Origin of the sequence: Streptomyces sp. Ru71 (genome assembly GCF_002920535.1) — a bacterium.
Lineage (GTDB): Bacteria > Actinomycetota > Actinomycetes > Streptomycetales > Streptomycetaceae > Streptomyces.
The window spans coordinates 1-41,087 of sequence record NZ_PQSS01000066.1 but is presented as its reverse complement, the minus strand read 5'-3'; the positions used below and the strand labels follow the sequence as shown (position 1 = coordinate 41,087).

Genomic DNA, 41,087 nt, shown 5'->3' with positions numbered 1-41,087 from the left:
GGTGGCGGCGGCCAAGGGCCTCGCGTACGGCGGCCAGGCGTCGTTCGGCGTCGTCGCGCACCTGCTGGGCGTGCTGGTAGGCGGCGAGCGCGGCCTCCTCGGCGTCCCGGCCGACGTGCCCGGCGTCCTTGCGGGCGGGCGCGGGGTGCTCGGTGGCGCCGCACACCGCGCAGGGCTCACCGTCCGTCAGACGGGCGGCGAGTTCGGCGGCGATGCCGTCGAGCCGCTGCTCCTTGACGTCCAGCCAGTGCTCCTTGGCCGCCAGCGCGTCCTGCTCGGCCCGGCGGACCTGTGCGGCGGCTGCCTCCGTGTCCCCGGCCAGCCGGTCGCGCTCGCGGGCGGCGCGCAGCCGCCGCTGGGCGGGTTCGCGGCGCTCGGCGAGCTGCTCGGCGCGGGCCGCGGCCTCCTGGGCGGCGTCGATCCGGGCCTGGAGGCCGGCGCGGGTCTCCTCCCACCCGGCGAGCCACTGCTCGGCGTCGGCGAGGACGTCGTCGTCGGCGCGCTCCTGCCGGTCGAGGCCGGCGCGTTCGGCGAGGAGGTCGGTCAGGCGCTGTTCGGCGCGGCGGGCGGACTCCAGAGAGCCCAGCTCCTCGGCGGCCCGGCGTGCCGCGGCGGCGAGCCCGGCCGCGCCGGCCTCGGCGTACGTGTCGGGCAGCAGGGCACGCGCGTGTGCCTCCTGCCGCGCGGCGCGCTCGTGCTCGGCCTCGGCGTCGTCCCGCAGGTGCAGCGCGGGGGCCACGGACTCCGCCTTGCGGGAGCGCTCCATGCGGGCCTGCGCCGCGCGGTACGCCTCGGCGCGCTCCTCCAGCAGCCGGGCGCGCTCGCGGGCCTGTGCGAACCGCTGCTGGAGCCGGGCCACCTCCCGCGTCTCCTCCAGTGCGCGACCGGCGGCGGCCTGGGCGGACTCGGCGGCGGCCAGCCGCAGTCGCGCGATCGTGAGCTGCTCGCGGGCGGTGGAGCGGGCCACGGCGGCGGCGCCCAGCACGGCGTCGGCCAGGCCCGGCTCGCCCGGGGTCAGCTCGGGCAGCTCCATGGCGTCCCCGGCGGCCTGCTGCATCCGGTGGGCGTCGGCGAGCAGCGCGGCGTCGCCGTCGCGCACCCGCGCCTCGGTGGTGCGGCGGCGGTCGGCGAGCCGTTTCTCGACGTCGGCGAAGCGCTGGGTGTCGAAGAGCCGGCCGAGCAGCCGGCCGCGTGCCTCGGCGTCGGCGCGCAGGAAGCGGGCGAAGTCGCCCTGGGGCAGCAGGACGACCTGGCAGAACTGCTCGCGGCTCATGCCGAGCAGCTGGGTGACCTCCTCGCCGATCTCCTGGTGGGAGCGGCTGCGGTCCTTCCAGGCGCCGGCCACGGGGTCGTACTCGCGCAGCCAGGTCTGCGCCTTGTCGACGGTGGTGCCGGTGCCGCGCAGCTTGGGGCGCTCCCACGGCGGCTGCCGGGTGATCTCCAGCCGCCGTCCGGCCACGGTCAGGTCGAGGGTGACCTGGGTGCGGGTGCGCGGGTCGGCGTGGTCGCTGCGCAGGGTCATGCCCTGGCGGGCGCCCGGCACGGAGCCGTACAGGGCGTAGCAGACGGCGTCGAGCACGGACGTCTTGCCGGCGCCCGTGGGGCCGTGCAGCAGGAACAGCCCGGCCGCCGAGAGGGCGTCGAAGTCGACGCTCTGGGCGCCGCCGAACGGCCCGAAGGCCGTGATGTCCAGCCGGTGCAGTCTCACCGGGCCACCTCCCCCGGGTTCACCGCGCGCCCCGCCCCGATCACGGCCGGCGGGTTCACCGCGCCACCTCCCGCACCGTCGCGTCGGCGCGCACGGCGTCGAACGCCTCGCGCAGCACCGCCTGTTCGTCCGCGTCCGGTCCCGCGCCGCGCACATGGGCGACGAAGTCCTCCGCGATCTGCTGGTCGCTGCGCCCGGCGAGCCGGCGGGCGTAGGTGACCTGCGGGTCGTCGGGCTCGCGCTCCGGTGCGAAGACGAGGCTGAGGGTGTGCTGGAAGCGCTCGCAGAGCCGGGCCATCGGGTCGGCGGGGCGGACGGCGTCGGTCAGGGTGGCCTCGACCCAGGCGTCCTCGTGGCGGGCGAGGCCGGGGTCGGCGAGCAGCTCTTCCAGGGTGCCGCGCAGCCGGGCCAGCGGGCGCGGCACCGGGCAGTCGATCCGCTCGGCGGTGAGCGAGCCGCCCTCGCCGAGGTCGATCAGCCACATGCTCTTGCGGTGGTGGGCCTCGGAGAAGGAGTACGCCAGCGGGGAGCCCGAGTAGCGCACGCGCTCGGTGATGGTCTGGCAGCCGTGCAGATGGCCGAGGGCCGCGTAGTCCACCCCGTCGAAGACGCCGGCCGGCACCGCGGCCACCCCGCCGACGGTGATGTCCCGCTCGCTGTCGCTGGCCTGGCCGCCGGTGACGAAGGCGTGCGCGAGGACCACCGAGCGGGTGCCCGGGGCGCGGGTGGCCAGGTCGGCGCGGACCCGGTCCATGGCCGCGCCGAGCACCGCCTCGTGGCCCGCCGTCTCCACCCCGAACTCGTCCTTGACCAGGGCCGGTTCGAGGTAGGGCAGCCCGTAGAAGGCGACGTCGCCGAACGCGTCGCGCAGCACGACGGGCGTACCGCATCCGGCGGGGTCGGTGCGCAGGTGTATGCCGGCGCGGTCGATGAGCCCGGCGCCCACGCCGAGGCGGCGGGCGGAGTCGTGGTTGCCGGAGATCATCACCGTGGGCACGCCGAGCCGGGCGAGCCGGTGCAGGGCGTCGTCGAACAGCTCGACCGCGGCGAGCGGCGGGACCGCGCGGTCGTACACGTCTCCCGACACGACCACCGCGTCGACGCCGCGCTCACGCACGGTGGCGACGAGGTGACCGACGAACTCGGCCTGGGCGCCGAGCATGTTCACCCGGTGGAACGCCCGGCCGAGGTGCCAGTCGGAAGTGTGCAGCAGTCTCATGATCCCCGAGGTTAACGGCCGGGTCTGACATCACGGGCGGTTACTCCCGTAACGGCCCGCCATGACCGTTCCAGAGCGGGCCAGTTAGAGGCGGATTGTCCGGAATGTCATGCGTCCCCGTAGGCCTCCCCGCCCAGTTCGAAGCCGGCCGTGCCCGCGGTGGCGTCGGCCAGCCAGGCGCGGAAGGCGTCCACCTCCGCGTCCGGCAGCCCGATCTCGATGGTGACGGCCTCGCCGTAGCGCACGTCCCGCACCTCGCGGCCGGTGGAGCGCAGGTCGTTCTGCACCTTGCCGGCCCGCTGGTGGTCGACGGTCACGGTGGCCAGGCGGAAGCGCCGGCGGGTGAGCGTCCCGACGGCGTCCAGGGCCTCGCCGACGGCGCCGCCGTAGGCGCGGATCAGGCCGCCGGCGCCCAGCTTGACGCCCCCGTAGTAGCGGGTGACGACGGCGACGACGTACCGCATGTCGCGGCGCAGCAACATCTGGAGCATCGGCACGCCCGCGGTGCCGCCGGGTTCGCCGTCGTCGCTGGCCTTCTGCGTCGAGGCGTCGGCGCCGATGACGTACGCCCAGCAGTTGTGCGTGGCGTCGGCGTGCTCCTTGCGGACCGCGGCGATGAACTCCTGGGCCTCCTGCTCGGTGGCCGCCGGGGCCAGGGCGCACAGGAAACGCGAGCGGTTGACCTCGGTCTCGTGCACGCCGGGGCGGGCGATCGTGCGGTACTCGTCCTGCATCCGGCCAGCCTATGCGCACGGAAGGGATGCGCCCCGCCGTGGGCCGGGCTACCGCTTGGCGCCTCTGGGCACGGTCAGGGACGTCAGGAGGGCCGCCCCCGGGGCGAGCGCGGCCCAGTCGCGCCCGTACCAGGTGAGGACCGCGATCGCGGAGGTGGGGAACTTCACCCGGAGCCGCTCCAGGGTGTCGTCGACCCCGTCCCCGGCCAGCGTCAGGACGAGGTCCTCAAGGCCGGGGTTGTGCCCGATCAGCAGCAGGGTCCGCACCTGGGGCGGTGTCGCCCGGGCCGCCCGGAGCAGGTCCTGGGCGGCGGCCGCGTACAGCCCCGGCTCGAAGCGGACCGGGGGCGGGGTGCCCCACTGCGCGGCCGCCAGGTCCCAGGTCTGCCGGGCGCGCAGCGCCGTGGAGCACAGGGCGAGGTCCGGGAGCAGGTCCGCTTCGGCGAGGGCCCGCCCGGCGGCCGGGGCGTCGCGCCGCCCGCGCGGCCCGAGCGGACGCTCGTGGTCGGGGACGCCCTCGGGCCACGCCGACTTGGCGTGCCGCAGGACCACCAGCCGGCGCAGCGGTCCGGCGCCGGCCGCGCTCATGGCGCGGAGCCCAGGTCGCGGGCGAGGTCCAGAGCGAGCAGGCGGTCGGCGTAGACGTACGTCTCGAAGCGTGCGCCCTCCGGCAGCTCGGGTCCGGCGTCCTCCACGCGGCGCAGGACGTCCAGCACGGCGGGCATGTCGAGGTCGTCCTCCCAGGCGGTGCGCAGTGCGGTGCGCACCTCGTCCGGGACAGGCCGCGAGGGCCGGCACGCCCAGCCTGCGACGGCGCGGCGCCAGCGGGTGAGCGTGCCGTGGGCCACGGCCAGCGTCTGCGGGTCCAGCCGGACGGGCGCGGTGCGGGGCGCGGACAGCAGTGCGAGACGTACGGCGGCGGGGTCGGCGCCCGCCGGGAGGCCGGGCACCCGGAGGCCGCCGGCCCGGTCCTGGTCCAGCAGATCGACATCCTCTGCAACGACGCCCTCTGGAGCGCCGACCTCCGGATCACGGTCCCCCGGATCACCGTCCGCCAGGATCACGGGCCCGACCGCGAGCCGGACACCGTCCGGGGCCGTGCCGCCGTCCCCCGCGACGGTCCCGCGCTCCTCCACCGCGATCCCGCCCTCCCCCACCACGTGGACGACCTGGGCCTCGCCCAGACCGCCGGTCACCGCGTCATGGGCTTCCTCCAGCGGGCGGATGCCGAGGGCCGCGGCGCTCGCGCGCAGCTCCGCCCGCTCCCGGTGTCCGGCCAGCAGCGCCCACACGGGCGTGCCGCCGAGTTCCAGGGCGCGCACGAGCAGGTCGGTGACGAGCAGGACCCGCAGGGAGGCGGCGTCGTGGCCGGGCGCGTGCGCCTCGATGCGGGTGAGGCCGCGGCGCACGGGGGCGGCCTCGACGAGGTTTCCGGTTCGGGCGTCGGTGATGCGCAGCACGCAGCGAGCGTAGGCCCGACAGCGCCCGCGCGCAGGCGGAATCCCGGCCGCCCCTCGACGGTTGTCGACCAGGAGAGCGTTTCCCCTTCACTTCGACGTCCAGGGAGGCCGCCGGTGTACGGCGACGAGGCAACCATCCGCAAGATCCTCACCGAGCTCGGTGACACCTGGGCAATCGTCGGGCTGTCCGGGAACCGCGGCCGTGCCGCCTACGGGGTCGCACAGGTGCTCCAGCGGTTCGGCAAGCGGATCGTGCCGGTGCACCCGAAGGCGGAGACGGTGCACGGCGAGCGGGGGTACGCCACGCTCGCGGACATCCCCTTCGACGTGGACGTCGTGGACGTCTTCGTCAACAGCGACCTGGCCGGCGGTGTCGCGGACGAGGCCGTCGCCAAGGGCGCCAGGGCGGTCTGGTTCCAGCTCGGCGTGATCGACGAGGACGCCTACGCGCGCGTACGCGCCGCCGGTCTGGAGATGGTCATGGACCGCTGCCCCGCCATCGAGATCCCCAGGCTGCGCTGACCTGCGGGGTCCCGGCCATAATGACCGGCGTGACCCCCAACTCCCCTGTCATAGAGCACTTTCCCGTCGTCGTCGTGGGTGCCGGACCCGCCGGCCTCACGGTCGCCAACATCCTCTCGGCCGCCGGTGTGCGGTGCGTGGTGCTGGAGACCGAGACCCGGCAGTTCATCGAACGGCGGCCCAGAGCCGGGGTGCTGGAGGAATGGGCGGTCCGGGAGCTGGACAAGCGCGGGCTCGGCGGGAGCCTGCTGGCCGGCGCCCAGCGGCACACGGCGTGCGAGTTCCGCTTCGGCGGCGGCCGGTACCGCTTCGGCTACGGCGATCTGACGGGCCTTCACCACTGGGTGTATCCGCAGCCGTTGCTGGTGACCGACCTGGTGCGCGCGTACGCCGACGAGCGCGGCGGGGACGTCCGGTTCGAGGTGCGGGACGTGGCCGTCCACGACATCGACTCCGACCGGCCGTCGGTGTCGTACACCTGCCCAAAGACGGGTGAACGGCGGCTGCTGCGCTGTGACTTCGTCGCCGGGTGCGACGGGGCGCGCGGGGTGACGCGGGCGGTGGTGACGGACGGCCGGGCGCGGGTGGCCCGGCACGACTACGGCATCGGCTGGCTGGCGCTGCTCGCCGAGGCGCCGCCGTCCACGGACTGTGTGCTCTTCGGCGTCCATCCGCACGGGTTCGCCGGGCAGATGCCGCGCAGCCCCGAGATGACCCGCTACTACCTGCAGTGCCCGCCCGGCGACGATGCGGAGAGCTGGTCGCACGCGCGCGTGTGGGAGGAGCTGCGGGTGCGGCTCGCGGCTCGGGGGGCACCGGAGCCGGTCGAGGGGCCGCTGATCGAGCAGCGCGTGCTGGACATGCACGACTACGTCGTCGAGCCGATGGCGTCCGGCCGGCTGTTCCTGGCCGGTGACGCCGCCCATCTCGTCGCGCCGATCGCCGCCAAGGGCATGAACCTCGCGCTGCATGACGCGTTCCTGCTCGGCGACGCCCTGGTGGCCCGGCTGACCCGGGACGACGACAGCTCGCTCGCGGGCTACTCCGCGGCGTGTCTGCGCCGGGTGTGGGACTACCAGGAGTTCTCGCAGTGGCTGTCGGAGGTGTACCACGGGCCGGCGGCGGGCGAGCCGTTCCGGGCGGGGACCGCGCTGGCCCGGCTGCGGCGGCTGTTCAGCTCGCCGGTGGCCGCCGCCGCGTTCGCCGAGCAGTACCTGGGCAGCGCGGAGCGCTACTGAGTCAGTCGTGCGGGGGCCGGTCCGTGAGCCGGTGGTCGGCGACGCTGAGCGCCTCGTCGACCAGGCGCCGCAGATGGCCGTCGCGCAGCGCGTAGATCACCCGGCGTCCCTCCTTGCGGGTGGTCACCAGCCCGGCGAGGCGCAGCCGGGCCAGGTGCTGGCTCACCGCCGGGCGGGCCGCCCCGCACGCCTCGGTGAGCGTTCCGACGTCGGCCTCCCGGGTGGCCAGGGCGTGCAGCAGGGCCAGGCGGGTGCGGTCCCCGAGCAGGGAGAGCAGTTCGGCCGCGAGCGCGAACTGCTCCTCGCCGGGGGTGCGCGGATGCGCATCATGTGCAGATGACAGGTGCATGCGTGCGCTCATACGCACATAATGGCGCCGTGGACGGGGTACGTCCACCCCGAACACCGAAAGGGGAGACCCGTGAGCGACCGGCACCACCACGCGCACCGGCACGAGGGGCACGGCGAGCACCCGCACGAGCACGCGCACCGGCACGAAGGGCACGGCGAGCACCCGCACCACCCCGCGCACCGGCACGAAGGGCACGGCGAGCACCCGCACGAGCACGCGCACCGGCACGAAGGGCACGGCGAGCACCCGCACGAGCACGCGCAGGGCCGGTACGCCCGCCTCGCTCACCGCCTCGCGCATCTGCTCACCCCGCACTCCCACGAGAGTGCCGACAAGGTGGACGCCGCCCTGGAGTCGTCCGCCCGGGGCATGCGCGCGCTGTGGGTCTCCCTCGCGGTGCTCGGCGTGACCGCGCTGGCGCAGGCGCTGGTGGTGGCGGTGTCGGGCTCGGTGGCGCTGCTCGGCGACACGGTGCACAACGCGGCGGACGCGCTGACGGCCGTACCGCTGGGCATCGCGTTCGTCCTGGGCCGCCGGGCGGCGACCCGGCGCTTCACCTACGGCTTCGGGCGTGCCGAGGATCTGGCCGGGCTGGTCATCGTGCTGACGATCGCCGCGTCGGCGGTGTTCGCCGGGTGGACGGCGGTCGGCAGGCTGCTCGATCCGCGGCCGGTGACGCATGTGGGCGCGGTGGCGGTGGCCGCCCTGGCCGGGTTCGCCGGCAACGAGTGGGTGGCCCGGTACCGCATCCGCGTCGGCCGGGAGATCGGCTCGGCCGCGCTGGTCGCCGACGGACTGCACGCCCGCACCGACGCGTTCACGTCGCTGGCGGTGCTGCTCGGCGCGGCCGGCTCGGCCCTGGGCTGGGACCTGGCCGACCCGCTGGTGGGACTCGTGATCACCGCGGCGATCGCCCTGGTGCTGCGGGACGCGGCCCGGGAGGTGTTCCGGCGCGTGCTGGACGCCGTCGACCCGGCACTGGTGGACCGGGCGGAGGCGGCGCTGCGCACGGTGCCCGGGGTGCGCGGGGTGGGTGAGCTGCGGCTGCGCTGGATCGGGCACCGGCTGCGCGCGGAGGTCTCGGTCGTGGTGGACGGCGAGGTGTCGGTGCGGCGGGCGCACGCGATCGCCGTGGACGCCGAGCACGCCCTGCTGCACGCGGTGCCGCGGCTGACGGCGGCCCTGGTGCACGCGGACCCGGCGCCGGTGCCGGGCGAGGCGGACCCGCACCTGGCGCTGGCGCACCACGCACGGGCCGCGTGACGTCCGCCGCACGGGTCAGCCTCCGGAGGTGTCAGGCGACGCCCAGCCCCTCCAGCACGACCGCGCCAGGCAGTTCGGCGAACGCCTTGCCCGGCACCAGCAGCTTGCCGCGCCGCCGCCCGCTGCCGACCAGGACGTAGGGCAGGTCGACGACCGCGGCGTCCACCAGGACCGGCCAGCCCTCGGGCAGACCGATCGGCGTGACACCGCCGTACTCCATGCCGGTCCGCCCCGTCGCCGTGTCCATCGGCGCGAAGGACGCCTTGCGCACACCCAGGTGACGGCGCACCACGCCGTTGACGTCGACGCGGGTGGTGGAGAGCACGACGCACGCGGCGAGCGTGGTCTCACCGCCGCGCTTGCCGGCCACGACCACGCAGTTCGCGCTCTGCTCCAGCAGCTCACGGCCGTAGTGCTCGACGAAGACGGCGGTGTCGGCCCACTGCGGGTCGGTGTCGACGTAGACGATCTGCTCGGCCGGCACGCTGCCGTGCCAGCGCCGTACGGCGTCGGCGACCGGCGGGGTCAGCTCGTCGAGGCAGTCGGGGGCGGGCGTGGCCTGCTCGAAGTGTCCGATGGGTGCCTGCATGGCGGCACGCTAGCAACTGCGGCGGGCGCGGTGCGGGGGCGTCTCAGCGCACGGGCGGCACCGAGACGGCCATGATCATCTCCATCGGCTCGTCGCCCTCGTTGCCGTAGGTGTGCGGGGTGTTGGCCTCGAAGGAGGCGCTGGCGCCGGCCGGTACCCGGTGGGCGACGCCCTCCACGGTGAGGGTCAGCTCTCCGGCGGTGACGTGCACGAGCTCGACGGTGCCGGCCGGGTGCGGGTCGGACGGGCTGGACTCGCCCGGCATCAGCCGCCAGTCCCACATCTCCAGCGGGCCGGGGGCCTCGGTGCCGGCCAGCAGGCGGTTGTAGCTGCCGGCGTCGGTGTGCCACAGCCGTACCGCCTGGTCGGCGGGGACGATGCGGACCGTCGGGCCCTGTTCGTAGTCGAGCAGGGTCGTGATGCTGATGCCCAGCGCGTCACCGATCTTGACGACCGTGCCGATGCTCGGGTTGGTGCGGGCCTGCTCGATCTGGATGAGCATGCCGCGGCTGACGCCGGCCCGCGCGGCGAGCCCGTCGAGGGTGAATCCGCGCTCGGTACGCCAGCGCTTGACGTTGCGCGCGAGGGACTGGGTCAGCAGGTCGAGGTCTGACACATTCCGTCCAATATCCGGGAAGTCAAATATTTTCGATGACAGCGTTCACTTCACTGAACTACGGTGGGGTGCACCCGATCGTCCACCGAACTGTACTGCGAGGCGTACCGTGACAGCATTCTTCGCCCTGGCCACCAGCCTGCTGTGGGGCCTGGCCGACTTCGGCGGCGGAGTGCTGACGCGACGCGCACCCGCCCTGACCGTGGTCGTCGTCTCCCAGGCCATCGCGGCGGCCGTGCTCGGCGCGATCGTGGTCGCGACGGGCGGCTGGAGCGAGGCGGGACCGCGGCTGTGGTTCGCCTTCGCGGCCGGCCTGGTGGGCCCGGTGGCGATGATCTGCTTCTACAAGGCGCTCGCGCTCGGCCCGATGGGCGTCGTCTCACCGCTCGCGACGCTGAGCGTGGCCGTACCGGTCGGCGTCGGCCTCGTCCTGGGCGAGCGGCCCGGGCTGACGCAGGTCGCGGGCGCCGCCGTCGCCGTCACCGGGGTCGTGCTGGCGGGCGGGCCGCAGCTCAAGGGCGCCCCCGTGCAGCGGCAGACGATCCTGCTCACGCTCGTCGCGGCGCTCGGCTTCGGCGCCGTGTTCGCGCTGATCGCGGAGGCGTCGACCACCGTCACCGGGCTCTTCCTCGCCCTGTTCGTGCAGCGGGTGACCAACGTGGCCGTCGGGGGCGCCGCGCTCTGGGTCTCGGTGAAGCGGGGCGGGGCCGCGCTGCCCGAGAGCGGCTTCCCGTGGGCCGCGCTGCCCGCGCTGGGCTTCGTCGGCCTGGCGGACGTCGCGGCCAACGGCACGTACTCGATCGCCGCCCAGCACGGCCCGGTCACCGTGGCCGCGGTGCTCGCCTCGCTCTACCCGGTGGTGACCGCGCTGGCCGCCCGGGGCTTCCTGCGGGAACGCCTGCGCGCGACCCAGGCGGCGGGGGCCGGCCTGGCCCTGCTGGGCACCCTGCTCCTGGCGACGGGCTGAACCGGCCCTCGGGGAAGGCGTCCCCCGCCTCGGGTCCACGGCTCAGGCAGACCCGCGTCCGCGGGCTCTCAGGCCTCCGTCTCCAAGCGCGCCAGACCCGCCGCCTGCTCCTCGTCCAGTTCGGCCAGTCTCGCCGCCGTCTCCTCGTCCAGGCCGGACAGCGCCAGCAACTGGCCGGGCGTGACGCCCTCGGGTATCGGCACAGGGGCCGGCGTGCGCAGCGGCGGCTGCCAGCCGTCGTCAGGCGTCCAGCGCCGTACGACCCGGGCGGGCGCCCCGGCCACGACCGCGTGGTCGGGCACCGTGCCCCGCACCACCGCGCCGGCGGCGACCACCACGTTCCGGCCGATCCGGGCGCCCGGCAGGATCACCGCGCCGGTGCCGATCCAGCAGCCCGGGCCGATCTCCACCGGCTCCATGCGCGGCCACTGCCTGCCGATGGGCTCGTGCGGGTCGTCGTAGGAGTGGTTCGTGGAGGTGACGTAGACGTACGGCCCGAAGTAGCAGTCGCTGCCGATGGTCACGCTGGTGTCGGCGATGACATGGCTGCCGCGCCCCAGCACCACCCCGTCGCCGATGCGCAGGATCGGCTCGGGCCCGAGGTCGAGGTCCGGCATCAGGCCCGCGGTGAGGGTGACCTGCTCGGCGATGATGCAGTGGGAGCCGACGTGGATCCACGGTTCGCCGAAGACCGTCCCGAGCGGGAAGGCGAGCCTGGTACCCGTTCCCATCGCGCCGAAGCGGAAGCGGCCGGGGCGCTCGGCGCTCACCGAGCCCGTGCGCTGCACCCAGGCCCAGCCGGCGTGGACGGCGCGCTGCGCGAGGCGGCGCCGCCAGGACGAGAACGTGTTCTTGCGCATAAGCACCCGCTCACCGTAATCCGCGCGCCGCACACCCATCAGCCCGGAACCCTGTGATCTTCACCCCACCGGGTGGCGTACCGTGCTGCCGAACGACGAGCGAGGAGGCACCCATGACGCACCAGGCGCTGATCACCGGCATCGGTGGCAGAGAACCGGAGATCGACGACGAGGCGTTCGTCGCGCCGACGGCCTCGGTGATCGGCGACGTGACGCTGAGCGCGGGCGCGAGCGTCTGGTACGGCGCGGTGCTGCGCGGTGACGTCGAGCGGATCAGCGTCGGCTCCCAGAGCAACATCCAGGACAACTGCACCCTGCACGCCGACCCGGGCTTCCCGGTCACCATCGGCGAGCGCGTCTCCGTGGGCCACAACGCCGTCGTGCACGGCGCGACGGTGGAGGACGACTGCCTGGTCGGCATGGGAGCCACGGTCCTGAACGGCGCGGTGATCGGCGCCGGCTCCCTGGTCGCGGCGCAGGCGCTGGTACCGCAGGGGATGGTCGTGCCGCCGGGGTCACTGGTGGCGGGCGTCCCGGCGAAGGTCCGCCGGGAGCTGAGCGAGGAGGAGCGGCAGGGCGTGACGCTCAACGGCACCATGTACGCGGAGCTGGCGAAGGCGCATCACGAGGTGCATGCCTGATACGTCGTGCGAGTGCGGGTGGTGGGGGGCTGGTCGCGCAGTTCCCCGCGCCCCTTCGGCCGGACTACTCGCCGGCGCCGACAGGTTCCGGTTCCTGCTGTGCGCCCTGCGCCTGCGCCTTCTTCGCCTTGCGCTTGACCACCAGCATGGAGGCCAGCCCGATCAGCAGCGCCGCGACCAGGCCCAGCCAGGAGAACTTCTTCAGCCAGGACTCGGCGACGACACCCACGTAGTAGATGACGGCCGTGGTGCCGCCCGCCCAGACGACGCCGCCGAGGAAGTTGGCGGTGAGGAACTTCCAGTACGGCATGTGCAGCACGCCCGCGAGCGGCCCGGCGAAGATGCGCAGCAGGGCGACGAAGCGGCCGAAGAAGACCGCCCACATGCCCCACTTCTGGAAGGACCGCTCGGCCGTGGCGACGTGCCCCTCGCTGAAGTGCCTGGGGAACTTCTTGCCGAGCCAGGCCAGCAGCGGCCGTCCGCCCTTGCGGCCGATGGCGTAGCCGATGGAGTCGCCGATCACCGCGCCGGCGCTGGCGCACGCGCCGAGGACGACCGGGTTGATGCCGCCGTGCTGGGAGGACAGCAGCGCCGCGGAGACCAGGACGATCTCGCCGGGCAGCGGGATGCCCAGGCTCTCCAGGCCGATGACGAGGGCCACCATCGCGTAGACGGCGCCGGCCGGTACCGTGTCGAGCCATTCCTGGACGTGCACTGCCGGTCCCTCCCGTTTTCACTGCCCTGCTGTCCCGGCGCGCGCCGTCGAGGCGCACGCCGGAAAGCCTACCGGGTCGGCGGCCGGCGGCGCCGGGCCGCGTGTCCCGGCCGGACCGCCGGCGGCCTCACCCTCCCACCTCCGCGCTGGTGCTCAGCCGCAGGTCGCGCGACGAGGCGCCGATCCACACCGTGCGGCGGCCGGTGCCGAGCACCCAGTCGTGCCGGGCGGTGTCCCAGCAGGACAGGGTGCGCGGGGCGACGCGCACGGTGACCCGGCGCCGCTCCCCCGCCCGCAGGGTGAGCCGCCGGTAGCCGCCCAGCAGCCGTACCGGCTGGTCGAGGGGCAGGTCCGGGGACGCCCCGACGTACACCTGCGGCACGTCCACGCCGGTGCGCGGGCCGGTGTTGCGGACGGTGAAGCCGACGTCCAGTCCGTCCGCGGTCCACTGCGCGGACGGGTCCTCGTAGGCGAAGGAGGTGTACGACAGCCCGTGCCCGAAGGGGAACAGCGGCCGCACCCCTTCGGCGTCGTACCAGCGGTGGCCGGCGTGGACGCCCTCGGAGTACTGCTCGACGCCGTCGACGCCCGGGTAGCGGCGCGGGTCGCCGGCGACGGGGTGGTGGTCGTCGTCGACGGGGAAGGTCTGGGTGAGACGGCCGCCGGGGTCGCAGTCGCCGAACAGCACGGCGGTGGTGGCGGCGGCGCCCTCCTGGCCCGGGTAGTACATCTGGAGCACGGCGCCGGTGCGCTCCAGCCACGGCATCGCGGTGGCCGAGGAGGTGTTGAGGACGACGGTCGTGCGCGGGTTGGCCTCGGTCACCGCCTCGATCAGCCGGTCCTGGTGGCCGGGCAGCGCGATGGTGGTGCGGTCCTGGCCCTCGGTGGCGTCCTCGTAGGCGAACAGCACGACCTGGTGGGCGGCGCGTGCGGTCCGTACCGCCTCGGCGAGGTCCGCGGCCCGGGTGGCGCCGGTGATGTGCCGCAGCCGGAACAGCAGTCCGGCCGCCGCGCCCTGGGCGGTGATGTGCAGCCGGTGGGTGCCGGCGGTGAGGCGGAGCGTCGCGCGGCGCACGGCGAGACCGTCGGGGGCGGTGCCGAGCAGGCCGCCGGAGAAGGCCTCGCCCCAGCCGGGGGCGAGCGGGAAGAGTTCGGTGCCGTCCAGCTGCACCTTGGGGCGGCCGGTGGGCGCACCGGAGAAGTGGAGCACGAAGGTCCACTCGTCGGCCTCGGCGACCGTGAGCGTTCCGTCGTACGTCCATGTCGTCCCGGCGTCGACCCTGTGGCCCTCGCTGGTGAAGGCGGGGGTGAGCGCGCCCGGCGGGAGCGGTTTGCCGTACAGGTCCTCGCCGAGGGCGTGGGTGACCTCGCCGTCGGCCCGTGCGCGCAGGGCGTCCAGCGGGCTGTCGGCGTGGTCGGGCACGACGTGGGCGCTGCCGCCGCCGCTGACGAAGGGCACCGCGCCGGTGGGGCCGATCACCGCGATGCTCCCGGCGGTCAGCGGGAGGGTGCCGTGCGGGTTGTGCAGCAGGGTCGCCCCGGCCTTGGCGACCTCCAGGGCGACGGCGGCGCCCGCCGTCGCGTCCCGTGCGGGGCGGGGCGGCACCTGGCCGTCGAGCAGCCGGAAGCGGTCCATGACGGCCAGCACGCGGGCCACGGCGCGGTCGACGTACTTCTCGGCGACGCGTCCCTCGCGCACGGCCGTGAGCAGCGCGGTGCCGAACCAGGTGCCGTTGGGCATCTCCATGTCGAGTCCGGCGGTGAGCGCCTTGTCGGTGCTGTGCCCGGCGTACCAGTCCGTCATTGCCCAGCCGTCGAAGCCCCAGCGCTCGCGCAGGACGTCGGTGAGCAGGGCCTGGTTCTCGCAGGCGAAGGTGGCGTCGACCTTGTTGTAGGCGCCCATCACGGCTCCGGTGCCGGCCCGGACGGCGGCCTCGAAGCCGCGCAGTTCCACCTCGTGCAGGGTGCGTTCGTCGACGCGCACGTCGATGGACATGCGGTCCTTCTCCTGGTTGTTCAGCGCGAAGTGCTTGACGGTCGCGATGAGCCCCTCGCCCTGGATGCCCTCGATCTCGGCGGCGACCAGGTCGGAGGCCAGCAGCGGGTCCTCGCTGAACGTCTCGAAGTTGCGGCCGGCGTAGGGGACGCGGATGAGGTTGACCATCGGGGAGAGCAGGACGTCCTGGCCGAGGGCACGGCCCTCGCGGCCGATGACCTGCCCGTAGCGGCGGGCCAGCTCCGGGTCGAACGCGGAGGCGAGCAGGACGGGGGCGGGCAGCGCGGTGGCGGGCCGGTTGACCCGCACGCCGGCCGGGCCGTCCGCCAGGCGCAGCGGCGGGATCCCGAGGCGGGGCACCCCTGGGACGTAGCCGGCCTCGCCGAGGGTGGCCGGGTCGGTGGCGCCGTGCAGCAGCGAGACCTTCTCGTCGAGGGTGAGCGCGCGCAGGAGCCGTGCGACCCGGGACCCGGCCGGGCGGTCGGGACCGCTGCGCGCCGAGGCGCTGTGGCTGAGGGCGAGGGACCCGGTGGCCGCCGCTACGACGGCGATCGTGCCGCTCAGCAGGGACAGGGCGGACCTGCGGGAGACAGTGTCGGACACGGGCCGTCACTCCTTCGGTGCGCGGGAACGGCGATGTGAACCGCATGACCCACCTGTTTGATGGACCGTCAGAAGCCGTGGCGCGTCGGCAACGTACGACCGGTGATCACCCGAGTCAACGAGGCGAGGGGGAAAACGCCGGGGGACGGCGGGAAACGGGGGTGGGCGCCCGCTGGACGGGTGACCCCCGCGCGAGGTCACCGCCACGCCGGCCGGCGCGCGTCAGGACGCGCCGCGCATCCGTCCACAGCCGCCTCCCATCCCACACCGGGCCCGCTCCTATCCCGGTCGCCCAGGATGGCCCGCATGTGCGCCCCCGACTCCTCCCCCACGCATCCGGGTACGGTCCGCAAGGCCGTCGTTCCCGCCGCCGGGCTCGGCACCCGCTTTCTGCCCGCGACGAAGGCCACACCGAAGGAGATGCTGCCGGTCGTCGACAAGCCGGCCATCCAGTACGTCGTCGAGGAGGCCGCCGCGGCCGGCCTGTCCGACGTCCTGATGGTCACCGGGCGGCACAAGCGGGCCATCGAGGACCACTTCGACCACGCCGTCGAGCTGGAGCAGGCGCTGGCGGCCAGGGGTGACACCGTGCGGCTGGACGCGGTACGCGATGCGGCCCGGCTGGCCGACATCCACCACATCCGCCAGGGCGAGCCGCTGGGTCTGGCCACGCGGTGCTGTGCGCGCGCCGGCACGTGGGCGGCCGGCCGTTCGCCGTGCTGCTCGGCGACGACCTGATCGACCCGCGCGAGACGCTGCTCAGCCGCATGCTGGAGGTCCGCGCGGCACGGGAGGGCAGCGTGGTGGCGCTGATGGAGGTGCCGGCCGAGCAGATCCACCTCTACGGCTGCGCTGCCGTCGAGGCCACCAGCGAGGCCGACGTCGTACGCGTCACGGGGCTCGTCGAGAAGCCGGCCCCCGCCACGGCTCCCAGCCGGTACGCGGTCATCGGCCGCTATGTCCTCGACCCGGCCGTCTTCGACGTCCTTGAGCGCACCCCGCCCGGGCGCGGCGGCGAGCTGCAACTGACCGACGCCCTGCAGGAACTGGCCGCGGCGGGCACGGTGCACGGCGTGCTCTTCCGCGGCCGGCGCTACGACACCGGCGACAAGGCCGAGTATCTGCGCACGGTGGTGCGGCTGGCCTGCGAACGCCCGGACCTGGGGCCGCGGTTCAGGGCGTGGCTGAGGGACTTCGTGGCGGCGCTGGACGCCGGGGCGGGCCCGCAGGACACCTCACGCCCGGCGGCATGAGGAAGGCCGGGAGCCCGCACGGACGCGGACCCTCGGCCATTCCCGCCGGGTGCCGGCTCAGCCGTTGGGGCGCAGGGTCCACACCACGGTCATTTCGCCGGTCACGGCGCCGTCCGCGCGCCGGATCTCGATGGCGACCGGGAACTCGGGCCGCTGCCCCGCGTCCAGTTCGGCGACGACGTCGGCGGCCGGGCGCCCCAGCGTCGCGGTCGCGGTGACGGCCCCCATGGCCAGCTTCTTGTAGGCGATCTCGGCCCGCACGGCGAGCGGTACGGCCCGCGCGAGCTGGTCACCGAACGCGGCCAGCACGATCGCGCCGCTCGCCGACTCCCCGAGCGTGAACATCGCGCCGGCGTGCGGCCCGCCCACGTGGTTGTGGAACTCCCCCTGGTCCGGCAGGGACACCACCGCCTTGTCCGGGGTGGTCTCAAGGAACTCCAGCTTCAGGGTCCGGGCCATCGGCACGGTGGCGGCGAGCATCTCGCCGATCGACATCTGGTCTGCGCTCATGGCAGCATGTTACCCACGAGTAGGGTCGCGGAGCCAGACTCGCGGACCGCTCGCCGTATGCTTGCCGCCCATGTGGCCAGGAGATCAGTCGTCCCAGGGCGGGCAGCCGGGTCCCGGCGGGCAGTACGGTCCGGGCGCGCAGCCGGGTCCGGGCGGGCAGTACAGCTCAGGCGGCCAGCCGGGTCCCGGCGGGCAGTACGGCCCAGGCGCGCAGCCGGGTCCCGGCGGGCAGCCCAACCCCTACCACCAGCCCGGCTACCAGCAGTCCGGCCCCTACGCCCAGCCCGCTCCGGCCCCTTGGGAGGTGCCCACGGTCACGGCACCGCCGCCGCCCGGCGGTTCGGGCCGCCGGACCAAGGTGATCGCCCTCACGCTCGCCGCGGCCGTGGTGGCCGCCGCGGCGGTGACCGGCGTGGTGCTGCTGGGCGGTGACTCCGACGGCGAGGCCGCCCCCGACCCGACCGCGTCCTCCGCGTCGGCCTCCCCCACCGCGACCGGCGACTCCAGGAACTCCGACGCGGCACCGAAGCCGACGATCGCCGGCTGGAAGGTCGTGGTGAACGCCGACCTGGGGGTCGCCTTCGACGTACCCGCCGCCTGGACCCTGAAGTCGCGCGACTGGGTCAGCTACGTCTCCGAGAAGAACGACCCGCAGGACAAGCCCCTGGTCGCCATGAAGGCACCCGCCGTGCTGAGCGAGCAGTGGTGCGGCGAGGACACCGACCGCGACGGCAGCATCGACTACACCTCGCTGGGCAGCGCCGGTTCCCGGGGCAACAACGGCGCGCGCAGCACCGAGGAGATCGCCCGCGCCGACTCCGCGGCCTGGGTCTACGGCGCCTACACGCAGCCGGACCACAAGAAGCTCACCACGTCCGCGGTCACGTCCTTCACCACCGCCTCCGGCCTCACGGGCAGCCTGGCCACCTCGCAGTCCTCCGGAGTCGTACGGCGGCACAAGTGCGACACCGAGGGCAAGGCCACCACGTTCGCGTTCAAGAACGCGGAAGGCGACTTCGCCTCCTGGTCGTTCGTGGGGGCAAGGGGATCGGCGAGGAGGTTCCGGACACGACGATCCGGCAGATCCTCGGCACGGTCCGGCTGGTCGAGCCGTCGCAGTCCTGATCTGGTACGTCCCTGACAAGGGGCAGTGACCGATTCGTGTCCGTGGCGGCACTAGGGTGGAGCGCCATGTGGCCAGGACAGCAGCAGCCGCCCGGGGGCGAGCCGAACCCGAACGCGCAGAACAACCCGTATCAGCAACCGAGTCAGCCGGGGTACCAGCAGCCGAATCCGAATCCGTATCAGCAGCCCGGTTATCAGCAGCCCAACCCCTATGGGCAGCAGTCGCAGTGGGGGGCTCCCACGCCGGCCGGCGTTCCGCAGCCGGCCACGCCCCCGCCCGGAAACCTGGGCGGCGGCAGCGGCGGCGGCGACAAGAACCGGACCAAGCTCGTCGCGATCGTCTCGGCCGGCGCGGTGGTGCTGACGGCGGCCGTCACCGGGTTCGTCGTGTTCGGCGGTGACGACGAGAAGACGACGGCCGGTGGTTCGGACAAGCCGACGACCCCGCCGTCGGTGTCCGCGTCGCCGACCCCGACGACGCAGCCGACCGGGTCCGGAGCGGGCGACAACCCCCGTTCCGGCGAGGCGGAGAAGGCGACCATCCCGGGGTGGAAGGTCGTCATCAACCCCAAGTACGGCACGGCGTTCGACGTCCCCGCCAACTGGGTCGTCAAGGACCCGGGTCTGTTCATCGGGTTCGAGGACGAGCAGAAGGGCGACGGCTCCGCGTACATCGGTATGAGCGCGCCGGCCTTCTACAACGAGAAGTGGTGCACGTCCGTCTCGAACGGCCGGACCAGCGACAAGGAGCTGGCGGCGGCGGGCACCAAGGGCGAGAACGGCGCCAAGGACACCGCCAGCGTCGCCCGCGGCGACTCCGCCACCTGGGCCTTCGGCGGTTACACCGACCAGAACGAGAAGACCAGCCGCAAGTACCTGACCATCGGCAACCCCGCGCCGTTCACGACCAAGTCGGGCCTCAAGGGCGACGTCGCCACCAGCTTCACGACCGGGGTGCCGAAGAAGGCCAAGTGCGACACCGACGGCAAGGCGACCACGTTCGCCTTCAAGAACTCCGTCGGCAACTTCGTCGCCTTCACCTTCTACGGCGTCAAGGGCGTCAAGGAAGAGGTGCCCGACGCGACGATCCAGCAGATCCTCAGCACGGTCCGGCTGCACGGCGACCCGGTCGTGAGCTGACCCGGTACGGACCGGTCGTGAGCCGACCCCGTACGCCGCTCCGCCCCGTGCCCCGCACGGGGCGGGAGGGGAATCGGTTTGGCAGGCCTGCGTCCCGCCGGTCATAGTCACCGGGTGACCTCCGCCTCCGACACCCCCCGCCGTCCGCGCCGGCCCTCCTGGGCCGGGCGGAACTACAGCCTGCTGACCCTCGCCGCGTTCCTCACCAGCGGGGGCAGCCAGGCCGCGCTCATCGCCTCCGCGTTCGCGGTGCTCGGCGCCGGCGGGGACGGCGGCGACGTGGGACTGGTGGCGGCCGCGCGCACGGTGCCGCTGGTGCTGTTCCTGCTGATCGGCGGGGCGGTGGCGGACCGGCTGCCGCGCCACCGGGTGATGGTCGCCGCCAACGCGCTCAACTGCCTCTCGCAGGGCGTCTTCGCCGTCCTCGTCCTCACCGGCAGCCCGCAGCTGTGGCAGATGATGCTGCTCACCGCGCTCGGCGGAACCGGGCAGGCGTTCTTCAGCCCGGCCGCCGAGGGCATGCTGCTGTCGTCCGTGGAGGGCGAGCACGCGGGGCGGGCGTTCGCCGTGTTCCGGATGGCGATGCAGGGCGCGGCCCTGGGCGGCGCGGCCGCGGGCGGGGCGCTGGTCGCCGCGGTCGGGCCGGGCTGGGTGCTCGCCGCCGACGCGGTCGCCTTCGCGCTCGCCGGGGCGCTGCGCTCCTTCCTCGACGTGCGGCACATCCCGCCGCGCGCTCCCGGCGGCGGCATCCTCGCCGATCTCAGGGAAGGCTGGCGGGAGTTCGTGAGCCGGCCCTGGCTGTGGGGCATCGTCGCGCAGTTCTCCGTCGCCAACGCGGTCGTCGGCGCCGCCGACGCGGTCTACGGCCCCCTCGTCGCCCGCGACCACCTCGGCGGGGCGGGGCCCTGGGGACTGGCGCTCGGCTTCTTCGGCGCGGGCACGGTCGCCGGGGCGTTGCTGATGACCCGCTTCAAGCCCCGCCGGCTGCTGCTGGCCGGCACCCTGTGCGTCTTCCCGCTGGCCCTGCCGTCCGCGGCGCTGGCCGTGCCGGTGCCGCTGGGGGTGCTGTGCGCGGTGATGTTCACGACCGGCGTCACGCTGGAGGTGTTCGGCGTGTCCTGGATGACGGCGCTGCACCAGGAGATACCGGAGGAGAAGCTGTCGCGGGTGTCGGCCTACGACTGGTTCGGCTCGGTGGCCCTGGTGCCCGTCGCCATGGCGATGGCCGGCCCGGCGGAGAGCGCCTTCGGGCGCACGGCGTCCCTGTGGGGGTGCGCGGCCCTCGTCGTGGCGGTCACCGCGGCCGTGCTGTGCGTGCCGGACGTGCGCCGGCTGCGCCGCCGTACCAAGACCGTGGCGGCCGGCGGCGCGGAGGGGTCAGCCGATGCCGAACGCCCCGTCGGGCGGCACGGGTGAGGGCACCGCGTCCTCGTCCGTGACCGGGCGGGCGTCACCCGTGAACGCGCGCAGCGCCGGCCCGTGCTCCACCCGCGCGGGGAAGGCGTCGGCGGCGGTCAGCCGGGCCAGCGCGGCCGTGTCCAGCGGGTGGTGCGCGGCGAGCAGGATCGCGTTGCCGAAGCGCCTCCCGCGCAGCACGCCCGGCTCGGCGATCAGCGCCAGCTCCCCGAAGAGGGCGCCGAAGGTGGCCAGTTGGGAGCGCAGGAAGGCGAACGGCGCCCCGTCGGCCAGGTTCGCGACGTAGACGCCGCCGTCCCGCAGCACCCGGTCGGCCGCGCGGGCGTAGGCCAGGGTGGTCAGGTGCGCGGGGATGCGGGAGCCGCCGAAGACGTCGGCGACGAGCACGTCGGCGCTGTCCGGCTCGGCCGCCTCCAGCCAGGCCCGCGCGTCCGCCGGGTGCAGGGCGATACCGCAGGCGGCGGGCAGCGGCAGCTGCTCCACGACCAGGTCCAGCAGCCCCCGGTCGGCCTCGACGACGTCCTGCCGGGAGCCGGGGCGGGTCGCGGCCACGTACCTCGGCAGGGTGAGCGCTCCGCCGCCGAGGTGCAGCACGTCCAGCGGCCGCCCCGGCTCCGCGACGGTGTCCAGCACGTGCCCGAGCCGCCGGGCGTACTCGAACTCCAGGTACGCCGGGTCGTCGAGGTCGACGTACGACTGGGGTGCTCCGTCGACCGTGAGCAGCCAGGCACGCTCACGGTCGACGTCGGGCATCAGCTTCGCGGTCCCGTGGTCGGTGACGCGGGTGACGGGTATGGCATCGCTCACGACACCATTGTCGCCTCAGCCGACGGAGGTCACCGTCCCCGCGCCCACCGTCCGCCCGCCCTCGCGGACGGCGAACCCGAGCCCGGGCTCCAGCGGCACCTCGCGCCCCAGCTCCACGGTCACGTCGACCGTCTCGCCGGGCCGCGCCACCGCCGCCGCGCCCAGGTCGAGGCTGCCGACGACGTCGGCGGTGCGGATGTAGAACTGCGGCCGGTACCCGGTGGCCAACGGCGTCGTCCGGCCGCCCTCGCGCGCCGACAGCACGTACAGCCGTGCCGTGAAGCGCCGGCGCGGTGCCACGCTGCCCGGCGCGGCGGCCACGTGCCCGCGCCGTACGGCGTCCCGGGGCACGCCGCGCAGCAGCAGCGCCACGTTGTCCCCGGCCTGCGCTTCCTCCATGGGCCTGCCGAAGGTCTCCAGGCCGGTCACGACGGTGTCCACGCCGGCGCCGAGCACCTCGACCCGGTCGCCGACCCGGACCGTGCCGCGCTCGACGGCGCCGGTGACGACCGTCCCCCGGCCGGTGATGGTGAGCACGTTCTCCACCGGCAGCAGGAACGGCGCGTCCAGGTACCGCTCCGGCATGGGCACATAGGTGTCCACCGCGTCGAGCAGCGCCTCCACGGACGCCGTCCAGCGCGGGTCGCCCTGAAGCGCCTTCAGCCCGGAAACCCGTACGACGGGCGCGGCGTCGCCGCCGTAGCCGTGCGCGGTGAGCAGGTCGCGGACCTCCAGCTCGACCAGGTCGGTCAGCTCCTCGTCTCCGGCGTCGGCCTTGTTCAGCGCGACGACGATGTGGTTCACGCCCACCTGCCGGGCCAGCAGCACGTGTTCGGCGGTCTGCGGCATGATCCCGTCGAGCGCGGAGACGACGAGGATCGCCCCGTCGAGCTGCGCGGCGCCGGTGACCATGTTCTTGACGTAGTCGGCGTGGCCCGGCATGTCCACATGGGCGTAGTGGCGGGTGTCGGTCTCGTACTCGACGTGCGCGATGTTGATGGTGATGCCGCGGGCGGCCTCCTCCGGGGCGCGGTCGATGCGGTCGAAGGGCACGAACGTGCCGGTGCCGCGCTCGGCCAGCACCTTGGTGATGGCGGCGGTCAGGGTCGTCTTGCCGTGGTCGACGTGTCCCATGGTGCCGATGTTCAGATGCGGTTTGGTGCGCACGTAAGCCGTCTTGGGCATGGCTGTACCTCGAAGCCTCGTAGGAGGAGAAGGGACCCCAAGGAACCGCCGACCCTCCCCCTGCGGGGTCCGCGGGACGATCCGGGGAGGGTCAGCTTCGGGCGCCGTCGACGGCGGCCAGGATGACGGGAACGGCAGCCTTCGGGGCATCCGCGACGGCGGATGCTGCGAGAAGGAAGGCGTACCGGAACATGACGTCGATCATCGCCGAGCGGCCGCCCGGCGTCGAACGATTTATCGCCTTACGGCTGTTCAGGCGCCGATGCTCCGCAGCGCCTCGCGCACGCTCAGCGGCGCGAGGCGCCGTTGCTCCCGGACGAGGAAGTCGCGCACCGCGTCCGGGTCGGTCTTGGCGTACTCGCGCAGGGCCCAGCCGATGGCCTTGCGGATGAAGAAGTCGGGGTGGCCGCTACGGCGGAGGCAGTAGCCGAACAGCCGCTCGGTGTCGGTGTCCGCCTTGAACCGCAGCTGGTGCAGCAGGGCGGCACGGGCGACCCACAGGTCGTCGTCGTCGATCCAGGCGTCCATGGTGGCCGCGAGCGCCGGGTCGGCCGCGACCAGCGGGCCGACGACATGGGCGGCGAGCAGGTCGACGGTGTCCCACCAGGGGACGGTCGTGATCAGGTGCCGGACCACGGGCAGGAAGCCGGAGGAGCAAGGCCGACGTGCCGGCGCAGACAGTCGACGGCGAAGTAGTGGTACTCGCGCTCGGGCAGCGCCCAGCAGCGCAGCGCGATCGCCGCGCAGTCCGCCTCGGCCGGGCGCGCTGTGCCGGCCAGGACGGTGCGCGACAGGGCACGGCGCGCGGGGGTGGGGATGCCGAGAAAGGGGGCGACGTCCTTCATGTACGCGCGCATGGCCCCGGCCCGGTCCCCGTCGGCGGCGGCCCCGTACACCTCGGTCAGCCGCGGCGGGACGGCATCGGCGAGCGCACTGCGGGGCACGGCGGCGGGGCCCGTACCTGTGACGGTCATGAGACAGACCATACGGCGATCAGACACCTGTGTCGGTTACTGTCGCCGGATGCCCGATGCACCCACCCGCTCTGGGGGCACCGCGGTGGCCTCGCGCCCGGCCGCCGCCATGGAGCTCGCGGTCCCCGCGCCCGTCCCCGGCACGCTCACCGCGCGCTGCACCCGCGTGCTGCGCTCGCCCTGGTCCCGTTTCTCGCTGCTGGTCGCGCTGCTCGCGGCGGCCGGCTGCTCAGTGCTGCTGTTCGAGCCACAGCGGCTTTTGACGCACGGCTGGTCCCCGCAGGCCGGCGGGGCGGCGGCGGCCGCTGCGTTCACGGTGGCGTACGGGCTGTGCACGGTGGCCTTCGTGCCGCGGCCGCTGCTGAACCTCGCGGCGGGTGCGCTGTTCGGCACGTCGCTGGGGCTCGCCACGTCGCTGGCCGGGACCGTGCTGGGCGCCGGGATCGCCTTCGGCCTGGGCCGGGCGCTCGGGCAGGACGCGCTGCGCCCGCTGCTGCGCGGCCGGCTGCTGAAGGCGGCGGACGGACAGCTCAGCCGGCACGGCTTCCGCTCGATGCTGCTGGCGCGGCTGTTCCCCGGCATGCCCTTCTGGGCGGCGAACTACTGCGCGGCCGTCTCCCGGATGCGCTGTCTGCCCTTCCTGCTCGCGACGGCACTCGGCTCCGTCCCGAACACCGCCGCCTACGCGCTGGCCGGCGCCCGCGCCACCACCCCGACGTCCCCGGCCTTCCTGCTGGCGATGGCCGGCATCGCGCTGCCTGCGGTGGCGGGGGCGGTGGTGGCCTGGCGCAAGCGGCACCATCTGCGCCGCCGCTGAGGGGGCGGGTCCGGGCCGCCGCCCCAGGGAAGGGGCCGTCATCCGGGGACGCTACGCTGCCCTCGACACGTGATCATCGCGTACGGCGGCCCAGTGCCCCGTCGCCCCTCCACGACCGGCTCTTGGACTGACGTAACTTCATGTCTTGGTTTGAATCGCTCGTCCTCGGACTCGTCCAGGGGCTGACCGAGTTCCTTCCCGTCTCCTCCAGCGCGCATCTGCGGCTGACCGCGGCCTTCTCGGGCTGGCACGATCCGGGCGCGGCCTTCACGGCGATCACCCAGATCGGTACGGAGGCCGCCGTGCTGATCTACTTCCGCAAGGACATCGCGGGCATCCTCTCCGCGTGGTTCCGCTCGCTGTACGACCGGTCCATGCGCCGGGACCACGACGCCCAGATGGGCTGGCTGGTCATCGTCGGCTCGATCCCGATCGGCGTGCTCGGCGTCACGTTCAAGGACCAGATCGAGGGGCCGTTCCGCGATCTGCGGGTCACGGCGACCATGCTCATCGTGGTCGGTGTCGTCATAGGCATCGCCGACCGGCTGGCGGCCCGTGACGAGTCCGGCGGCCGGCACCGGGCGCCCAAGCAGCGCAAGACGCTGCAGGACCTGGGCGTGAAGGACGGCCTGATCTTCGGTCTGTGCCAGGCGTGCGCGCTGGTCCCGGGCGTCTCCCGGTCCGGTGCGACCATCAGCGGCGGCCTGTTCATGGGCTACCGGCGCGAGGCCGCCGCCCGCTACTCCTTCCTGCTCGCGATCCCCGCGGTGCTCGCGTCCGGGCTGTTCGAGCTGAAGGACGCGATGGAGAGCGACCATGTCGCCTGGGGGCCGACGATCTTCGCGACGGTGATCGCGTTCGGCTCCGGATATGCCGTCATCGCCTGGTTCATGAAGTACATCTCCAGCAAGTCCTTCATGCCGTTCGTCTGGTACCGGGTCGTCCTCGGCGCCGTCATCATCGCCCTCGTGACGGCGGGCGTCCTCAGCCCGCACGCGGCGGAGTCCGCGGGCTGAATCGCGGGCCGCCGGACCGGGGAGGTATGACTCCATGGCACTCTCCCAGCAGTTCGCGCGCGTGTCCCCCGAGTACCTTGAGCGCTGCCGGCAGTCGGCGCTCGACTCCCCGGGCGCCGCTCCGGGCTGGGACCCGCCGGCGTCCGACCGCCTGGACACCGGCTGGGCGAGCTGGGGGCTCGCCGCGTACTGCCGCTCCGGCGGCGCCGATCCGGCCGTGGCCGGGCTGCTCGACCGCGCGGTCTCGGCCACGTACGGCCAGACCGCCGGGTATCTGGACCACGACGAGGTGTACGACGGCTTCACCGACCCGCCGCGCGTGCTGGACCCCGCCGAGGTCGAGAAGATCGCCCGGGACCTGGGGGACGTCGACGTGGCCGCGCTGCTCGCCGAGCTGCCGGACGCACCGGCCGAAGCGGCGGCCGCCTGCGGTCACGCGGAGGGCTTCAGCGGTGATGTGCGGGCCCACCTGAGCGAACACTTCACCGCGCTGCGCGAGTTCTACGCCGGGGCCGCACGGCGCGGGCAGTGTGTCGTCGTGTGGATCGACTGAGCGCGAATCCGACAGAAGCCGTGCGTGATCCTGTAGCCAACCGGTAGCGCAGTGTCAGCTTCTGCCCCTAGGCTTGCGGGCATGTTCCCCGATTCCAGGACCTCTGGTTCCGTGCGCTCGGCCGCCGAGGTGAACGAACGCATCCGCGCGCTGTGGATGCGCGCGGGCGGCTCGCTGTCGGAGCAGGAGCGCGCGGAGTACGAGCTGTTGGTGGTGCAGTGGGCCGCGGCGGTACGGGGCGAGGTGGCCGCAGCGGCGTGAAGCACGGCGCCGCGCCCCCTTGAGGCGCGGCCCGGCCAACCGGCATCCCGGGGAGCGGCCCTGCCACCCGGCGCCTCGGGGCGCGGGGGGGTGACCCGGTATCCCGGGGGCGCGGCCCGGTCGTACGGCGCCTCGGGGGCGGCCAGACACACGGCACCTCGGTCCCGACGCGGCCACCCGGCGCCTCGGGACGCGGCGCGGTGGCCCGGCATCTCGGGGCGCGGCGAGGCCGCCCGGCGCCACGGGGCGCAGCCCGACCCCCCGGAATCTCGGGGCGCAGCCCGGCCGCCCGGTGCCTCGGGGCGTGGTCGGCCGCCCGGGCCGGGAAGCCCCGGCCCACGCCGTCATCGTCCGCCCGACACCCGTAGCACCGCCCCCGTGGTGTACGCGGCGTCCGGGGACATCAGCCAGGCGACGGCGGCGGCGATCTCCTCGGCGCGGCCGGGGCGCCGCAGCGGAATCGTGGCCGCCGCGCGGTGCGCCCGCTCCGGGTCGCCCATCGTGGCGTGCATCTCGGTGTCGATCACACCGGGCGCGACCGCGTTGACCCGGATGCCGTCCGGGCCGAGTTCCTTGGCCAGCCCGAGGGTGAGCGCGTCCACGGCGGCCTTGGTGGCGGCGTAGTGGACGTACTCGCCGGGGCTGCCGAGCGTCGCGGCGGCCGACGACACGTTCACGATCACCCCGCTCCCCCTCGGTGTCATCAGCTGGGCGGCACGCCGGGCGCACAGCAGCGCCCCGAGCAGGTTCACCTCCACCACCCGGCGCACATCGGCGGTGGCGGTGTCGGCGAGCCGGCCGAGCGGCCCGGTGACCGCGGCGTTGTTCACCAGCCCCGTCACCGGCCCCAACTCCCGCTCGACGGTGGCGAAGAGCCGGTCGACGTCGGCTTCGACGGACGTGTCCACGCGCACCGCGAGCCCGCGCCCGCCGGCCGCGCGCACGGCGTCCACGACCCGCTCGGCGGCCTCGGCGTCCCGGACGTAGCCCACCGCCACGTCGTGTCCGTCGGAGGCGAGTCTCAGGCAGGTCGCGGCGCCGATGCCGCGGCTGCCGCCGGTGACGACGGTGAGAGGACGAGCCATGAGGACCCCCGGAGGTGAGCGACGGGCATTTGATCGATCATCGATCACTCTAGAGGCACAGATGCGCCAGCAGATCCCCCTGGACCGGATACGGCCGCTCCACCGGCAGCTTCCCGGTCGCCGCGTCGAGTTCGCCGGCCCGCACCAGGGCATGGATCTCGGCCGCCAGCGGAGTCACGTCCTCGATACCGACGATCCACTCGTCGGCGTAGCGCGCCGCGGCCTCGCCGCTCAGACCCAGCTGCAGCGAGCGGTGCGGCAGCGCGGTGAAGTGCGCATCGCGCTCCGGGTCCCACTGCACCCGCGCCGGCGCCTGCGCCAACTGCCGCTTCCAGGAAGCCCGGTCGCCGTGCAGCTCGGGCACGTGGTGGGACAGGCAGGCATTGCGCAGGGCCCACTCGAAGCCCTCGCGGGTGATCTCGACGGCGAGGACGGTCTCCTGGTTCTCCTTGGTCCCCCAGCCGCAGCGGTACATCATCCACAGGAAGGACGGCTTGATCCAGGTCATGCGGTCGCGCTTCCACGAGGACGGGAAACGGCCGGTGCGGGCGGCCGGGCGGCCGATCTGCGGGCGGTAGGCCTGATAGACGGTCACCGTGGTGTCCGTGTAGCGGGCGCGGATGCGGTAACGGGGTTCCGGTACGACGTTCTGATCGTTCACCCCGGCAGGGTGGCCCGCGTGTCCCCGGTCCGGCCACCGAATATCGCGGCATGTCCCTTGGCTGCAACGGCGCGATGACCAACACTGGTCCGATGACGCAGCGTGTGGAGCTCGCCACCGTAAGAGACCGGCTGGCCGTGGACGCCCTGGTGACCGACTACGCGGCGGCGGTCGACGATGGCGACTGGGCCGCGTACCGGGAGCTGTTCGCTCCGGACGGGCGGGCGGACTACCGCTCGGCCGGCGGCATCGCGGGGGACGCCGAGCGGGTCGCCGAGTGGCTCGCCGAGAGCATGCGGGCGTTCGCGATGCGCCAGCACCTCATCGTCAACCGCCGGCTGCGCTTCGGCGTGCTGGACCAGGAGACCGGCGACACGGCCCAGGTGCGGGCCGACTACGTCAACCCGATGCGGCTGGCGGGCACCGACGGCGCCTCCACCGCACCGGACTTCGTGTGCGGCGGCCGCTATGCCTTCGCCGCCGTCCGCACCGACGACGGCTGGCGGCTGCGGGAGGTGGTCGTCGAGGAGAAGTGGCGCCGCCCGCCCCCGGCGGCGACCGCCTGAACGGGGGTTCCGCACGTCCGGGCCGGGTCCCCGGTCGGCAGGTCGTGTCGCCCGGTGGGGTCCCCTGTCGGCAGATCGCGTTCGGCGCGCACACTGGAGCCCCCACCGGGTAGGAGGGCGGCATATGAAGACGCTCAGCAGTTGGCTCGCCTCCCCCTGGCGCCGCGCGGCCCTCGGCGCGCTGGCCGGCGCCCTGCCCGTGCTCGCCTTCCCGGCGCCCGCCGCGTGGTGGTTCGCGTACGTCGCCCTGGTGCCCTGGATCCTGCTGGCGCGCGGCGCCCCGACCCAGCGGCGCGCGGCGTACGACGGCTGGTGCGGCGGGTTCGGCTTCATGCTGGGCATGCACCACTGGCTGCTCCCCGACCTGCACGTGTTCACGCTCGTGCTGGCCGCCCTGCTGGGCGCGCTGTGGGCGCCCTGGGCCTGGCTGGTGCACCGCTTCCTGGCGGGCGTGCCGGCCAGGGGCCGGGTCGCGGCGGCGCTGCTGGTGCTGCCGTCGGCCTGGCTGATGGTGGAGCTGGTGCGCTCCTGGCAGGGGCTGGGCGGACCGTGGGGCATGCTGGGCGCCAGTCAGTGGCAGGTGGGTCCCGCGCTGCGGCTCGCGTCGGTGGGCGGGGTGTGGCTGCTCAGCTTCCTGGTGGTGGCCGTGAACGTGGCGGCGGCAGTGCTGGTCGCGGTGCGGGAGTCGCGGATGCCCGCCGTGGCCGGCCTGGTGGCCACCGCGGCGGCGACCTCGGCGGCCTGGGTGTGGTCGCCGCGCCCGCACGTGGACGGCCAGGCGCGGATCGCCGTCGTCCAGCCCGGGGTCGTGGACGGCCTCGACAGCGGCGACCGGCGTTTCGCCGTGGAGGAGCGGCTGACCCGGCAGCTGGCCGGGCAGCACGTCGACCTGATCGTGTGGGGCGAGAGCAGCGTCGGCTTCGACCTGACCGCGCGGCCCGACCTGGCCCGGCGTATCGCTGCGCTGTCCCGCGAGACGGGCGCCGACATCCTGGTCAACGTGGACGCGCGGCGCTCCGACCGGCCCGGTATCTACAAGAGTTCGGTGCTGGTGGGGGCGGACGGGCTCACCGGGGACCGCTACGACAAGATGCGCCTGGTGCCGTTCGGCGAGTACGTCCCGGCGCGCTCGCTGCTCGGCTGGGCGACCTCGGTGGGCAAGGCGGCCGGCGAGGACCGCAGGCGCGGCACCGGGCAGGTCGTGATGGACGCCGGACACGGGCTGCGGCTGGGCCCGCTGGTGTGCTTCGAGACGGCGTTCCCCGACATGAGCCGGCGGCTCACCCAGGACGGCGCGGACGTGCTCGTCGGCCAGTCGTCGACGTCGTCGTTCCAGCGCAGCTGGGCGCCGGAGCAGCACGCCTCGCTCGCCGCGCTGCGTGCCGCCGAGTCCGGCCGGCCGATGGTGCACGCCACGCTGACCGGCGTGTCCGCGGTGTACGGCCCGGGCGGTGAGCGGGTCGGCTCCTGGCTGGGCACGGACGCGAGCCGGGCCGCGGTGTTCGAGGTGCCGCTCGCCGACGGGGTCACCCCGTACGTCCGCTACGGCGACTGGCCGGTGGACCTGGCGGTGCTGGTGCTCGTCGCACTGGGCCTGGCGGAGGGCGTGCGGGCGGTCAGGCTGCGCCGGAGCGCTCCCGCACCGCACGTACCACCCGCTCGCACAGTTCGTGAGTCTCCAGTGCGTCACGGGCGCTGAGCACGCGGCCGGCGCGCACGGCGTCCAGGAAGGCGAGCACGGCCTGTTCGATGCCGCGCTGCCGGGCCACCGGCACCCAGTCGCCGCGCCGGCGCACGGTGGGCTGGCCCTTGTGGTCGACGGTCTCGGCGAGGTTGACGACCTGGCGCTTGGTGTCCTGTCCGGACACCTCCAGGATCTCCTCGTTGGAGCCGCTGAGCCGGTTCATCACGCCGAGCGCGGTGAAACCGTCGCCGGCGAGCTGGAGCACGACGTGGTGCAGCAGCCCGCCCTCGACGCGGGCGCGCACGCCGACGTCGTCGATCTGACCGGGCACCAGGAACCGCAGGGTGTCCACGACGTGGATGAAGTCGTCCAGGATCATGCTGCGCGGCTCCTCGGGCAGCCCGATCCGGTTCTTCTGCATCAGGATCAGCTCGCGCGGATGGTCGGCGCACTGCGCGTAGCCGGGGGCGAAGCGCCGGTTGAAGCCGACGGCGAGCGAGACGCCGCGCCGCTCGGCGAGCTCGACCAGCCGCTCGGAGTCGGCGAGTTGGTAGGCGAGCGGCTTGTCGACGTACGTCGGGACACCGGCCTCCAGCAGCGCGGTGACGATCTCCGGATGCACGGAGGTGGGGGCGTGCACGAACGCGGCGTCCAGCCCCTGTGCCAGCAGGGAGTCCAGGTCGCGGTGGCGCTGCGCCGCCGGCAGGTGCAGGCTGTCGGCGACCCGGTCCAGTGTGGCCGGGGTGCGGGTCTGCAGGTGCAGCTCCACACCGGGCTGGAAGGCGAGCACCGGCAGGTACGCCTTCTGCGCGATGTCGCCGAGTCCGATGACGCCGACCTTCACTCCGGGCTCCTTCACTGCGGGTCCGCTGACTGAACGGCAGCATACGGGGCCTGCGGTGGCCGCCAGTCGGCGATGCCGTCAAAGCTCCGCAGGAAGAGCGCGGGTCCCGCCTTCGAAAGGGAGGCGATCACCGCGTTCCGGACGGCGATCATGGTCCGGCTGGTGGTGAGGTCGAGACGGGCGACCTTCAGCGCCTGCCGGGCGATCGCCGTCGTACGGGGCAGCCGGGCGGCGGTGTAGGCGGCGAGGTCGTCATAGTGGTGGGCGAGCACGATCGCGTCCTCGACGGCCTGGTTGCCGCCCTGGCCGAGGGTGGGCGGCATGGCGTGCGCGGCGTCGCCGAGGAGGGCGACGCGGCCGCGGTGGTAGGCCGGCAGGGGCTCGGCGATGTGGTGCACGTCGTGGCGCAGCACGTCCTCGGGGCGGGCGGCGGCGAGGACGGCGGGGATCGGGTCGTGCCAGTCGCCGAAGCGGCGCAGCAGTTCGGCCCGCTCGTCGTCGGGGGCGCGTCCGCCGGGCGGGGTGGTGGCTGCGGCGTAGGCGTAGACGCGGCCGTCCTTGAGCGGGTGGGTGCCCCAGATGCGGCCCCGGCCCCAGGTCTCGTGCGACGCGAACGCCACGCCGGGCAGGGGGATGACGACCCGCCAGGTGGTGAAGCCGGAGTAGACGGGCCCGGGATGCTCGGGGAAGAGCGTGCGGCGTACGGCGGAGCGGATGCCGTCGGCGGCGACCACCAGGTCGGCCTCCAGCTCGCCGTCGGCGGTGCGCACGAGCGCCGGGCGGCGCGCGTCACCGGGGTCGGCGACGCCTGCCCCGGCGGCGGTGCGCACGGCGCCGGGCGGGAGTTGCGCGGCGAGGCGGTCGACGAGGGTCGCGCGGTGCAGCAGCACCATCGGCCCGCCGAACCGCGCCGCGGCGGCGTCGGCGTCGGAGCGGGACAGCCACCGGCCGCCCGGGGTGCGCAGACCTCCGTCGCCCTGCCAGGCGGCCAGGTCCCGGATCTCGTCGCCGAGTCCGATGACGTCCAGGGCGCGCAGGGAGTTGGGGGCGAGCGAGATGCCGGCACCGACCGGTTCGAGGGAGCGGGCCCGCTCCAGGACAGTGACGTCGAGGCCCCTGTGGTGCAGGGCGGCGGCCGCGGTCAGCCCGCCGATGCCGCCGCCGATGACGACGGCGCGCTGTGCCTGGCTCATCGTTCCTCCTCATGCGACTACAGCTGTAGTACGCGTCGAATGTACTACAGGTGTAGTGAGCCGGGTAGCGTGACCTCCATGTCCGCACGCACCCACGACAGCTCCCGCGCCGACCTCGTCGCCGACACCGCCCTGGCCCTGCTCGCCGAACGCGGGATGCGCGGACTGACCCACCGGGCGGTCGACGAGGCGGCCGGGCTGCCGCAGGGCTCGACGTCGAACGTGGCGCGCACCCGCCAGGCGCTGCTGGAGCTGACGGTGCGCCGGCTCGCCGAGCGGGAGGCCCGGGTACTTGCCTTGCACGAGATGCCCGACCCGGGCGCGGGCACCGACGCGGTGGTCGACGCGCTGGCCCTGGCCCTGCACCGGGCGCTGACCCGGCACCGCGACCTCACGCTCGCCCGCTACGAACTGGCCCTGGAGGCCACCCGCCGCCCCGGACTGCGCGCCTGCTACGACGCCACCGGCGCCCGCTTCCGTGACCAGCTGACCGCCCTGGCCACCGCCCTGGGCTCCCCTGACCCGGACCGGCACGCGCTGTCGCTGACCGCCTGGGCGGACGGGCTGATGTTCTCCTGCGTGGCCGGCGCGTACGAGGCCCCGCCCCTCGAAGCGGTGCGGCAGGGGGTGCGCGAGCTGCTGGCGGGCATGCTCGGGAGCTGAAAATCCGCTGGTCGGCCCCGCACTGCCTGGACGAGGATGCGGGCATGACGACACAGCGCCGCATCCCCGCCGCCGACGCCGACGAACGCACCATGCTGGAGGGCTGGCTGGACTACCACCGCCTGACCCTCGCCGCGAAGTGCGAGGGCCTGACCGACGCCCAGCTCAGGACGGCGGCCGTGGAGCCCTCCGAGCTGTCCCTCATGGGGCTGGTGCGGCACATGGCGGAGGTGGAGCGGATCTGGTTCCGCAAGGTGCTCGCCGACGACGGCGCCGGGCCGATCTGGTTCAGCGACGAGGACCCCGACGGGGAGTTCCATCTCACCGAGGCCGACACCTGGCAGGAGGCGCACACCACCTGGCGGTCGGAGATCGACGCCGCCCGGCGCAACGCGGAGGGTTTCGCCCTGGACGACCTGTCGAAGGGCGTGACCAGGCACGGCGGCGGGCGGCCCGTCTCCCTGCGCTGGATCTACACCCACATGATCGAGGAGTACGCCCGCCACAACGGCCACGCCGACCTGATCCGGGAGCGGATCGACGGCGCCACGGGCGACTGACGTCAGCAGGGACGCGCCCGGAACCCCCGTACGGGGTGCGAGATCACCCGTGCGGGGCATCCTGCGCTTGTCCGCCGACCTTCCGCGCCGCGCAACCAGCAGAGTGGCGCGGGTGCATCGAACGACGACCACCGCAACGCTCCTGGTCACCGTGGCTGTCTCGGCCCTCTCCGGCTGTGTGACGGTCCAGCGTCCGCCCGCGTCGGGGCCGCCGGCCCCGCCGGTGAGGTCCGCGTCACCCTCCGTGCCCCGGCCGGACGGCCAGGCCGAGCAGCGGATCGTGCAGGCACCCGCCCAAGAGGCCCTGGAGATGGTCGGACCGTCCCGGCGCCCGCAGCCCGAGCAGCCCCACCGCCCGGCGGCAGCCGGTCATCCGGCGCCCGGGCACAGGACACGGCCCGGGCCGCAGCACCACACCGAGGAGACGCCGCACCACCGCGCCGCCCGGCCGGAGCACCACCGCACGCAGACGCCACGCGCGCCCATCCCGGACGTGCGCGACACCGTCCGCCGCGGCACCGACGTGTGCGGCCTGGGCGAGCAGTACGGCGGCTGGAGCCCGGACAGCCCCCAGGCGCGGATCTGCAAGCAGACGTACGGCCGCTGAGCGGGGAACCCCGCGGGGGCCGTACCGCTCACTCCCCCAGCCGCGACTCCAGCCGCCGGATCGCCGCCCGGACGCCGTCGCCGTAGCCGTCGTCCGCCAGGGCGCCGGACGCCCGGCGGGCCCGGGCGAGATGGGTGCGGGCGGCGTCGGGGTGGCCGAGGCGGACGTAGTCGGCCGCCAGGTTCAGATGGAGCGAGGGATACAGCGCCCGGGCGGCGGGCGCCCCCTCGTGCCGGTCGAGCCGGTCGCCGGTGAGCTCCTCGGCGGCCGTCAACGCCCGGAGATCCCAGGCGAGTTCGTCGGCCGGATCGTCCTGGGTGTCGGCCAGGTAGTGGGCGAGGGTACAGCGGTGCAGCGGGTCGCCGTCCTCCCCGATCTCCGCCCACAGAGCGAGAAAGCGGTGCCGGGCCTCCTCGTGGTCCCCGCCGTGCAGCAGCATCACCACCTGTCCGATCCGCGTCAGCACGGCGTCCGACGCCGTCCGCTCCTGTCGCTCCGCCACCGCGCACCCTCCGTCGGCCGTCCCGCTCTTGCCCCCGACGCTAACCGCAGGCACCGGCGATCCCGCTCAGGCGGCACCGGGCCGACCCACGGGGAACCGGCCCGGCGGCGGCTCAGGCCAGGTTCGGCACCGTCCAGTCGATCGGGTCGTGGCCCTGCCGGGCCACCGCCTCGTTGATCTGGGTGAACGGGCGGGAGCCGAAGAACTTCTTCGCCGACAGCGGTGAGGGGTGCGCGCCCTTGACCACCGCGTGCCGGCTCTCGTCGATCAGCGGGAGCTTCTTCTGCGCGTAGTTGCCCCACAGCACGAACACCGCCGGGTCGGGCCGGCCGGCCACCGCGCGGATCACCGCGTCGGTGAACTTCTCCCAGCCGCGCCCCTTGTGCGAGTTGGCCTCGCCGCCGCGCACCGTCAGCACCGCGTTGAGCAGCAGCACGCCCTGCCGGGCCCACGGCATCAGATAGCCGTTGTCGGGGATCGGCGTACCCAGCTCGGCGTTCATCTCCTTGTAGATGTTGCGCAGGGACGGCGGGATCCTCACGCCCGGCCGCACCGAGAAGCACAGGCCGTGCCCCTGTCCCTCGCCGTGGTACGGGTCCTGACCGAGGATCAGGACCTTCACCTGGTCGTACGGCGTGGCCTCCAGCGCGGCGAAGACCTGCTCGCGCGGCGGGTACACGGGACCGTTCGCCCGCTCCTCCTCGACGAACTCCATCAGCTCCTTGAAGTAGGGCTGCTGCAGTTCCTCGCCCAGAACCCCGCGCCAGGACTCGGGCAGCATGGCGATGTCGGTCACGTCAACGTCCTTGAGATCGTGCGGTCGCTTCCTGACTTCAGAACCTACCGGCACCCACTGACAACGCCTCCCGCGCGGTCCCTACCAGCTGGTCTTGCGGGACAGCTCCCACATCATCATGATCGTCGAGGGGTCCAGCGCCCGCTCCGGACCGGCGATGTCCTCGCTGGCGGCCACGTACTGCTTGCCCTGCCACAGCGGCAGCAGCCGGGCGTCCTCCACCATGATCTTCTGGGCTTCCTCGAAGTCCTTGACCACGTTGGCGCGGTCGCTCTCGCGGCGCGAGCGGGGCAGCAGGATGCCGGTGATCTCGGGCTGCGGGTAGGGCGTGCCGAGCGCGTTCTGGTCGCCGACGAACGGGGCGATGAAGTTCTCCGGGTCCGGGAAGTCGGGGAACCAGCCACGCCCGAAGACCGGGTACTCACCCTTCTGGTAGCCCTCGACGTAGGCCTTCCAGGGCCGGCTCTTCAGGGTGATCGTGAACAGGCCGGAGGCGTCGAGCTGCCGCTTGATCTCCTGGAACTCCAGGGCGGTCTCCGAGCCGTAGCGGTCGGTGGCGTACCACAGGGTCAGCGGGACGGGCGTGGAGATGTTCGCCTCGGACAGGATCTTGCGGGCCTTGTCGGTGTCCGGCTCGCCGAAGTCGTCGAAGAAGCCCGTGGTGTGACCGGTGAGTCCCTTGGGGACCATGGAGTACAGCGGGTCCACGGTGTCCCTGTAGATCTTGTGGGCGATGGCCCCGCGGTCCACGACCTGGGCGACGGCCCGGCGCACGGCGGCCTTGCCGGCCCACTTGTCCTTGGGGTTGAACACCAGGTAGCTGATGTCCGCGCCGGTGCTCTCCACCAACTGCAGGCGCTGCGTGCCGTCCTTGCGCTGCAGGGCCACGATGTCGTCGGCGGCCAGACCGCGGTAGGTCACGTCGATCTGCTTGTCGCGCAGCGCCTTGACCATGACGGAGGAGTCCTGGAAGTAGCGGATGGTCACCGCGTCGTTCTTGCGCTTGGCGTAGCCCTCGTAGTGGTCGTTGGCCTCCAGCTGCGCCTCCTTGCCCTCGTCGTAGGACTTCAGGACGTAGGGGCCGGAGCCGAAGACCTTGCCGTCCTTGCGCAGCGCGTCGGCGGGGTAGTCGTCGGGGTCGACGATGGACATCGCCGGGGTGGCCAGCACGAACGGGAACGTGGCGTCCGGCTTGTTGAGCCGGAAGACCACCTCCGTGTCGCTGGTGGCCGTAACGCTCTTGAGGCTGCCGAGCAGTCCGGCGGGGCCGCCGGGGACGTTGATGCGGCGGATGCGCTCGATGGAGTAGGCCACCGCCTTGGCGTCCAGCGGGTCGCCGTCGGCGAACTTCATCCCGGGCCGCAGCACGCACCGGTAGGTCTGGTTGGAGGCGTCGGTGAAGGAGCACTCCTTGGCGGCGTCCGGCTGGGGCGTGGTCGCGGCGTTCGGGTACGCGAGCAGCGTCTGGTAGATGTTCCTGAACAGCTCCCACGAGCCGTCCCAGGAGGCGGCCGGGTCGAGCGTGCTGGGTGCGCTCGTGGTGCCCACGACGATGGGTCCCGCGTCCTTGGAGTCGCCGCCCGACACCAGGCCGCAGCCGGTCATCAGGGACGTTATGGAAGCGATCGCCGCCACTTGCCGCAGGCATCGGTTCCGGTTGAACACGCGCACGCTCCTCGATCTGCCATACCAAGGGTCGGCAGACCATACCGCAGTGCGCCGGTTGTTGAACCTGGTTCGGTCACCATGTGAACAGACTGTTGATGACTACGTTGTCATCGGCCCGGAACAGGCCCTTTTGCGGACACGGGCGCCGTTTCCGTCAAGAGTGTGACGGTAACGGCGCCCGAATCGTCATACGGCGCCGGTGGCGGCGCCGGGCGTCAGGCGACGCCGGCGTTGAGGAACAGGCCGCCGTCCACGACGAGGGTCTGGCCGGTGATCCAGTCGGACTGCTCCGAGGTCAGGAACGCGGCCGCGCCGCCGATGTCGGAGGGCACGCCGAGCCGCTTGAGCGGGTAGACCGCGGCGGCCTCCTCCTCGCGGCCCTCGTAGAGCGCCTGGGCGAACTTGGTCTTCACCACAGCCGGGGCGATCGCGTTGACCCGCACCTTGGGCGCGAACTCGTGCGCGAGCTGGATGGTCAGGTTGACCATCGCGGCCTTGCTGACGCCGTAGGCGCCGATGAAGGGCGACGGGGCGAGGCCCGCCACGGAGGCGATGTTGACGATCGCGCCGCCGTTGTCCTTCTGCCAGGCGTGCCAGGTGCGCTGGGCGAAGCCGAGCGCCGAGATCACGTTGGTCTCGAACACCTTGCGGGCGACGTTCAGGTCGAGGTCGGCGATCGGGCCGAAGACCGGGTTGGTGCCGGCGTTGTTGACCAGGTGGTCGACGCGGCCGAAGGCCTCCATCGTGCGCTCGACGGCCTCGGCCTGGTGGGCCTCGTCGTGCGCCTTGCCGGCGACGCCGATGACCCGGTCGGCGCCGAGCTTCTCGACGGCCTCCTTCAGGGCGTCCTCGTTGCGGCCGGTGATGCAGACGCGGTCACCGCGGGCGACGAGCGCCTCCGCGACGCCGTAGCCGATGCCGCGGCTGGCGCCGGTGACGAGGGCGACCTTGCCCGACAGCTCGGGGAGTTCGGAAGTCATGTGCGCTGTCCCTTAGTTGAGCGGTCCGCCGGCGACGTACAGGACCTGGCCGGAGACGAATCCGGCCGCCTCGCCCGTGAAGAAGGCGACGGCGTTGGCGATGTCCTCGGGCTCACCGACACGGGCCACCGGGATCTGGGTGGCGGCGGCCGCCTTGAAGTCCTCGAAGCCCATGCCGACGCGGTCGGCGGTGGCCTTGGTCATCTCGGTGGCGATGAAGCCGGGGGCGACGGCGTTGGCGGTGATGCCGAACTTGCCGAGCTCCTTGGCGAGCGTCTTGGTGAAGCCCTGCAGGCCGGCCTTGGCGGCGGAGTAGTTGACCTGGCCGCGGTTGCCGAGGGCGGAGGACGAGGACAGGTTGACGATACGGCCGAAGCCGGCGTCGACCATGTGCTTCTGGCAGGCGCGGGTCATCAGGAAGGAGCCGCGCAGGTGCACGTTCATGACGGTGTCCCAGTCGGCGACGCTCATCTTGAACAGCAGGTTGTCGCGCAGCACGCCCGCGTTGTTGACCAGGATCGTCGGCGCTCCGAGCTCCTCGGCGACGCGGGCGACGGCCGCCTCGACCTGGGCCTCGTCCGAGACGTCCGCGCCGATGGCGATCGCCTTGCCGCCCGCCGCGGTGATCTTCTCGACGGTGTCCTTGCAGGCGGCCTCGTCGAGGTCGATCACCGCGACCGCACGGCCCTCGGCGGCCAGTCGTACGGCGGTGGCGGCGCCGATGCCGCGCGCGGCGCCGGTGACTACGGCGACCCTCTGCTCAGTGGTGGACATTGCTGTTTCTCCTCGCCCTTGAGAAAGCCTGAACGCCTGCCGGCTATGTTGCTCCTACGGTACGCCCCATGGGTGAGCGACCGCTTAGTACCTTCGGCGAAGGTGACGCTAGAAGCGTTGGCACGCGGTGTCAACGGCACACCGGCCCGGTGTGATCCATTACCTGTCAGGGGGGTGGGGAACCGCAGAGCGGAGCGAGTCGTTCGTCTGCGGCACAGCGCCCGCGGCCGGTGGTCGCAGCAGGGCCGCAGGCGTCATCTCCAGTGACCCGTGGCGGTCAGCGCACCAGCAGGTTCAGCAGCCGTTCCGTCTCCGTGGACGGGTCCGACGTGAGGCCCGTGTGGACCGGGCCCGGCTGGACGATCGTCGAGCGGGGAGCGATCAGCCAGCGGAAACGGCGGCCGGCGTCGTCGCCGGACGCCTGGCCCGCGCCGGGGCCGCCGCCGCAGACCTCCTCCACGGCCCGCAGCGCCGCCCGGATGCCGGGCACGTCCGCCTCCGGGTCCAGGGCCCGCAGCCGCGCCTCGTCGAGGTGCGTGCGGGCGCCGACGTAGGCCTGCGCGCGGCAGTAGACCAGCACGCCCGCGTTGATGCACTCACCCCGCTCCACCCGTGGCACCACCCGCAGCAGGGCGTACTCGTAGACGTCCCGGCCGCCGCCCTGCCCGGCCCGGGTGATGTGGCGCTCGGCGAGTCCGCCGGCCACGTGGATGTGCTGCTCGCTCACTTGTCCCCCTCGATCCCCGTGACGCGCTCGTGGATGACGGCGGCCCGCGCCAGCAGCGGGCGCGCGTAGGCCCGCCGCAGCTCGTCGGGCCGCTCGAAGCCGGGCTCGCCGGTCAGCCAGGCGTCGGGCACCTCGGCGGTGACCTCGGCGAGGAGGTCCTCGGTGACGAGCGGGGCCAGCTCGGCGGCGGCGCCCGCGAGGTCGGGGGCGAAGCCGCGCAGGGCGTGGTCGCCGGCGTCGTAGGGACGCGCGGCGGAGGTCTCGGCGCCAGGCCAGTTGTGGTGCCAGATCATCGTGGCGCCGTGGTCGATGAGCCACAGCTCGCCCCGCCGCACCAGCAGGTTGGGGTTGCGCCAGGAGCGGTCGACGTTGTTGATCAGCGCGTCGAACCAGATGATCCGGCCCGCCTCCTCGGGCGTGACCGCGAAGGCGAGGGGGTCGAAGCCGAGCGCGCCGGAGAGGAAGTCCATGCCGAGGTTGGTGCCGCCGCTGGAGCGCAGCAGCCCCTGCACCTCCGCGTCCGGCTCGCCGAGTCCCAGCACCGGGTCGAGGTCGAGGGTCACCAGGCGCGGCACCCGGAAGCCCAGCCTCCGGGCGAGCTCACCGCACACCACCTCGGCGACCAGCGTCTTGCGGCCCTGCCCGGCGCCGGTGAACTTCATGACGTACGTCCCGAGGTCGTCGGCCTCGACGAGCCCCGGCAGCGAGCCGCCCTCCCGCAGAGGCGTGATGTAGCGGGTCGCGGTGACTTCCTTGAGCATCGCCCCAGGTTACTTGTGGCCGCGAGGTGAACCGCCCGTCCCCCGGAGCCGTACTGATCTGCGTATCTCCAGGCTTCCACCGAAGGGACGTCGGCATGACCAGCGAATCGTACGAGGCCGCCTCGTGCCCCACCCGCCGCACCGTCGTCGCCGCGATGGGCGTCGCCGGTGCCGCCGTCGCGCTGACCGCGTGCGGCTCGGGCGACGGCGGCGGTTCCACGGCGAAGTCGGGGACCGTACTGGCGAAGACGTCGGACATCCCCGAGGGCGGCGGGAAGATCTTCAAGGACCATCAGGTGGTGGTCACCCAGCCGACGGCGGGCTCGTTCAAGGCGTTCTCCGCCAAGTGCACCCACCAGGGCTGCGCGGTCAGCGGTGTGCGCGACGGGGTCATCACCTGCCCCTGCCACCACAGCGAGTTCTCCATCGCCGACGGCAGCGTGAAGCGGGCCCCGGCGACCCGGCCGCTGCCCGAG

Annotated in this window: 43 protein-coding genes and 2 pseudogenes; 19 read left to right on the top strand and 26 right to left on the bottom strand. The window is 73.7% G+C overall.

Annotated features, from left to right (window positions below; translation table 11 throughout):
• The 5 genes from C3489_RS29300 to C3489_RS29280 all read right to left on the bottom strand — a co-directional run.
• A partial coding sequence (locus C3489_RS29300) for an AAA family ATPase (RefSeq protein ID WP_146075369.1) occupies window positions 1-1,708 on the bottom strand: 1,708 nt, incomplete at its 3' end.
• Window positions 1,709-1,763: 55 nt separating this feature from the next.
• On the bottom strand, window positions 1,764-2,927 hold the full coding sequence (locus tag C3489_RS29295) for an exonuclease SbcCD subunit D (protein WP_103785096.1): 1,164 nt from the start codon (window positions 2,925-2,927) through the stop codon (window positions 1,764-1,766).
• A gap of 107 nt (window positions 2,928-3,034) precedes the next feature.
• Window positions 3,035-3,661 (bottom strand): YigZ family protein, encoded by a 627-nt coding sequence (locus tag C3489_RS29290; protein ID WP_103785095.1) that lies wholly within the window; start codon window positions 3,659-3,661, stop codon window positions 3,035-3,037.
• 48 nt (window positions 3,662-3,709) lie between these two features.
• Window positions 3,710-4,249 (bottom strand): histidine phosphatase family protein, encoded by a 540-nt coding sequence (locus tag C3489_RS29285; protein WP_103785094.1) that lies wholly within the window; start codon window positions 4,247-4,249, stop codon window positions 3,710-3,712.
• A complete protein-coding gene (locus C3489_RS29280; protein WP_103785093.1) occupies window positions 4,246-5,121 on the bottom strand; it encodes a hypothetical protein in 876 nt (291 codons plus the stop codon). The genes C3489_RS29285 and C3489_RS29280 overlap by 4 nt, the downstream gene beginning before the upstream one ends.
• 114 nt (window positions 5,122-5,235) lie before the next feature.
• Between C3489_RS29280 and C3489_RS29275 the strand changes: the two genes are divergently transcribed.
• On the top strand, window positions 5,236-5,643 hold the full coding sequence (locus C3489_RS29275; protein ID WP_103785092.1) for a CoA-binding protein: 408 nt from the start codon (window positions 5,236-5,238) through the stop codon (window positions 5,641-5,643).
• Window positions 5,644-5,663: 20 nt separating this feature from the next.
• Entirely contained in the window at window positions 5,664-6,881 is a 1,218-nt protein-coding gene (locus C3489_RS29270) for a 4-hydroxybenzoate 3-monooxygenase (protein ID WP_103785091.1), read from the top strand.
• A gap of 1 nt (window position 6,882) precedes the next feature.
• On the opposite strand, the gene C3489_RS29265 is transcribed toward C3489_RS29270, so the two are convergent.
• Window positions 6,883-7,242, bottom strand: coding sequence for a metalloregulator ArsR/SmtB family transcription factor (locus C3489_RS29265; protein WP_181139897.1), 360 nt, complete (start codon window positions 7,240-7,242; stop codon window positions 6,883-6,885).
• 60 nt (window positions 7,243-7,302) lie between these two features.
• Between C3489_RS29265 and C3489_RS29260 the strand changes: the two genes are divergently transcribed.
• On the top strand, window positions 7,303-8,496 hold the full coding sequence (locus C3489_RS29260; RefSeq protein WP_258055008.1) for a cation diffusion facilitator family transporter: 1,194 nt from the start codon (window positions 7,303-7,305) through the stop codon (window positions 8,494-8,496).
• 31 nt (window positions 8,497-8,527) lie between these two features.
• Here the strand turns inward: C3489_RS29260 and C3489_RS29255 are convergent, their stop codons facing one another.
• Both C3489_RS29255 and C3489_RS29250 read right to left on the bottom strand, forming a co-directional pair.
• Window positions 8,528-9,085: a YbaK/EbsC family protein gene (locus tag C3489_RS29255; protein ID WP_103785088.1), complete on the bottom strand. Its 558-nt coding sequence runs from the start codon at window positions 9,083-9,085 to the stop codon at window positions 8,528-8,530.
• 43 nt (window positions 9,086-9,128) lie between these two features.
• Window positions 9,129-9,701: a helix-turn-helix domain-containing protein gene (locus C3489_RS29250; protein ID WP_103785087.1), complete on the bottom strand. Its 573-nt coding sequence runs from the start codon at window positions 9,699-9,701 to the stop codon at window positions 9,129-9,131.
• A gap of 109 nt (window positions 9,702-9,810) precedes the next feature.
• On the opposite strand from C3489_RS29250, the gene C3489_RS29245 reads away from it, so the two are divergent.
• Window positions 9,811-10,668: an EamA family transporter gene (locus C3489_RS29245; RefSeq protein WP_103785086.1), complete on the top strand. Its 858-nt coding sequence runs from the start codon at window positions 9,811-9,813 to the stop codon at window positions 10,666-10,668.
• A gap of 68 nt (window positions 10,669-10,736) precedes the next feature.
• On the opposite strand, the gene C3489_RS29240 is transcribed toward C3489_RS29245, so the two are convergent.
• Complete coding sequence (locus tag C3489_RS29240) at window positions 10,737-11,567, bottom strand: acyltransferase (RefSeq protein WP_374936788.1); 831 nt, start codon at window positions 11,565-11,567, stop codon at window positions 10,737-10,739.
• 74 nt (window positions 11,568-11,641) lie between these two features.
• On the opposite strand from C3489_RS29240, the gene C3489_RS29235 reads away from it, so the two are divergent.
• Window positions 11,642-12,169, top strand: a complete 528-nt coding sequence (locus C3489_RS29235) for a gamma carbonic anhydrase family protein (protein ID WP_103785085.1) — start codon at window positions 11,642-11,644, stop codon at window positions 12,167-12,169.
• Window positions 12,170-12,233: 64 nt separating this feature from the next.
• On the opposite strand, the gene C3489_RS29230 is transcribed toward C3489_RS29235, so the two are convergent.
• A complete protein-coding gene (locus tag C3489_RS29230) occupies window positions 12,234-12,884 on the bottom strand; it encodes a DedA family protein (RefSeq protein WP_103785084.1) in 651 nt (216 codons plus the stop codon).
• 127 nt (window positions 12,885-13,011) lie between these two features.
• The gene (locus C3489_RS29225; RefSeq protein ID WP_103785083.1) at window positions 13,012-15,483 is read right to left on the bottom strand and encodes a beta-glucosidase; all 2,472 of its coding nucleotides are present in this window, start codon (window positions 15,481-15,483) and stop codon (window positions 13,012-13,014) included.
• A gap of 297 nt (window positions 15,484-15,780) precedes the next feature.
• On the opposite strand from C3489_RS29225, the pseudogene galU reads away from it, so the two are divergent.
• Window positions 15,781-16,736, top strand: a pseudogene (galU, locus tag C3489_RS29220) (UTP--glucose-1-phosphate uridylyltransferase GalU).
• A gap of 57 nt (window positions 16,737-16,793) precedes the next feature.
• Here the strand turns inward: galU and C3489_RS29215 are convergent.
• Window positions 16,794-17,246, bottom strand: coding sequence for a DUF4442 domain-containing protein (locus tag C3489_RS29215; RefSeq protein WP_181139896.1), 453 nt, complete (start codon window positions 17,244-17,246; stop codon window positions 16,794-16,796).
• A 70-nt stretch (window positions 17,247-17,316) separates the two neighbouring features.
• Here C3489_RS29215 and C3489_RS29210 point away from each other — a divergent pair, with 70 nt between their 5' ends.
• The 3 genes from C3489_RS29210 to C3489_RS29200 all read left to right on the top strand — a co-directional run bounded on the left by C3489_RS29210 (window position 17,317) and on the right by C3489_RS29200 (window position 20,927).
• Window positions 17,317-18,387 (top strand): hypothetical protein, encoded by a 1,071-nt coding sequence (locus C3489_RS29210; RefSeq protein WP_308460828.1) that lies wholly within the window; start codon window positions 17,317-17,319, stop codon window positions 18,385-18,387.
• A gap of 50 nt (window positions 18,388-18,437) precedes the next feature.
• A complete protein-coding gene (locus C3489_RS29205; RefSeq protein WP_103785081.1) occupies window positions 18,438-19,511 on the top strand; it encodes a hypothetical protein in 1,074 nt (357 codons plus the stop codon).
• Between the two features lie 114 nt (window positions 19,512-19,625).
• A complete protein-coding gene (locus C3489_RS29200) occupies window positions 19,626-20,927 on the top strand; it encodes an MFS transporter (RefSeq protein WP_103785080.1) in 1,302 nt (433 codons plus the stop codon).
• Here the strand turns inward: C3489_RS29200 and C3489_RS29195 are convergent.
• The 3 genes and pseudogenes from C3489_RS29195 to C3489_RS29185 all read right to left on the bottom strand — a co-directional run bounded on the left by C3489_RS29195 (window position 20,889) and on the right by C3489_RS29185 (window position 23,893).
• Window positions 20,889-21,734, bottom strand: a complete 846-nt coding sequence (locus C3489_RS29195) for a spermidine synthase (protein ID WP_103785079.1) — start codon at window positions 21,732-21,734, stop codon at window positions 20,889-20,891. The two genes, C3489_RS29200 and C3489_RS29195, sit on opposite strands and share 39 nt — an antisense overlap.
• 15 nt (window positions 21,735-21,749) lie before the next feature.
• Window positions 21,750-22,919 carry an elongation factor Tu gene (tuf, locus tag C3489_RS29190; RefSeq protein WP_103785078.1) on the bottom strand — a complete coding sequence of 390 codons (1,170 nt, stop codon included), beginning with the start codon at window positions 22,917-22,919 and terminating at the stop codon, window positions 21,750-21,752.
• A gap of 252 nt (window positions 22,920-23,171) precedes the next feature.
• A pseudogene (locus tag C3489_RS29185) lies at window positions 23,172-23,893 on the bottom strand (DNA alkylation repair protein).
• A 49-nt stretch (window positions 23,894-23,942) separates the two neighbouring features.
• Between C3489_RS29185 and C3489_RS29180 the strand changes: the two are divergent.
• From C3489_RS29180 to C3489_RS29165, 4 genes are all read left to right on the top strand, one after another.
• Window positions 23,943-24,710, top strand: a complete 768-nt coding sequence (locus C3489_RS29180) for a TVP38/TMEM64 family protein (RefSeq protein WP_103785077.1) — start codon at window positions 23,943-23,945, stop codon at window positions 24,708-24,710.
• Window positions 24,711-24,850: 140 nt separating this feature from the next.
• Window positions 24,851-25,726 (top strand): undecaprenyl-diphosphate phosphatase, encoded by an 876-nt coding sequence (locus C3489_RS29175; protein WP_103785076.1) that lies wholly within the window; start codon window positions 24,851-24,853, stop codon window positions 25,724-25,726.
• A 34-nt stretch (window positions 25,727-25,760) separates the two neighbouring features.
• On the top strand, window positions 25,761-26,279 hold the full coding sequence (locus tag C3489_RS29170) for a DUF1877 family protein (RefSeq protein WP_103785075.1): 519 nt from the start codon (window positions 25,761-25,763) through the stop codon (window positions 26,277-26,279).
• Between the two features lie 81 nt (window positions 26,280-26,360).
• Complete coding sequence (locus C3489_RS29165; RefSeq protein ID WP_103785074.1) at window positions 26,361-26,540, top strand: hypothetical protein; 180 nt, start codon at window positions 26,361-26,363, stop codon at window positions 26,538-26,540.
• A gap of 344 nt (window positions 26,541-26,884) precedes the next feature.
• Here C3489_RS29165 and C3489_RS29160 read toward each other — a convergent pair whose 3' ends face one another.
• Both C3489_RS29160 and C3489_RS29155 read right to left on the bottom strand, forming a co-directional pair.
• Entirely contained in the window at window positions 26,885-27,625 is a 741-nt protein-coding gene (locus tag C3489_RS29160; protein WP_103785073.1) for an SDR family NAD(P)-dependent oxidoreductase, read from the bottom strand.
• A 49-nt stretch (window positions 27,626-27,674) separates the two neighbouring features.
• The gene (locus C3489_RS29155) at window positions 27,675-28,286 is read right to left on the bottom strand and encodes a DUF4291 domain-containing protein (protein ID WP_103785072.1); all 612 of its coding nucleotides are present in this window, start codon (window positions 28,284-28,286) and stop codon (window positions 27,675-27,677) included.
• Between the two features lie 92 nt (window positions 28,287-28,378).
• Between C3489_RS29155 and C3489_RS29150 the strand changes: the two genes are divergently transcribed.
• Together C3489_RS29150 and lnt are read left to right on the top strand one after the other, a co-directional pair.
• A complete protein-coding gene (locus tag C3489_RS29150) occupies window positions 28,379-28,852 on the top strand; it encodes a nuclear transport factor 2 family protein (protein WP_103785071.1) in 474 nt (157 codons plus the stop codon).
• A 124-nt stretch (window positions 28,853-28,976) separates the two neighbouring features.
• A complete protein-coding gene (gene lnt / locus C3489_RS29145; protein WP_103785070.1) occupies window positions 28,977-30,551 on the top strand; it encodes an apolipoprotein N-acyltransferase in 1,575 nt (524 codons plus the stop codon).
• Here lnt and C3489_RS29140 read toward each other — a convergent pair.
• Both C3489_RS29140 and C3489_RS29135 read right to left on the bottom strand, forming a co-directional pair.
• A complete protein-coding gene (locus C3489_RS29140; protein ID WP_103785069.1) occupies window positions 30,469-31,380 on the bottom strand; it encodes a Gfo/Idh/MocA family protein in 912 nt (303 codons plus the stop codon). The genes lnt and C3489_RS29140 overlap by 83 nt on opposite strands.
• Window positions 31,381-31,391: 11 nt before the next feature.
• The gene (locus tag C3489_RS29135) at window positions 31,392-32,573 is read right to left on the bottom strand and encodes an FAD-dependent monooxygenase (protein WP_103785068.1); all 1,182 of its coding nucleotides are present in this window, start codon (window positions 32,571-32,573) and stop codon (window positions 31,392-31,394) included.
• 78 nt (window positions 32,574-32,651) lie between these two features.
• On the opposite strand from C3489_RS29135, the gene C3489_RS29130 reads away from it, so the two are divergent.
• The 3 genes from C3489_RS29130 to C3489_RS29120 all read left to right on the top strand — a co-directional run bounded on the left by C3489_RS29130 (window position 32,652) and on the right by C3489_RS29120 (window position 34,403).
• On the top strand, window positions 32,652-33,236 hold the full coding sequence (locus C3489_RS29130; protein ID WP_103785099.1) for a TetR/AcrR family transcriptional regulator: 585 nt from the start codon (window positions 32,652-32,654) through the stop codon (window positions 33,234-33,236).
• A 44-nt stretch (window positions 33,237-33,280) separates the two neighbouring features.
• Window positions 33,281-33,796 carry a DinB family protein gene (locus C3489_RS29125; RefSeq protein ID WP_103785067.1) on the top strand — a complete coding sequence of 172 codons (516 nt, stop codon included), beginning with the start codon at window positions 33,281-33,283 and terminating at the stop codon, window positions 33,794-33,796.
• A gap of 244 nt (window positions 33,797-34,040) precedes the next feature.
• Window positions 34,041-34,403 (top strand): hypothetical protein, encoded by a 363-nt coding sequence (locus tag C3489_RS29120; protein ID WP_308460827.1) that lies wholly within the window; start codon window positions 34,041-34,043, stop codon window positions 34,401-34,403.
• A 28-nt stretch (window positions 34,404-34,431) separates the two neighbouring features.
• On the opposite strand, the gene C3489_RS29115 is transcribed toward C3489_RS29120, so the two are convergent.
• The 7 genes from C3489_RS29115 to C3489_RS29085 all read right to left on the bottom strand — a co-directional run bounded on the left by C3489_RS29115 (window position 34,432) and on the right by C3489_RS29085 (window position 40,611).
• Window positions 34,432-34,905 (bottom strand): hypothetical protein, encoded by a 474-nt coding sequence (locus C3489_RS29115; protein WP_103785066.1) that lies wholly within the window; start codon window positions 34,903-34,905, stop codon window positions 34,432-34,434.
• Window positions 34,906-35,017: 112 nt separating this feature from the next.
• Window positions 35,018-35,701 (bottom strand): uracil-DNA glycosylase, encoded by a 684-nt coding sequence (gene ung, locus C3489_RS29110; RefSeq protein ID WP_103785065.1) that lies wholly within the window; start codon window positions 35,699-35,701, stop codon window positions 35,018-35,020.
• 81 nt (window positions 35,702-35,782) lie between these two features.
• Window positions 35,783-37,366, bottom strand: a complete 1,584-nt coding sequence (locus C3489_RS29105) for an ABC transporter substrate-binding protein (RefSeq protein ID WP_103785064.1) — start codon at window positions 37,364-37,366, stop codon at window positions 35,783-35,785.
• Window positions 37,367-37,584: 218 nt separating this feature from the next.
• Window positions 37,585-38,349 carry an SDR family oxidoreductase gene (locus tag C3489_RS29100; protein ID WP_103785063.1) on the bottom strand — a complete coding sequence of 255 codons (765 nt, stop codon included), beginning with the start codon at window positions 38,347-38,349 and terminating at the stop codon, window positions 37,585-37,587.
• 12 nt (window positions 38,350-38,361) lie between these two features.
• Window positions 38,362-39,123, bottom strand: coding sequence for a 3-oxoacyl-ACP reductase FabG (fabG, locus tag C3489_RS29095; protein WP_103785062.1), 762 nt, complete (start codon window positions 39,121-39,123; stop codon window positions 38,362-38,364).
• Window positions 39,124-39,400: 277 nt separating this feature from the next.
• The gene (locus tag C3489_RS29090) at window positions 39,401-39,850 is read right to left on the bottom strand and encodes a DUF3037 domain-containing protein (RefSeq protein WP_103785061.1); all 450 of its coding nucleotides are present in this window, start codon (window positions 39,848-39,850) and stop codon (window positions 39,401-39,403) included.
• Entirely contained in the window at window positions 39,847-40,611 is a 765-nt protein-coding gene (locus C3489_RS29085) for a HipA family kinase (RefSeq protein ID WP_103785060.1), read from the bottom strand. The genes C3489_RS29090 and C3489_RS29085 overlap by 4 nt, the downstream gene beginning before the upstream one ends.
• A gap of 95 nt (window positions 40,612-40,706) precedes the next feature.
• Between C3489_RS29085 and C3489_RS29080 the strand changes: the two genes are divergently transcribed.
• A partial coding sequence (locus C3489_RS29080) for a Rieske (2Fe-2S) protein (protein ID WP_103785097.1) occupies window positions 40,707-41,087 on the top strand: 381 nt, incomplete at its 3' end.

Excerpts from the sequence above, each read along its gene's own strand:
- C3489_RS29295 (WP_103785096.1), bottom strand. The coding sequence starts at position 2,927 with ATGAGACTGCTGCACACTTCCGACTGGCACCTCGGCCGGGCGTTCCAC.
- C3489_RS29290 (WP_103785095.1), bottom strand. The coding sequence starts at position 3,661 with ATGCAGGACGAGTACCGCACGATCGCCCGCCCCGGCGTGCACGAGACC.
- C3489_RS29285 (WP_103785094.1), bottom strand. The coding sequence starts at position 4,249 with ATGAGCGCGGCCGGCGCCGGACCGCTGCGCCGGCTGGTGGTCCTGCGG.
- C3489_RS29270 (WP_103785091.1), top strand. The coding sequence starts at position 5,664 with ATGACCGGCGTGACCCCCAACTCCCCTGTCATAGAGCACTTTCCCGTC.
- C3489_RS29265 (WP_181139897.1), bottom strand. The coding sequence starts at position 7,242 with ATGAGCGCACGCATGCACCTGTCATCTGCACATGATGCGCATCCGCGC.
- C3489_RS29255 (WP_103785088.1), bottom strand. The coding sequence starts at position 9,085 with ATGCAGGCACCCATCGGACACTTCGAGCAGGCCACGCCCGCCCCCGAC.
- C3489_RS29240 (WP_374936788.1), bottom strand. The coding sequence starts at position 11,567 with ATGGGTGTGCGGCGCGCGGATTACGGTGAGCGGGTGCTTATGCGCAAG.
- C3489_RS29235 (WP_103785085.1), top strand. The coding sequence starts at position 11,642 with ATGACGCACCAGGCGCTGATCACCGGCATCGGTGGCAGAGAACCGGAG.
- C3489_RS29215 (WP_181139896.1), bottom strand. The coding sequence starts at position 17,246 with ATGAGCGCAGACCAGATGTCGATCGGCGAGATGCTCGCCGCCACCGTG.
- C3489_RS29210 (WP_308460828.1), top strand. The coding sequence starts at position 17,317 with ATGTGGCCAGGAGATCAGTCGTCCCAGGGCGGGCAGCCGGGTCCCGGC.
- C3489_RS29205 (WP_103785081.1), top strand. The coding sequence starts at position 18,438 with ATGTGGCCAGGACAGCAGCAGCCGCCCGGGGGCGAGCCGAACCCGAAC.
- tuf (WP_103785078.1), bottom strand. The coding sequence starts at position 22,919 with ATGCCCAAGACGGCTTACGTGCGCACCAAACCGCATCTGAACATCGGC.
- C3489_RS29180 (WP_103785077.1), top strand. The coding sequence starts at position 23,943 with ATGCCCGATGCACCCACCCGCTCTGGGGGCACCGCGGTGGCCTCGCGC.
- C3489_RS29175 (WP_103785076.1), top strand. The coding sequence starts at position 24,851 with ATGTCTTGGTTTGAATCGCTCGTCCTCGGACTCGTCCAGGGGCTGACC.
- C3489_RS29170 (WP_103785075.1), top strand. The coding sequence starts at position 25,761 with ATGGCACTCTCCCAGCAGTTCGCGCGCGTGTCCCCCGAGTACCTTGAG.
- C3489_RS29165 (WP_103785074.1), top strand. The coding sequence starts at position 26,361 with ATGTTCCCCGATTCCAGGACCTCTGGTTCCGTGCGCTCGGCCGCCGAG.
- C3489_RS29160 (WP_103785073.1), bottom strand. The coding sequence starts at position 27,625 with ATGGCTCGTCCTCTCACCGTCGTCACCGGCGGCAGCCGCGGCATCGGC.
- C3489_RS29150 (WP_103785071.1), top strand. The coding sequence starts at position 28,379 with ATGACGCAGCGTGTGGAGCTCGCCACCGTAAGAGACCGGCTGGCCGTG.
- lnt (WP_103785070.1), top strand. The coding sequence starts at position 28,977 with ATGAAGACGCTCAGCAGTTGGCTCGCCTCCCCCTGGCGCCGCGCGGCC.
- C3489_RS29135 (WP_103785068.1), bottom strand. The coding sequence starts at position 32,573 with ATGAGCCAGGCACAGCGCGCCGTCGTCATCGGCGGCGGCATCGGCGGG.
- C3489_RS29130 (WP_103785099.1), top strand. The coding sequence starts at position 32,652 with ATGTCCGCACGCACCCACGACAGCTCCCGCGCCGACCTCGTCGCCGAC.
- C3489_RS29125 (WP_103785067.1), top strand. The coding sequence starts at position 33,281 with ATGACGACACAGCGCCGCATCCCCGCCGCCGACGCCGACGAACGCACC.
- C3489_RS29100 (WP_103785063.1), bottom strand. The coding sequence starts at position 38,349 with ATGACTTCCGAACTCCCCGAGCTGTCGGGCAAGGTCGCCCTCGTCACC.
- fabG (WP_103785062.1), bottom strand. The coding sequence starts at position 39,123 with ATGTCCACCACTGAGCAGAGGGTCGCCGTAGTCACCGGCGCCGCGCGC.
- C3489_RS29085 (WP_103785060.1), bottom strand. The coding sequence starts at position 40,611 with ATGCTCAAGGAAGTCACCGCGACCCGCTACATCACGCCTCTGCGGGAG.